Genomic DNA, 57,174 nt, shown 5'->3' on the forward strand with positions numbered 1-57,174 from the left:
AAAGCTGTTCGCCGTCCAGGTCTGGGCGACGCAAGGCGCGCCAAAAACACTCAGACCGATCGCCAACACTATCCCGCGCATGCCACATACCCCCCCATGGCCAACGGGTTCGTGCCCGCCACTGTCCCTTGTATTCCACCCATCTGCCCCTGCGTCGAGGCCCGGCGTGGAAATCGCGCGCCTCAGGCCTCCGCCAACAGGATCTGCTTCCACACCGACGTTTCATCAAACAGCGTGTATTCCCGGCGCAATTGCGGCTCCGCGCCGCCCAACTGCCCGAATTCCGCGTGCGTGCAGCCAAGCACATAGACCATCGCGCCGGTCGGTGCTCCGAACATGCCCCATCCATCATGTTTGCCCCAAAGGCTCCACCGGATCGCTGCACGCGGGGGCATGTTGGCGTCCTCCATGCCGATCTGGTGGTCGATGCTGAACACCGCATTGGGGAAACTCGCCCGCAGCCCCATCCAGAATTTGTCCGCCGCATCGGTGCCATGGGCGGTGACGTGGCCCGGGTATTCAAGGTGGCAAGCCCTATCATAAACCTCTGGAATCGCAGCCATATCCGCACCCATGATCCGCGTCAGCACCTCGGCCAGCCGCCCGCCCCAGGCGTTGTCATTGCCGCGCCCCTTGTACGGGCCTTCCATGTCATTTTCCGGCGTCAGCGGGCGCACGCACGCCCCCGGCCCGCCTTCCCGCGCGATCAGATCGGCGGCGTACGCTTTCGGCTCCCACCCCAATTGCTTCACGATCGCGGTCTGGTCCCGGATCAGCCATTCATCGTCGATCGTGTTAGTCTTCGCATGACAATCGGCCAGGATCCGATACTGCAACCTCGCGCCGCTGGCCGGGCCGTAAACACCATCGCCGCCATGGGTCGCCTGACTGATGATGCGATGCGACGACAACATCCCGTCGTCGGGTGTACCGGACCAAATCACATCCTCGCCCAACAATACCCGATCCGGAAACTCCGCCAGCGTCGCCATGGTCGCGGCAATAACCCCCTGATTGCCAACCACAATCGACGCGGGCGAGCGCACCACGATATCGTCGGAATAATACGCATGCAGGGTCGCAATCCCGCGATCTTCCCAGATTTCCTTGGTGATACCGATGATGTAATCGGGGAAATCGCGGAACTTGGGGTCAAAGCCTTTCATGGGCTGCTATCCTTTGCTGAGGCGGGCCGAGCCGCGCAATATCAGCTCCCCCTGAATTTCGGTCACGGTGCCGGGCGGGCGGCCGTGTTGGATTTCGTCAAGCAATGTCGACACAGTTGCCTCGACCATTCGGTTCACGGGTTGGCGAAGCGTGGTGAGGTCATAGGCCGGCCACGACGCCATCGGCACATCATCATAGCCGATGATGCTGACGTCGCCCGGCACGTCCAATCCCATCTCGAAACGCAACATATCAAGGACGCCAAGCGCCATATGATCGTTGCCGACGAAAATGGCATCCGGCGGTGTGGGATCGAGCATCATTGACCGCGCGGCTTCGGCGGCCCCATCGCGATCAAACCGCGCGTCAAATTCCGCATGCAGACGCTGCCCGGCGGCCTCCAGCGTCGCGACAAATCCATCGCGCCGATCCCGCCCGGTCGACGCCCCAAGCCAGCCCGAAACATGCGCGATCCGCGTGTGTCCCGTGCCAAGCAGATGCGCCGCCACCTTCGCGCCGCCAAGCCGGTTGGCCGAGGTCACGGCGCTCAAACCCGATCCCGCGATCCCGCGGTTGAACAACATCACCGGAATGCCCGCCGCCCGGCAGCGGTCGGTCAACTCACCGCTGAGGTTGATCGACGCCGTGATGATCCCATCGACCTGATAATCCATCAGATCATCAATCACACTCTCCACATCCCCGTCGTTGTTTCCCGCAAGGAAAACAAGGATATGATACCCCTGTGCCTGCAACGCCGCGCTCAGCTTTTCCAACGCATCGGGGTAGAACGGATTGTCGAGATAGGCAACGACAAGGCCAATGATCCGCGACCGCCCCGTGATCAGGGACCGCGCCAAAACGTTGGGCCGATAGCCCAGATCATCCGCCGCCTTGCGCACCCGATCCGCCATCTTTTTTGACACCGACGCGCCCGGCGTGAACACCCGGCTGACCGCCGATTGACTGACACCCGCCCGCTTGGCCACATCGACCGAGGTGATCTTGCGGTCCACCATCAGCCCGCCGTCCAACCGCCATCGACCAGGATCGACGCGCCCGTGACCATCGCGCTGGCATCGCCCGCAAGGAACACGACCGCACCCATCAGGTCTTCGACCTCGGCCACACGGGGCAGCTTGATCTTGCCCTCGATCCACGCACGCTTTTCGGGGTCCGCGAAGGTGGGCGCGGTCAATTCGGTGCGCACGAAGGTCGGGCAGATCGTGTTCACGCGGATATTGCGCGGCCCCCATTCGATGGCCATGCTCTTGGTCATGCCCTCAACCGCGTGTTTCGTCCCGCAATAAACCGCGCGATCCTGCCCGCCGACATGGCCCATCTGGCTTGAGATCTGGATGATCGAGCCGCCGTTCTCCATCCCGCGCGCCGCGTATTGCGCCATGAAATACGCCGCGCGGATGTTGATGTTCGTGACCGCGTCGAAGTCGTCGGGGCGGGTGTCGAGCGCGGGGGAATGCCGCGCAAGGCCCGCCGAATTGCACAGAATATCGAGCGGCCCAATCCCGGCTATCGCTGCCTCCGTCGCCGCAAGATCAGTCACGTCGAGCGTGATGCCATCGGCGCGAAACCCGGCATCGCGCAGCGATTGCGCGGCGGCCTCCACCTGCTCTGCGTTGCGCGCGGCCAGCGTTACATGCGCGCCCACCTCGGCCAGCGCCACGGCGCAGCCCAACCCGATCCCACGCGACCCTCCCGGTACAAAAGCGCGCTTTCCATCCAGCGAGAAGGACGGTGTTCGGGGCAATGTCATGTCAGGATTTCTTTCTGCCAAAGTCGCAAATCATCAATTTTTCCGCCTATTTCTGTGGATAAACCTGTGAGTATCGAAAGTATTCACAATCAATTTACAAGCTCCCGCATCCGCGCCAACACATCCACACCCAACTGATGATAGACATGAAGCAGATCAACAAGAACCCAGTTTTCGGCAATCTTTCCGGCTTCAACACGCCAGAAATCCAGGCTTCGCATCTCCAGCCTCTGTCCCGCGCCGGGGAGTCCAAGCCACGTTCCACCCGTCAGGGTTACATCCATCCCCGGCCAAGCCGTGAACCCGACATAGCCCCCTTCGGCAAACAAATGCCCCTCGTCCATCCGCGCCGAACGGTCCGGCATCCCGCCCAGAAACGGCGCCTGATGGTGCTTGCGAAACCCGTCGATCCCCCGCGCCGTCCCGATGCCCGATGGCCCGTACCAAGACATGTGCTCGTGCCAAAACCGCGCCATGGTCGCGCGCGGCGTGCCGGCAGGGTCATTGCCCAGACCCGCCAGCATGTCATCAACCACGCCCAGCGCCTCCGCCCCATCGCCCGACACCCGCAGACCATCCTGCGTCGCCGGACCCGGCACATGGAATTCGCGCCCCAACGATGGCGATAGCGGCCAGACCCCGGCCTGCATCATCAACTCGGGCAGATCCCACAGCGATTGCATCTCCACCACCGCGCCATGCTCGACGCGAAAGAAATCGTGGAACCGCATCACCGCCATGCGCCGCGTCGGCGGAATGTCGAGAAACGGCACAGCAAACAGGCCGCACCAATATCCACCTTGCCCGACCCAAAGCTGCCCCTGCCCGTCGCGCCCGGAGATCTCGATGGTCACACGGCGCTCCAGATCGGGAAAGGCGCGGCCCAGATCGTCAAGCACCGCGTGATATCCCGCCAGATCCATCGTCTCGAACGGATGCGCCAGATGGATCGGCACATCCCGCCCCGCCAGATCTTCGAAACGCCCATTCCCGCGCGCGCCTCGCAACAACGACTTGGCCTGATCCGCTTCATTCATCTTTGCTTTTCCAAATACCTCGGGGGAGTCCGAAGGACGGGGGCGGCGCCCCCCTGCGGGACGGCGGGAGGGGCGACGTGCGGCCATGGCCGCACAAGCGTCTCCCCCGTCGCTACTCCGCCGCGTCCCGATATGGCGCGCCTTCACCATAGGGCACATTCAGACCCCCATACCGGCGCACCCGCACATTGCATTGCTCGGCATGGCCCACGAACCCCTCCAACATGCACAACCGCGAGCCGTATTCTCCCACAAGCGTCGCCGCCTCGTCGGTCACAACCCTTTGATAGGAGTGGGTTTTGATGAACTTCCCAACCCAAAGACCACCGGTGTACCGGCCCGCCTTCTTCGTCGGCAAGGTATGGTTCGTCCCGATCACCTTGTCGCCATTGGCCACGTTCGTGCGCGGCCCAAGGAACAACGCGCCGTAATTCGTCATGTGCTCCAGAAACCAATCATCGCGATCCGTCATCACCTGAATATGCTCCGACGCGATGTCCTCGGACACCGCCAGCATCTCGTCATAACTGTCACACAGAATGATCTCGCCATACTCCTCCCAAGACACCCGCGCGGTCTCGGCGGTGGGCAAGATACCCAGAATCCGGTCGATCTCCGCCATCGTGTCCTCGGCCAGCTTGCGCGAATTGGTGATCAAAACCGCCGGCGAATTATACCCATGCTCGGCCTGCCCCAACAAATCCGTGGCACACATCTCGCCGTCCACGGTCTCGTCCGCGATCACGCAGGTCTCCGTCGGCCCGGCGAACAAATCGATGCCCACACGCCCGAACAATTGCCGCTTGGCCTCGGCCACAAACGCGTTGCCCGGCCCCACCAACATATCCACCGGCTTGATGCTCTCGGTCCCGATGGCCATGGCGCCCACCGCCTGAACGCCGCCCAACACCAAAATCTCGTCCGCACCGCCCTCATGCATCGCAGCCACAATCGCGGGGTGCGGTTTGCCGTTCACCGGCGGGGCCGACGCCACGATGCGTTTCACACCCGCCACCTTCGCCGTCAACACCGACATATGCGCGCTTGCCACCATCGGGAACTTGCCACCCGGCACGTAGCACCCCACGGAATTGACGGGGATGTTCTTGTGCCCAAGGATCACGCCCGGGATCGTCTCCACCTCGATATCTTTCATCGACGCGCGTTGCGCCTCGGCAAAGTGGCGGATCTGGACCTGCGCAAACCGGATGTCCTCCATCTCACGCGTCGTGACCTGCTGCATGGCCGCTTCGATCTCGGACGGGCTCAGGCGAAAGGCCTCCGGCGCGTAGCCGTCGAACTTTGCGGACAAATCCTTGACCGCCGCATCGCCGCGCGCCTCGATATCGCCGAGAATGCCCTCCACGGTGCCGCGCACCTTCGCGTCATCCTCCGCCCGCTCATCAGCAGGTTTCCCACGCTTCAGATATTCGACCATCTCGACTCTCCCCAAATCTCGGCTGGCGCAAAGATACAGCGGTCCGTGGCGGCTTCAAGAAAAACATGCATACGAATGCAATCTGCGCTCATACCGGGCAAAGGATCACCTGTATCCCACCGAAAATCCGGGCATACTCCGCTCGATCCGTGACCGGCCCGTAGCATATGACCGGCACATTGGGGCGCACATCGCAAATGCCCGTCCCCACGCGCGTCAGGCCCGAGAACACCGACATGAACCGCCCCAGCTCCCGCTCCTGAAAGCGCTCCCAGATCGGCTGGATCAGGGCCGCCCAATCGTTGATATGGCCCCCCTGAAAATCGATCCCGCCGCCATATCGTTCTGCCTTGGCAACTTCCTTGGGATGAGTGCCGCGCAACCGCTCCATCGCGGCTCTGCGCAGGGCGTCAAACTCCGCCATCTGTGCGTCGATCTCGGCCACAACCGTGGGGCGCAGGGGAAACACCAGAATTTCGGTACCTTCCAACGTGTAGGTGCGGGTATCGGCGTACCAATCTTCCGGTCCCGCAATCATGTCGAGCGGCAGTCGCGTCTCCATCACCAAAGCGGAGTGATCCCAACGTGTCGTCGCGCGGATCGTGCAACCATCAAGGACCGTCTTCACCCGGGCGTGGGGATCCTTGCCCCTCTCCTTGACCGACCAAAGGGCGACCAAGTCGTGCGTCAGCTCGTCCAATGACATGATGCGCGCTCCTCAACTGTTCCACTCCACAACACCGAGGGCACACGACGGGGAAGCGTCAAGCAATCGGGCGCGCCAGTTTACCGGATCGCCAAGCCATCAGCGCCGAAGAAATGCCGTTTCTCCCCCGGGAACACCAACCCAACGCCATCCCCCGACCGCAGCGCGCTTTCGCCATCCGTCCGCACGGTCAGCTTCCCCGCCGCCCCGCAATCCACGATCAGGAAGATATCCGCGCCAAGGTATTCCGCCACATCGACCGTTCCGTCCAGCGCCCCCTCCCCCGGCGCGCCCAATCCAATCGCCTCGGGTCGCACGCCCAGATGGGCCGCCCCGCCCGGCGCGCCCTCAAGACGCAGCCCCTCACACGGCAATTCGATCACGTTCATCTTGGGCGAGCCAATGAACTGCGCCACGAACAGGTTGTCGGGATGATCATAGAGCGTTTTGGGCGAGCCCACCTGCTCGATCCGGCCCGCTGACAAGACCACGATCCGGTCAGCCAGTGTCATCGCCTCCACCTGATCGTGGGTCACATAGACCATGGACGCCTGCAATTGCTGGTGCAGCTTGGCGATTTCGTACCGCATCTCGACCCGCAGCGCGGCGTCGAGGTTCGACAATGGCTCATCGAACAAAAACGCCGTCGGGTCGCGCACAATCGACCGACCAATCGCCACACGCTGGCGCTGCCCGCCCGACAAATCCTTGGGCCGCCGCTCCAGATAGTCCTCCAACCGCAGGGCGCGCGCGGCCTCGGCCACCTTTTCGTGCTGCTCGGCCTTCGACGCACCGGCAGTCTTCAGGGAAAAACCCATGTTCTCGGCCACCGACATATGCGGGTAAAGCGCATAGCTCTGGAACACCATCGCCAGCCCACGCTTGCTTGGCGGCTCGGCGGTGGCATCGCGCCCGTCGATCATCACCTGGCCCCGCGAGGTCTCTTCCAGCCCCGCGATCATCCGCAAAAGCGTGGACTTCCCGCAGCCCGACGGCCCCACAAAGATGACGAACTCGCCATCTTCCACGATCAGATCGACGCCCTTGATGACCTGAACATCGCCGTACCATTTCTCGACGGCCCTAAGCTCGATCGCACCCATGATTATGCTCCCTTCACCGAGGGTGAGGCCCAGGCGAGCCAAACCGCTGCCGTCCACGTAAACGTCCCCCCGCCCGCAGGCGTGCCGTCGATCGGCGAAAAATACTCCGCAAATCCGCGCTCCGCGATCAGGCGCGCGGTGTCGCGGCGGATGCGCTCGGCCTGTGTCTCCAGCCCCGCCTCGGCCATGCCCTTGGCCGCCATGTAATTCATGATCGCCCAGACCGGCCCGCGCCAATAGCGCAGATGATCGAACTCCGGGCCCGCCGGATCATAGCTCGGCAGCGCATAGCGGCAGCGGTCCAGCACGGTATCGAGCGTGCCGCGCACTGCCGCATCGCCCACACCCGCCCACCAACACAAGAACCCCGCATTGCTGACCGAGCCCGCGAACTGGCCCGTGCGCAGGTTGCGCCCCTCATAGCTTTGCGTTGCAGGGTTCCACAGGCTCCGCACACCCTCTTCCAGCACGCCGATCCACCCGTCGATCTCCGCACGGTCCGCGCCCAATATGTCGGCCATCCGCGCCAGATCGCGCAGCGACCGCAGGCACGTGAAGGTCATCGTCGGATCGGCCACGCGAAACGGGCTTTCGGCGGCGATTTTCGCGTCGTCCCAATCGCGATCCCGCCCGAATTGCACCAACCAGATATAGCGGTCGTAATCGGCCTGGGTGGGCCGCATCTTGGCATCCACATGGCCCGTATCGCGCCGCGTGTAGGGGGCCACGCCGACCGGGTCGATGCCCGCCATCGCCTCGTCCCAATCGGGCGCGTTGTCCCGGCCCGCTTCCCACGGATGGGTGATGCACACCGCCCCGCTTTCCGCCCGCGCCGCCATCATCCAGCGGTGGAACGCCACAAGCTTGGGGAACAGCGCGGCCAACCTTGCGGCCCCCGCCTCCCTGTCCATCTCGAACACCGTCCACGCCAGCGCCGCCGCAACCGGCGGCTGGCTGATCCCCGACGATGGCAAACCCTGCGCCCCGCGCCCCACGGCGCCTTGCGTGCCCCAGACATCGGGGCCGGGAAAGTACCCGTCATCGACCGCATGGAACAGGATATGGGGCACCATGCCGTTGTCCCACTGCCCGGCAAACAAGGTCTCCAACTCCGCCCAGGCCCGGTCCACATCGAACGTCGCAAATCCAAGCGCTGCAAACGCGCTGTCCCAGTTCCACTGGTACGGATAAAGCCCCGCCGTCGGCACCGTGTACCCGCCCTTGTCGTTCAACCGCAGGATCCGTCGCGCCTCTTCATCCAGCGACCCGGGGTCTATACCATCCATGTCTTTCATCCTTTGACACTGCCCGCCGTCAGGCCCCTGGTCATGAATTTCTCCAACCCCAGGAACAGCACCATCACCGGCACCGTCGCGATCACCGCGCCGGCCATCAAATGCTGTCGCGGCACTTCCGAGGAATTGAGCGAGGCAATCCCCCGCGTCAGGGTAAAGATCTGCGGATCATCCAGCAGCATGAACGCCAGCAGAAACTCGTTCCACGCGATCATGAACACATAAAGGCTCACCGACACCATCGCCGGCAGGCTCAGCGGCAGGGTGATCTTCCAGATCACCTGCAACCGGTTGAGCCCGTCCATAAGCCCCGCCTCTTCGACCTCCGCAGGCAAGCCGCGGAAATATCCCTGCAACATGTAAAGCGCCACGGGGATCGTCGTGACCGGATAGATCATCACGATCCCCACGATGGTGTTGCGCAGGCCGGTTTGCGAGAAAACGATATAGATCGGCAACGCCAGCACGATCATCGGCACCATGTAAATCAGCAGGATCGACCGGCTCAATGACGCCTGCCCCCTGAACCGCAACCGCGCCACCGCATAGGCCCCCGGCACGCTGAACAAAAGCGTCACCAAAACCGTGATCACCGAGATGTAGAAACTCGTCCACATGTACCGCCCGAAATTGAAATCCTGAAACAGCTCGCGGTAGCTGCGGAACAAATCCGACCCCCGGCTCAGGTCGATGGAATAATCCAACGGATTGGCGATCAACGCGCCCTGCGTCTTCATCGACGTCATCACCATGACGTAGAACGGAATGAACACCGCCGCCGTGAAGAAAATGAACCCGAACCCGGTCAAGAACCGGATCACCGCCTCCTCCCATTCATGGCGGGTCATCTCGCCCAAGGGCGCCCCGCGCAGGATCATCGCCATCGACATCCCCAGCGCCCCGCCGAACGCCAGCGCCATCGCCAGATGCGCCCCAAATCCCAGATCCGCCCCGACATGCACCGGCGACAATCCCGTGTAACTCAACCCCAACGCCAACGCCGCGCCGCCCGCCGACAGGATCCAGCCCGAGCGCACAAACAACGCCGCAGCCCCCATGCCCGCCCCCAACACCACACACCCGAACAACCCCGGCCGAAACGCTGCGCCCGTCGAAAAGCTCAACACCACCGCCACCGTGGTCGCCACGACAAAGGCCCACAGCACGCCCAACACCGGGCCGGTCACATATCCCTGCCGGATCATGCCCGCGCCTCCCATGTCTTCCTTGTTTCGAAAATACTCTCGGGGGGCGCGAAAGCGCGCTGGGGGCAGACAGCCCCCAAAAGCATGGGGGGTCCGGGGGGGCATTGCCCCCGCGGTTGGTCGGCGACGCAGTCGACGAAACACCGCTCCGCCCGGGGCTCGTTTGAAACGTCCACTGGACGTTTCATCAACTGCGTTGAACCACTCACAGCCCCTCCTCCTTGCTCATGAACCGAAAGAAGAACCACGAAAACGCCAGCAAACAGCACAGGATCACCACCGCCACCGCCGCGCCTGCGCCGATGTTGCTGACCGCAAAGGCCTGCTCATAGACATTCACCGTCAAGGTCCGCGTGCCCGCATTGCCCCCGGTCAAAAGGAAAATGTCGTCGAACTTGTTGAACGTCCAAATGAACCGCAACAAGAACAGAACCGACAAGATCCCCATCAGCATCGGCAACGACAGATAGCGGAACTTCTGAAACGGCGTCGCCCCGTCCACATCCGCCGCCTCGTACATATCCGTGTCGATGCTCTGCATCCGGGCAAGGATGAACAGGAACGACAACGGGAAATACCGCCAGATCTCGAACACCGTCACCATGATCAACGCATTGGGCCGCACGCCAAAGAAATTCACCGGCGCATCCACCACGCCCATCTGCACCAAAAGCGCGTTGATCGACCCGGACGTGGGGTCGAACAGGATCACCCATGAAAACGCCACCGCGATCACCGGGGCCACATAGGGAAACAGGTACAGCCCCCGCAAGACCCCCTGCCCCCGGAAACTCAGGTTGAGCAAAAGCGCCGCAAAAAGCCCCACCACCAACGCCCCGACGGTGCCCACAACGGTGTAGAACAGCGTCGCCCAGATCACCGACCAGAACTCGCGCGCATCGAAAATGGCGCGGAAATTATCAAGCGTGAATTCACCACTGGTCAGGACATTGACCGCGTCCCCCGTGATCTCCACCGGCGTGTCATCCTCGATGGCATCCTCAAGGCTCGCGTCAAAATCCGCCGGAATCTCAAGCGTCACGCGTTCGCCCCCGCCCAACGCCTCGAACCGACAGCTGAGCGCGGCCCCCTCCATCGCGCAGGCCTCGGGCAATGCACCCAGACTGACCCCCTCGGGCAACACATCGCGCAGCACCACATTGCCGATCGGGTCATCCTGGCTGGGGTTGCGGATGCGGTAGCGGATCAATTGATCCGCCTCGCCGATATTGCGCACATCCTCGCGCACAACCGGGGCGGCGGGCCGCAAATCGGCCAGCCCCACGGGTTTGAAAGAGATCCACACGATCGCCAGAAGCGGCAGCAAAACCACCACCATCACCGCGGTCAGCGTCGGCAACAACAGGCTCCACGCCAGCCGCGCCTCGCGCTTGGCAAGTGGGCCAGTCCCCTTCGGCGGTGTGGCGGTCTCGGTCATGGGGCGCGTGCTCGCGATGGATCAAAAAGGGGGGGCTCGGTGGCCGGTGTCGCGGCCCCCGAACGAGATCACCGGGCGGGGCACAGGCCCCGCCCGAAGCTCAATGGGTTTACTCGATGGCGCCCAGTTCTTCGTTCATCAACGCGACCGTTTCCGCCGCAGGGCGCACGCCATCGACATATTCGCGCACCAGACGGTTGATGACCTGACTGTTGATGATGCGCGAGGCAAGCGCCAGCTGGCCCTCTTCCACGCCCCAACGCTGCGCGACGTCCAGGCCGCCGACGATCTCGTCGATCATGCTCTGCTCATAAAGGTCGCCCAACGGCGCACGGCGATCCACACCCACGTCCAGCGCGGCCCAGGCTTCGACGAACTCCGTCGGGTTGTCCTCGGTCCCGCGACGCACAGGGAACTTGCCCTCCGGCGCGATGGCCAACGTCGAGGTGTAGCCCGCGTTCATCGAATATTCGACAAAGGCCATCGCCGCGTCGGTCTCGGCATCGGCGGTGATCCCGAAATACCGCACATCGCCCCAGGCCGCGCCGTCCGGGTTCGAAGGCCCGGCGAAGTTGGTCACGATGCCCGTCGCCGCCGCCAGATCGCGGGAGGTCGGATCGTCATTGATCGTGGGCGGGGCGCTGTCGCGCAGACCGGCCAATTCATCCAAAATGAACGGCGACCAGATGATCATCGCCGCATTACCCGAGAAATACAGCGTCCGGGACTGATCCCAATACAGCTCGCCCTCGGGGCTGGCCTCAACGATGGCCCGGTAGAATTCCAGAACCTCGACCGTGGCCGCCTCGTCAAAGCCGCTGAACCCGTTCTCATCGACCGGCGACGCGCCATTGGCCAGGAACACATGCTCCAGAACCTGGGACATGAAGTTTTCGTCCACCTTGGTGGGGGCGACGAACGCATACATCTCCGGCGGATTGTGCAGGGCCTCGACCGCGGCCAGCACGTTTGCGTAGCTGTTGGGCGGCTCAATGCCCGCCTCCGCGAACAGATCCGCACGGTACACCAGCATCTGCGTCCAGCCATCGACCGGCACCGCCGCGTAGCCGCCATCCACCGCCGCCATCGTCAGCGGACCTGCCGCAAACGTGTCGCCGCCAAGCGCCTCTACCACATCGGTGGCCGCATCGCTGTCCAGGATACCGGCCTCGAACCATGGCAACGCATATTGCAACGGATGATAGATCACATCCGGCAAATCACCGGCCGCAAACGCCGCCGTTGCGCGCGTGCCCAGATCGCTTTCCGTGACCGGGATCACCTCGACCGCGATACCGGTCTCTTCGGTGAAGGCGGCGGCCATGGTTTCCTGCCGCTCCAGCCGCTCGGGCTGCTCTTCGGTGGTCCAGAACCGGATGTTGTCCTGCGCCGCCGCGACACTGGCCATCGCCAGCCCCGACACCGCCGCCAAAAGCGCGATACGTCCTGTTTTCCTCAACTCAGTCATGACTTTCCTCCCTATGGTTTTCTCAGTCTTTCAATCGCATCCGGCTCTCATTGGCCGGCTCGGGATCTTCGATGATATCCGAACGCCGCGCGATCAGCCGCGCGGGCGCAAGTTCGCGCAGATGCGCCGGATCGGTGCCGCGAATGCGGGCAATCAACAATTTCGCAAGCCTCTGACCCGCCATCCGGTTATCCACCGAAAACGTGGTCAGCGGCGGCGTCGCCTGCGCGGCCTCCGGCAATCCGTCATAGGCGATCACCGCAAGATCATGGCCCACCTGCCGCCCCATCCCCCGCGCCGCGCGGTACAGCCCCAGCGCCGCCAGATCGAGCGCACACACCACCGCCGTCGGTGCCACCCCCGCGGCCAGGATACGCCGCCCCGCCGCCTCACCCGCCGCAATATCCAGAACCCCTTCGGCCATCGTCTGCGGATCCACCGACACACCCGCCTCGGCCATCCCGGCCAGAAACCCGTCGTGGCGCAGATGCGCATAGGTGTAATCGCGCGACCCGTTGATGAACCCGATCCGCCGGTGCCCGAACCCCGCCAGACGCAGCACCGCCTGCCGCATCGCATCCTCGCCCGAAATGTCGAACCATGCGCAATCCGTCGGGTCGCCCGACCGGCCATACAAGATGAACGGCACGCCGCGCGCCTTGCACAAATCCACGCGCGGATCATTCCACATCGCGCGGGGCAGGATGAACCCGTCCGCCTTGCGCTCGTCGATAAGTCGCCCCATCGAGGCGACCTCATCCTCCACACCCGTCGCCGTGGATACCGTCAGGGTCCAGCTCTCTTCCGAGGCCGCGCGGCTGATCCCATCGAGAAAATCGGTCAGGAACGGGCGATGCAGATCCGCATTGCCGGTGTTCAGGATCAGGCCAAGCGACCGGACCCGCCCGGTACGGATCGCCTGCGCCTGCGCCAACGGGCGATACCCCATCCGCTCGGCGGTGCGCGTCACCCGGGTGCGGGTCGCCTCGGCAATGTCGGGATACCCGTTCAGCGCGCGGCTGACCGTCCCTTTCGCCAGCCCAAGCGCATCGGCCAGATCATTGATCGTGACCCGCTGCACCGCCCTGCGTGATGCGTCTTTCGATTGCATCTATTGCCTCCCCGAATCTGAAAGTCGGCTCCGAAACCGGTTTCGGCAAGGCAAAAGCGCATCCAAAACCGGTTTCGAACGCTGCAGCGCAGAAAGGTGATGCCCTCAGTCGAGCGTCTCGCGCAGCCAACCCACGATGTCATCCACCGCCCGATCGGTCAGCGCAGGGCTCAGGATGTCGCCCGCAATCACATGGTGAAACGGGTCGCCGCCTTCGTCCGGAACCGCCACCGGGATCACGGTCGTTTCACCGCCCCAGCGGGCCGCGAACTCCCGCGCGGCGGGGGCTGAAATCACCTGATCCGTATCGGAAAACAGGAACAGCGCCGGGATATCCACGCCGCTGTAATCGCGCGCCCGCGTCTCGCGCAAAAGCGTGCCCATGGATACCGTCGCCACCGTCGGATAGCGCGTCGTCCAATAGGTCGCCTGCCCCGCGTTGATCGGCTCGAAACTGCGCTCTGCCCCGGCAATCCACGGCACCCAGACCCGCGCCCCGAACAGCTCCAGAAGCGGCCCCGCCGGGTTCGCCACCTCAAAATTGGGCGAAATCATCACCACCGCCTCGACCGCTTCCGATGGGGCCTGCTCTGCCAAGATATACGCCGCCAGCGTCGCCCCGGTCGACGTCCCGATAACGATCACCCTGTCGCCGACCTGACGCGCGATCTCAAGGAACATTTCCGCATCCTCGACCCAATCGCCCGCCCGCGCCGCGCCCAGGGCCTCGCCCGTCGACCCGTGCCCGGTCAGCCGCGAAAACACCAGGTTCGCACCGAAGGCCTCGGCCACGCGGTCGGGCACCGGGCGGATCTCTTCGGAACTCGCAGAAAACCCGTGCAGGTAAAGCACCACCGTGTCACTGCGCGCGCCCTCTTCCCCCGCCCAGATGATCCGCGCCTCGGTGCCTTCGGTGATCTCATCGTCGTTTTCGCGCGCCGCAAGATAGCCGACCGCATCATTGATCTGACGCGGCGCCTCGACCCGTTCGATCCCCTCGCCCGGCGCGAAGATCACCACCGCCAGCACAGCGCCAATCACGATCACGATCCGCCCGAGCCATTTGCCGAGGCTACGCATTGATCAAGACCTCATCGACCGCGCGCGTGATCGTGTCGAGGCATTCGGGCGTCGAAAACCGGTGATCGGCATCCTTGACCAGCTCAAGGTGAATGTCGCCGCCCTCGACATGATCCATCAGGCGCAGCGCCACCTCCATCGGCACATCCTGATCCGCCGTGCCCTGCAACATCCGCATCGGCACATCGACATGCAGCGGATCGCGCAGCACGAAGTGATCCCGCCCGTCCTCGATCAGCTTCCGGGTGATCACCATCGCATCGCCATACTCCGACGGCAGGGCAATCTCGCCCTCCTCCATCACAACCTTGCGCTCGGCGGCCGTCCATTGGTCCCAATAGCCGTCCTCGGTGAAATCCGGCGCGGCGGCAATCGTGACGATCCCGGCCAGCCGCTCGGGCATCCGCTGCGCCAGCAACAGCGCCTGCCACCCGCCCATCGACGAGCCTACGACCACGACCTTTTCCTCGGTCAGCGCGCTGATCGCGGCCACGGTATCCTCGTGCCATTCTCCGATGCAGCCCTGGTTGAAGTCGCCCGAGCTTTCGCCATGCCCCGAATAATCGAACCGCAGGAATTCCCGCCCCGAGCGGCGCGCCCACGCCTCCAGATGCACCGCCTTCGTGCCCGTCATGTCCGAGCGCAAACCGCCCAGAAACACCACCGCCGGCATCCGCCCGGAAAACTTGTGATACGCCAACCGCCGCCCCTGCGCGGTGTCGAGGTATTGTATATCGCCCATCTGCCTGTCCCGCCGTTATTTCACTGGCCGTACCGGCCCACATGCGCTGCCTCGCAACCTGCCCCGCGCCGCGCGCCATCGCAACACCATCGCCACGTCATGGGCGGAGCCTCGCGCAATGTCGCGGTGCCTGATGTCTGCACCTGCGCCGCGACAGATTGCAATTGACCCCACCGCACGCCCGGCACACAACGCCCCAATGGCCGACACCCCCCGCCTCCTGATCCCGACCCTCTCCGCGGTGAACTTCATCGTCGGCATGGGCGCATTCCTGACCGTCGGCCTGATTGAACCCATCGCCGATGATTTCGCCGTGACCGACGCGCAATCCGGCGCACTGCTGACCACCTATGCGATCCTCTACGCGGTGCTCTCCCCGCTTCTGGTCTCGCTCACCGGCCGCATCGGACGCCGCCGCGTGCTGGCCGCCGGGCTGGCGATCCTCGGGCTCGCGGCGCTGATTTCGGCCCTCGCCCCGACGCTCCTGACGCTGCATATCTCGCGCGGCCTCGCCGCCATGGGCGCGGGCGTCATCACCCCCGTGACCGCCGCCGTCGCCGCACAGCTCACCGCGCCAGAGCGTCGCGCCCGAACGCTGGCCGCCGTCTTCGCGGGCCTCACCATCGCCCAGGCCATCGGCATCCCCATCGGCGGCTGGGTCGCCTATACCTTCGGCTGGCGCTACGCCTTTGCCATCGTCGCCCTGCTCTCGATCCCGGCGCTGATCGTGCTGTGGCGCATCGTGCCCGCGGGCCTGTCCTTCGCGCCGGTCTCGCTCCGCGACCTCGGCCACACCCTGCGCGATGGCCCGCTGATGGCCGCGGTCCTGTTCACCGCCACCTTCCTGTGCGCGATCTTCGTGCTCTACACCTACTTCGCCCCCCTGCTCGCCGCCGACATGGGCTTCGCGCGCGACGGCATCACTCTGGCGTTCTTCGTCTTCGGCCTCGGCGCCATCGTGGGCAATTACATCGGCGGCTGGATCTCCGACCGGATCGGCGCCTCCCGCACGCTCCTGATCCTCACACTCCTGCAAATCGCCGTCCTGCCGCTCTATTCCTACCTGCCCCTGCCCAATACGATCCTCATGCTCTACACCTTCGTCTGGTCGCTCATCGGCTGGTCCTTCGGGGCCGCGCAACAGGTCCGCCTGGTCGCCCTCGATCCGGCCCGCGCGCCTGTCCTGCTGTCACTCAACGCCGCCTGCATCTACATCGGCGCCGCCGCCGGATCGGCCATCGGCGGCGCGGTGATCGAACGCGCCTCCGTCTCCTCCCTGGGCCTCGCCGCAACCCTCGTCATGCTCGCCGCGCTCGCCCACCTCCTCGCCTCCAACCGCGCCACCTCACGTCGCAAGCGCGCCTGAGGCGCGACACACCGTCTGCGCCCCTGACACGCGCGCGCCCCCTGACGCGCGCCCGCCCCTCTTTGCTTTCCAAATACCTCCCCCCATTGCCCGATAGGTGGCTTCGCCACCGTAAGGGGAGGGTCCGCACTCACCACACGCGCCCCCGTTGACAATTCACACCACCCCCGCCAAAACCGCGCAACCCATACCCGCAACCGGGCGTTTCGTAGGCGCCAAACCGACGAGGAGGCCCCAAATGGCCCAAATCTCCCTCACCTTCCCCGATGGCAACGCGCGCCAATTCGACGCCGGGATCACCCCCGCCGATGTCGCCGCCTCGATCTCCAATTCGCTCGCGAAAAAGGCCATCTCCGCCACCGTCAACGGCGAACACCATGACCTGCAATGGCCCATCGACACCGACGCCTCCATCGCCATCCACACCCTCAAGGATGACGACCAGGCGCTGGAGCTGATCCGCCACGACTGCGCCCACATCATGGCCCGCGCGGTGCAGGAAATCTGGCCCGACGTCAAAGTCACCATCGGCCCCGTGCGCGACCAGGGCTGGTTCTACGATTTCGACCGCGAAGAGCCCTTCACCCCCGAAGACCTCGGCGCGATCGAGGCCAAGATGAAAGAGATCATCAACGCCCGCGATCCCGTGCGCACCGAGGTCTGGGACCGCGACCGCGTCCGCGCGCATTACGAGGCCACCGACGAGCCCTACAAGGTCGAACTCCTCGACCGCATTCCCGGCGATGAACCCATTCGCATGTATTGGCATGGGGATTGGATGGATCTCTGCCGCGGCCCGCATCTGCAACACACCGGCCAGGTGCCCGCCGACGCCTTCAAACTCATGTCCGTCGCCGCCGCCTATTGGCTCGGCGACAACACCCGCCCCATGCTGCAACGCATCTACGGCGTCGCCTTCAAGAACCGCGATGACCTGCGCAAATACCTGAATTTCCTCGAAGAGGCCGAAAAGCGGGACCACCGCCGCCTGGGCCGCGAGATGAACCTCTTCCACATGCAGGAAGAAGCCCCCGGCCAGGTCTTCTGGCACCCCAACGGCTGGACCATCTACACCACGCTGCAAGATTACATGCGCCGCAAGCAGCGCGCCGATGGCTATGTCGAGGTCAACACCCCCCAGGTTGTCGACCGCAAATTGTGGGAGAAATCCGGCCACTGGGACAAATATCAGGAACACATGTTCATCGTCGAAGTCGATGAAGAACACGCGCAGACCAAGGCGATCAACGCGCTCAAGCCGATGAATTGCCCCTGCCACGTCGAGGTGTTCAACCAGGGCCTGAAATCCTACCGAGACCTGCCCTTGCGGATGGCCGAATTCGGCACCTGCGCGCGCTATGAACCCTCCGGCGCGTTGCACGGCATCATGCGCGTGCGCGGCTTCACCCAGGACGACGCGCACATCTTCTGCACCGAGGATCAGATCGAGGCCGAATGCGCCAAGTTCATCACCTTCCTGTCCGGCGTCTACAAGGATCTGGGCTTTGAAAGCTTCGACATCGCCTTCGCCACCCGCCCCGAAAAGCGTGTGGGCACCGACGCGGCGTGGGATCACGTCGAAGGTGCGCTGGAAGCGGCGATCAAATCCGTGGGCAATCCCTACCGGATCGAGGAAGGCGACGGCGCATTCTATGGCCCCAAGCTCGACTTCTACCTGACCGACGCGATTGGCCGGGTCTGGCAATGTGGCACCTTCCAGGTCGACCCGAACCTGCCCGAACGCCTTGGTGCAACCTACATCGCGGCCGACGGGGCCAAGCATCGCCCCTATATGCTGCACCGCGCCTGCCTGGGCAGCTTCGAGCGCTTCATCGGCATCCTGATCGAAAACTCCGAAGGCCGTCTGCCCTTCTGGCTCGCGCCCCGGCAGGTCGTCGTGGCCTCCATCGTGTCCGAGGCCGATGACTTCGTGCACGAGGTCGTCGCCGCCCTCAAGGCCGCCGGTGTCCGGGCCGAGGCCGACATCCGCAACGAGAAGATCAACTTCAAGGTCCGCGAACATTCCGTCGGCAAGGTCCCCGCGATCCTGGCCATCGGCAAGCAGGAGGTCGAAAACCGCACCGTCACCCTGCGCCGTCTGGGCGAAAAGCAAACCTCCGTCCTGCCGCTGGGCGATGTGGTCCAATCGCTGTCCAATGAGGCCATCCCACCCGATCAACAGGCCCGCGCCACGGAATGAACTTCGACGATGCAACCGGCCTGCTGAACGCGGAACGCTATCTCGGCTTCCACGGGTTGCGGGCCGGGCCCGCATACGGGCATGACGACACCGCCCTGAGCATCGAAGTGGACGGGGCCGATGTCTCCGGGCGCGAGGTTGCCGCAGGCACCGGCGACGATGCGATCGACCGTATTCTGGGCCCGGTGCGCGCCATTGAAACCGGCCCCGGCAGCTTGCGCTACACCCTGCGGTTCGACCCGTGCATCGCCTACACCTGGCGGGACGAAAGCTACGTGATCCCCGAACGGGACGAGGATTTCACCCGAAAGCTGCGCCACTACGACCAATCCGCCTTTCTCGATTATGTCACCGCCTCCACCTTCGCCGCCGAGGCTGCGGGCTACCCGTTGGAGCATTTCGCAATTGTCACCCTCGACGCGGTGATCGACGTCATCTGCCGCGACGCGCCGCAGGTCACGGCCCGCATGCTGGACCCCGATGACCCCGGCCCGCTGCCCGGCGGCCCGTCCGCGCCCCCCACCGATCTGCCACGCTAACAGGCTGTTTTGTCCGGATTTTGTGCGTCCATGCGCGCGCCGGCCGGCCCATCTCCGGCAAAAAGACACCGCTAAATTGCCTAAAACCCGTCGGTTTATTGCCGCCGCATATTGGTAAATCCATGCCCGAGGGCCGCGTAAATTGGCACGAGCAGGTAACCAGTATGTATCAACGATTAAACAATGTGGACGCGTTTGGTCCGTTCCAGCATCCGCTTGGAGCGCCGCAAACCAAACCCCGTCAAAGCGCCTCCGCGCGCAAGGCGACGCCCGATCTGCGCGCGATCTGCGCCGACACCCCGGTGCCCACCCCGACCGGCCCCGTGGCCGCGGGCGATCTGCGGGTCGGCGACCATGTCACGGCCTCCGACGGCGCAGCACTGCGCATCACGCGCCTCACGCGCAGCACCTTTTCGCAGAACGATCTGGCCCTGAACCGTGACCTGGCACCGATCCGCATCGAAGGGAATGCCTGCACCGGCCTGACCAATACCACCACGCTTCTGGTCTCACCCGACCTCGCCCTGCACCCCATGCAAGGCAGCGCCGAAACCCTGCCCGCGCGCGCGCTCTACGACGGCTGCATGATCCGCGCCGTCACCCCCGAGAACGGCATCGACTACATCCATATCGCGCTCGATCGCCCCGCCTCACTCGACCTCGACGGGTTGTCCATTCGCCTGGGGGAACCCGCCGGTCAGGCCGCCGCCGGCCAGGCATCTCTCGGCTGGCAGCACACCGAAAAACGCGTCTTCCGCCCGATCCGCTAGCCCGGGCTCAGAAATGCGCGTGCTCTTCATCGGGCCGCCCCGCCGCCAGCGCCAGCACACCCGCGACGCCGCAAAACGCAATCGGGAACATGGTAAAGACACCAAACCCGAACGCATAAAGCATCCCCGCCGCCGACAGCAGCAACAACACCCCGCCCCACAACGCCCGCGATCGCGCCATCGCACCACCCGCAATCGCCAGGATCGGCGACACGAACGCCATCGTGCGATACAGCTCCGGATTGTCCACCTGCGCCGCCAGATCCGGGATCTCCCCGAACCAATCAATGAACACCGTGTAGCCGTAGACGAAAAAGCCCACGATCATCGCGAGGATCCCTCCGATCACACCAAGGACAAGGGCTGCGTTGCGCATCTGGCACTCCATGTTTGCTGAACTCGACATGACATGGGGGCCGCAAAACCGCGCCCCAACCCCCGTTACGGGGAAACCCGGGCGCGCGCTCCCCCTAAACGCCCAGCGCCGCCTGCACGTCCTTGCTCCAGCCCAGATGCAAGACGCCCGCGTCATCCTCGATCACCGGCCGCTTCATCAACGCCGGATACCTGACCAGCAAATCCGCATGCGCCTCCGCCCGCTCGTCCTGCGACAAACCGCGCCACGTCGTGGACCGCGTGTTCACCAACGCCGCCGCGAACGCGTCCAGAAACCGCGCGATCTGCGCCCGCTCCAACGGCTCGGCGCGCACGTCTACAAACACCGCCCCGTTCAGCGCCTTCACCGCCTTGCGACAGGTGTCACAGGCCTTCAATCCGTAAATGCGCAAAATTTCCCCTCCGCATAAATCATAGGCAGACTCATGCCGCGTCGGCGGCAGAATGCCCCAAAACCCTTGTTTTCATCCCGAAACACACCATCCTTTTGTCCGTGAGGGAAGGGGAGCCGCGTCCTTTTGCAAGCGAGCAGGGCGCCGTGACCTGATTGCACCGCACCGCCGCAACACATGTGGGCGGGACTCGAAACTAAGGAAAGACGCGGGAAAATGCCCACCGGCACTGTGAAATGGTTCAACACCACCAAGGGTTTCGGCTTCATCGCACCTGACGACGGCGGCTCGGATGTGTTCGTGCACATCTCGGCCGTGGAACGCGCAGGCATGACCGATCTGCCCGACAACACGAAACTCAGCTACGAACTGCGCGAGGGCCGCGATGGCCGCTCCTCTGCGGTGGAGCTGCAGAAAGTCTGACGCGCACCGACGCGCACGCAAAAGCCGTCCCCGCGCCGCCTTCCCTGGCGCGGGCGACACTCATCTTGCGCGATTAACCGCACCTTTACCCTGACCTGCTATCTCTGAACGGGTCAGCATAGGGAGGTGACGGATCGTGCGGAATGCGCGGGCCTCCTCCCGGCCGGCGCCTCCTCCCCCTTTTGTCGCCTCCCCTGCTTCATCTTTGGAAAAGGAGGCGCCCCGATGTCCGAATTCCTCGACCTTCTCGCGCTCTACTACCTCTGCGATGCCACCGCCCTGATCCGCCCCATGTCCGGCGACGAAGTGCAGGCCTGCATGGGCACATACGACGCTGTCAAAGCCTGGTTCGCTCCCTTCGATCTCGCCGCCCCCGGCACGCTCGAACGCCATGCCCAAATGCTCGACGGCTACCGCGGCTTTCTTGACTGGCAACAGGGCAATTCCGATCTGGTCACACTCATGCGCGACGACGCCATGGCCCGCGCCCGCGGCCTCTCCGGGGCCGTGATCCGCTAAGGCCGCTGTCGCCTTCGTGATCCCCGCGCGCTTGACCTGACCCCGCCCGCTGGCCTCTGCTGAGTGCGAAAGGAGCCGCACAATGGGCGAATTCCTCGCACTCCTGCTGGCCTATTACACCTGCGACGCCGCAGCCCAGAGCCAACAACCCCTCTCCGGCGACCGCCTCGCCTGCGTGGACACCTACGAGGCCGTCAAAGCCTTCTTCATCCCCCTGAACGAGGCCCCCTTCGGCACCCCCGAACACGCCGCCCAACGCGTTGAGGCCTACATCGCCTTCTCCGCATGGGAGGCCGAAAACGCGGACGTGGTGGCGGACCTGCGCGCGGCGGCTGCGGCTGCGGTGGAATGAGGCGCAAGAGCCCCGCCATCGACGGGCCGGGGAGTGTCGATCCAACGGTCGTTTTGCGCGATTTATGTCTGAAACATCCGCACGCCGCACATTCGGTGCGCCTAGCTTAGCCAAATCGACAGGCCGCCGGACGGCCCGTCGATGGCGGGGCGGGCCAGCCCGCTGTTAACCCACTTGGGGCATGAAAAACCCTACACAAAACTTCTGCTCAGAGGCCAAAGCCATTGCCATTACCTGACCCAACCCAATTCGTCGCAAACCTCTGACGCCAACGTGTCAATCCAACCAGTCGCGTCTTCAGCGAGTGCTAGAGCCCAGTTCTCGATTGGGACATCCATTTCGGGCGGGCAATACGTTACACCACGATCAACGACACTTACAGGAACAACGTAGCTTGGCGTGCTCTTGAGTATTGAACCTGATGGCAAACCATCACCAGTCTCGAACGTCCTCTCGGTTATCCGGTAATCGGGCTGTACGTGTATCTGCCCATTAATTCTGCTCACGCAACCGATAACGGTTCTTCTGGCTCCTTCTTTAAAAACTCCTCCAAAGAAGCCGGGCACCAGAACCGATTTTTCTGCTTTGACCTCTTTGATGACCGACTTGAAAGAATGTTCCTCGGCATTTCGAGCATGGAAAAGGTAGTGAGCACTCGGTTGCCCACCGTCCAAAACCCCGTCCCGAATTTTCTGCTCAATTCCACCGAGGCCGCTTAATCTACACAGTTTGCCAAGCAGCTTTTGCGTTTGACACCAAACAGAGATGAAGTTTTCCTAAATCAGACAGGCCTCCGCTGGATCCTCGCAACATTCCAACTCGTCAATATACCTCCGGGCACGTCGCAGCTTGCCCTCAAACTTGTGAAAATCATCAGCACCAACGGTCATAATCTACTCGCCAATCGTTCATATTTTTCTACACCTCCGAACTGCGAGAACCCCTTAAAAACCCCTTTCCCCAACAAAACCAACCCCTTAATCCCCGGTTGCAACCTTGCAACCTCACCCGAACACCGCCTCGAACTCCCGCCATTCACCCGCACTCATCCCCGAGCTCTCCTGCGTGACGGTCTCACCGGCCAACCGCCGCCGCACGACCTCGACCCCCTTGCCGCTCAACTGGACCCCGCCCATCCGGTAGTCCTCGAACGCGCCGTATGCCGCGGGCACCCAATCCTTGACCATCTCGGCAATCGCATCCGCATAGACCCGGATTTCATACTGCGCATGGGCGTCCGCGCGCAGCCGCAGGAAGTGGAACAGGTTGTGCAGATCGACCTTCCAATACCATTGCGTGTAGATATTCGCCGGAAGGTTCATCCGCGCCAATTCCCGCGCCAGCCCCTTCTGCCCCTCCTGCGACAGCATTTCCTCGTAATGATCATAGGCCCGCCCCGCGTCCTCCTTGAGAACCCGCAACACCCGTTCGGCCTCTTCGCCCTCCAACGTCTCCCCGCGCCCCTGATTGTTCACCACCGATTGCGCCGCAAGCTGCTCCGGCTCGGGGATATAAAACTCCCGGTCCAGGATCGAATACCGCGCCGAATATTCATTCACATTCGCCGTCCGGTGCCGGATCCATTGCCGCGCCACGAACACCGGCAATTTCACATGCAGCTTGATTTCGCACATCTCGAACGGCGTCGAATGCCAGTGCCGCATCAGGTAGCGGATCAAACCGCTGTCATCGCGCGCCTTCTTCGTCCCCGCCCCGTAAGACACCCGCGCCGCCTGCACGATCGCCGCATCGTCGCCCATGTAATCCACGACCCGCACGAACCCGTGGTCGAGCACCGGCTTGGCCTCATAAAGGTGCTTCTCCATCCCCGGCGCCACGGCGCGCAGCGTGGGTTGCGGATTGGAGCGGGCAGACTGGATATCCTCCAGTTGTTCGGGCGTCAGCGGCATGGCATGTCCTCAGGGAATCGGTGGATCGGCGTGAGGCTATATCTTGCCCTACGCCGCCCAAAGACCGCAAGAAGTTGAGGCAACATGGCAGGTTTGAGCGTGGCCAATCTGGAACGTCGACTGGCACGTCGGCCCTCTGCGCTGGGACTTTCGGCGCTGATCCTGGCCAAATTGTTCCAGGCGGCGCTGTTCGGCATCCTGATCCTGTCCGCGATCATCTTCACCCGCCTGATCTGGCAGGACGACTGGGCGCTCGCCCGATACGATGCCCTTGTCCTCTTCGCGTTAACCACACAAATCGTCTTCCTCTGGCGCGGGTTCGAGACCTGGGAAGAGGCGAAGGTGATCGTGATCTTCCACGTCACCGGCACGCTGATGGAGATCTTCAAACTCGCCCAGGGCTCGTGGGATTACCCCGACCAGGGCATTCTCGAAATCGGCGGCGTGCCGCTCTTTTCGGGCTTCATGTACGCCTCCGTAGGCTCCTTCATCGCGCGCTCGATCCGCATCTTCCACATCCAGTTTGCCCCCTACCCGGCGTTCTGGATGACCTATCTCCTCGCCCTGGCAATCTACGTGAATTTCTACACGCACCATTACACTTACGACATCCGCTGGATCCTTTTCGCGGCCACGCTGATCCTGTTCTGGCGCACGCGGATCTGGTTTTATCCGGCACGAACGCCCCTCGCGATCCGCCTGCCGATGGGCGCCGTCCTCTCGGCCTTTTTCCTGTGGATCGCCGAGAACATCGGCACCTTCACCCGCACCTGGACCTACGAGACGCAGGGCGACACCGGCTTCGTCGATTTCTCGAAATTCGGCTCCTGGTATCTGTTGCTCTTCGTGGCCTTCGTGACCGTCACACTGGTGGTGCGCGACACCATGCACCCCCGACCGATACAGCCGCGCGCACGCGAATTTTAACCATGTCGGGCTGTTCATCGGCCAATCCCGCGTTAAGCTGCGGGGAACAGCAAACCGGGGAGATTGCGCCAAATGGGCATCCATTATCTGCACACGATGGTTCGGGTGAAGGACCTTGACGCCTCCATCGCCTTCTACAAGCTTCTGGGCCTCGAAGAGACACGCCGCCACGACAGCGAGGGCGGCCGCTTCACGCTGGTGTTCATGACGCCACCGGGTCAGGCGGACGCCCATGTGGAGCTCACCTACAATTGGGATGGCGACGACGGCCTGCCGTCGGACAGCCGCCATTTCGGCCACCTCGCCTACCGCGTCGATAATATCCACGAGATGTGCCAGCACCTGATGGACAACGGCGTGACGATCAACCGCCCGCCCCGGGACGGCCACATGGCTTTTGTCCGCTCTCCCGACAACATCTCGATCGAGCTTCTGCAGGCGGGCGATGCCCTGTCCCCGGCGGAACCCTGGGCCTCGATGGAGAACACGGGGCATTGGTAAGCCAATGCGCCCGCCTCAGGCACGCGGCCTGCGCCGCGGCCTTGCTCGCAGCAACCCCGGCCTTCGCGCAGGGGCAATGCAGGCTTGCGTTACAGCTTGGCATGGACGTGTCGGCCTCGGTTGATCAGGCCGAATACCGCTTGCAAGTCGAAGGCCTCGCCTCGGCGCTGCTCGATCCGACCGTGACCGAAGCCTTCCTCAACGGCCCCGGCCCCGTGGCCCTGTCGATCTTCGAATGGTCCGGACGGTTCCAGCAGGACATCATCGTCGACTGGATCATGGTCGAGAGCGAGGCCGACCTGCTGGCCATCGCCGAACGGGTGAACCAGGCGATCCGCGGCAATCAGGATTTTCCAACAGCCTTGGGCTATGCGCTCGGGTTTGCCTCCACCCGCTTCCGCGAGGCCCCGGCCTGCTTGTTCCAGACCCTCGACATTTCCGGCGACGGGCAGAACAACGACGGCTTCCCGCCCGCCGCCGCCTTTGAGCATTTCGATTTCGACGGGGTCACGGTCAACGGTCTCGCCATCGGCGGCGCCTCGCGCGAGATCGAGGAATATTTCCTTGAACACGTGATCCACGGCCCCGGCGCCTTCGTGGAATATGCGATGAACCACGACGATTTCGCCGAAACCATGCGCCGCAAACTGGAGCGGGAATTACGCGCGATGATCCTGGGCGAGATCATGCCCGAGGGACGCGCCTTGCCGCCCGCTTCGGTTTTTTGAGTATTTTTGAAACAAGGAAGACAGGGCGCCGCGCCTGAAGACCCCGCGCAGCGCAATGTGGCGGATGTCATCCAGCGCCCGGCCGGACACGGGGGGGCGCCCCCGCCTCTTCCTTGTTTCAAAAATACTCAAAAACGCGACGCTTCCCAAAGGTGCGCCACCCGCATGACGCGTTACACCGGCAACAGCGCCGCCCCGACACGCCGCCCCTCGGCCAGCAGCACGTTGTAGGTCCGGCACGCCGCGGGCGAGGCCATGACCTCCAACCCGATCCCCGCCGCCTCCACCGCCTGGCGGAACGCGGGCGGCGCATGGGCGATCTCGGCACCCGTCCCGATCAGCAGGAAATCAACCTCCGATGCCTTGCCCACCACCGCCGCCGCATCCTCGAACCCGCCCCAGGCCCTCACACCGCCCGGGCTCAGCAGCACCGCACCTTGCACGACCTCGCCGCCGACCCGGAAAAAGCCCGGCCCGTAGCCATCGACCGGGCGGCTGTCATCGAAACTCACCTCATTCATGCGCATCGCATTACCCTTCCCAGATCGGCAGGCCCATCACACCCGCCACGCCAATCAGCATATAGGCCGCCGTCTTATAGAGGCCCGCCGCCTGCGGCCGAAACAAGCGCGCCCCGCCCCAGGTGCCCATCGCATACGGCATCAGCAAGATCAGCCCAAGCCAGATCGCGGGCCCATCGATCAGGCCCTGCAGCCACATCATCGGCATCATCAGAAGCGAATTGAATGTCAGGAAACAAGCCAGGTTGCCACGCGTGACCGCAACCGGTTGATCGCTGCCGAGGTTGAACAGGATCACCGGCGGCCCGTTCAGCCCCGTCGATCCCCCCGTGATCCCGCTCAGCGCGCCGACGCCCGCCCGCAACGCAGCCCCCCCACGCAGCGGCACCTTCCACCCGGCCAAAAGCGCGGCCAGCGTCAGAAGGGTCAGGATGCAGACCGTCGTGCGGATCGTGACCTCCGGGGCAAGGCGCAACAGCGCGATCCCCAGCGGCATGGTCAGAACCGACATCCCCACCATCATCAAGGTCTGCGACCGGTTCGCCACCGCCCAGGCCTTCGGGATCACCGTCGCAAGCGACGCCAGAGCCGACAGCGAAAACGCCGCAATCGCCAGCGCGGGCGGAAGGAAGATCACCGCCAATGGCATGAAGATCAACGCCGATCCGAAGCCTGCAAAGCCGTAGACCAGCCCCGACAGAAACGACGCGAGGCACACCCAGATGAGGCCCGGCATCGCCAGGGCCTCGATCAGCGCCTCAGGCATCCACGTTGGCGAATTGTGTACCACCTGGCCCGCCCGACCCATCGGTGGGCTTCGACCAATCGCGCTTCACGCCGAGCATCAGGACCACGTTCTTAGCCACGTAGATCGACGAATACGTCCCCACGATCACGCCCCACAGGATTGCGAACACGAACCCGCGGATCACGTCGCCGCCCAGAACCAGCAACGCAATCAAAGCCAGCGCCGTGGTGCCCGAGGTCATCAACGTCCGGCTCAGCGTCTCGTTCGCTGACAGGTTCATCACATCACGCAACGCGCGCTGCTTGTACTTGATCAGGTTCTCGCGCAGGCGGTCGAAGATCACCACCGTGTCGTTGATCGAGTAACCGACGATGGTCAGAAGCGCGGCAATCGTGGCCAGGTCAAAGCGGATCTGGAACAGGCTGAAGATGCCGATGGTCAGGATCACATCGTGGATCAGGGCCGCAACCGCGCCCACCGAAAACTGCCACTCAAACCTAAGCCAGATGTAGATCAGGATCGCGCCAAGCGACGCCAGAACCGCGATGATCGCCGTCTGGATCAACTCGCCCGACACTTTCGGGCCGACGGATTCCACCGACGGGAACGTCATCTCCGGATCGACGTTTTCCAACAGCGCGCCCTCGATGGCGGCGATGGTCTCGGGTGTGACGGATTCAACGCCCTCCTGCGCCTGAATGCGCACCGTGACCACATATTGATCGGCGTCGAAATTCGGGTCGAACACCCGCGAAATCACCACATCGCCCAGGTCCAGATCCTCCAACGCCGCGCGGTAATCGGCCACGTCGACCTCGACCGTCGCATCCGTGCGGATCGTTGTACCGCCCAGAAAATCGATGCCGAAATTCAGGCCCACCGACAGCCAGATCGCGATGGATGCGATCATCGCCACAACCGACACGCCGAAGGTGGCCTTCGCGTATTTGAAGAAATCGAAGTTGGTTTCCTGCGGAACAAGTCTCAGGCGCATGGGATCAGACCTCGATTGTCTTGGGACGGCGGCGTTCGAACCAGAAGATGATCAAAAGCCGCGTGACATAAATCGCCGTAAAGACCGAGGTGACAATCCCGATCCCCAGCGTCACCGAAAACCCGCGCACCGGGCCGGAGCCCAGGACAAACAGGATCGTGGCGATGATAAACGTTGTGATATTGGCGTCGATGATGGCCGAAAGCGCGCGCTCATAGCCCAATTCGATGGCCCGCGCCGGGCCGCGCGCAGTCTTCAATTCCTCGCGGATCCGCTCGAACACCAGCACATTGGCATCCACCGCCATCCCGATGGTCAAAACGATCCCCGCGATCCCCGGAAGGGTCAGCGTCGCGCCAATGAGCGATAGCACCCCGAAAATCATCCCCACGTTCAGGATCAGAGCGATGGAGGCGAAGATACCGAACGTCCCGTAGCTCAGGATCATGAAAAGAAGCACCGCCGCAAACGCCACAAGCGCCGCCGTCTGCCCCGCCTCGATGCTGTCCGCGCCCAGTTCCGGGCCGATGGTGCGCTCTTCGAGGAACGTCATCTCCGCCGGAAGCGCGCCCGCGCGCAGCAGGATCGCCAGTTCGGTGGAGGACTCCACCGTGAAATTACCGCTGATCTGGCCCGCGCCGCCCGTGATCGCCTGCCGGATCACCGGCGCGCTGATCACCTCTTCGTCGAGCACGATGGCAAAGGGCGCCCCCACATTCGCGGCCGTGTATTCGCCGAAATCCCGCGCGCCCGAGGGGTTGAACCGGAACGTCACCACGGGAAGGCCGCTTTGTTGCTCGAACGAGGGCTGGCTGTCGACCAGATCATCGCCCGTCACAACCGGCGTTTCCTCCAGAATGTAGAACGTGCCGGTGTCCTGCGGATCAATCGACGGCAGCACGATCTGGCGGCTTTCGACATCCTCATCGGCGCTGCCCGCGCGCCCCACAACCGGATGGAACGTCAGCCGCGCCGTCGTCCCGATCAGGTCTTTCAACTCCTGCGCCGATCCGATCCCCGGCACCTGGATCAGGATGCGATCCTGCCCCTGCCGCTGGATCGTCGGCTCCCGCGTGCCCGCCTCATCGACGCGGCGGCGCACGATCTCAATGCTCTGCTGCATCGTCCGGTCGTTGGTGGCCTGCTGCTCCGCGTCGCTCAGCCGCACGGTCAGAACATCCCCCGACCCGCTCACATCCAGCGTCGTGTCGCCAATCGCACCCGTCAGGCTGACGACCGGCTGGCCCAGTTCGCGCACCGCCGCAACCGCCGCACTCATGCCGTCCGCATTTTCCACACGCACCTGCAACAGACCCGGGTCCGCGTCGATCCGCCGGATCCCGCCGACCTCGTTGCGCAAGTCCCGCAGCGTGTCACGCACTTCCGGCCACAGCGCGTCCATCCGCGCCACATACACATCCTCGACCCGCACCTCGGCCAGCAAATGCGCCCCGCCCCGCAGATCAAGGCCCAGGTTCACCAATGTCGAGGGCAGGAAACCGGGCCAAAGCGCCTCTTCGGCCAGCAATGCCTCGGTCTCGATACTGTCGCGCTCCATCTCGGCCACGGCATCATTGTGCCGCTCGACCCTCTCGTAGAAGAAATTCGGAAAGGCAAAGCTCAACCCCGCCAGCAGTACGAGCAGGATGAACAGCCGGTTCCAGAGCGGGATCTGAAGCATGGATTTTCCTCAAGACGCGGGGCGCAAAACCCCGCTCAATCATCTCGCCTGCGGCACGCCGAACCCGGCCCGCCAAACGGCGCGCATCAATCGTTGGCGGGCTCGGTCTTGGAACGCACCTGCGCGATCGTCGGGCGCAACACGCGAATGCGCACATCCTTGGCCACCTCGACCTCGACCTCCGTGTCGTCCTTGACCTTGGTGATCTTGCCGATCAATCCGCCCTGGGTGACAACCTCGTCGCCGCGCCGCAACGCCTCAACCATCGCCTGATGCTCCTTCACCTTCTTTTGCTGAGGGCGGATCAGGAAGAAATACATGATCACGAGGATCAGGATCAGCGGGATCACCTGGCCGAAGGCTTCCATGGGCGGGGTCCTTTGTGTGTGGCGCTTACGTGGCTCTGTGTGGCTCTGGCAGGGCCATCGCGACCCCGGTTCAAAATTTGCGGCACCCTAGTGGCGCGACCTCCGGAGTGCAACGGGGGCTGCGGTGCAAATGGGCACACCGACCCGACCCCGCAAGCCCCCGGACACGGGGCCCGGCACAATGCCCCTTGGCGCGACCACCCCAAAGGGGGCAAGGTGGCCCCATGACACCCCTTGCTCGCATCCTGCTGTGCCTCGCCCTCGCCCTGCCCGCCGCCGCACCCGCCCCGACCCGGGCCGACGTCACCGGCGCACCCGACCTCATCGACACCGACCGCGCCGCCGAGCTGACCGCCATCGCCCGCCTGCGCCGCGCCGAGGCCACGACCGGCGGCTGCACCGCTGTGCTGGTGGCGCCCTCCGCCGCGCTGACCGCCGCCCATTGCCTCGCACGTCCCCGCGACCGCGTGCTGATCCTCGACCCCACCGGCCCCAACCGCATGGTCACGGCCATCACCGACAGCGAGCTACACCCCACCTACGACCCCGCCCTGCAGAACCGGGTGGAGGGCTATGTCAACGACCTCGCGCTGCTGCACCTCGCCACCCCCGTCCCGCCCGAGGTCGCCCGCCCGATGCCCCTCGCCGCCCCCGCCGCGCTCGACGAAACCATCGCCCATGCCACCTTCGGCTACGTCAATCGCCGCGCCATCGGTCTCGGCTCCACCGACGCCCTGCGCGGCCATACCCCCTGCCCCGCCGTGAGCCTCGAAGAAGGCCCTATCGCCAGCCCCTGCGCCGTGGCGGGCGGCCAATCCGGCGGCGCCTTCGTGCACATGACCGACACCGGCCCCGTGCTCGTCGGCCTGCTGGTCTCCAACTTCGGCCGTGACGGCCTCAACAGCCTGATCTCGCCCGTCACCCCCGCCGACTGGCCCGCATTGGCCGAGGCTCTGGCGGAGTAACCCCGACGCCGCCGCGCGCGGAGTCATCGCCCCCGCACAACCCCTTGCGACAAAACCAAATCCCGCCGACAGTGCCGGGGATGACCGACTGGCTTAACCAAACCTTCATCCTCGCCGAGGCGCTCCCCATCGTACTGATGCTCGCGCTTCTGGCGCTTGCGATCAGTCGCGCCTTCAACCAAGCCCGCGCAGTGCGATCCGATACGAAGTCGACGGGGCAAAGCTTCGTGAACCGCTGGTTCAAGACGATGGACCTTGCTCCGCTCGAACAGATCATCATCGGCGCGGTGCTGCTGACCTTCGCGGTCTTGTTCTTCCTCGCCCTCGCCGCCGCCTTCCGCATCATTTCCGAGACCGTGCTGACCGGGCTGCCCGACGACGCAAACATCGCCCGTGCCCTTGGCCTCGGCACTCTTCTCGTCGCCCTTCTCGGCGCGCCGTTCCTCATCTGGCGCTCGATGGTCGCCCAAAGCAATCTGGATGAAACCCGCCGCCAAACAGCGATCCGTGAAGACGCTCTCTTCAACGACAAGATCAACGCCGCCGCCCAGGACCTCGCCGCACGACGCACGGTCACACGCCCATCTGCCGACAAAGACGGCAATGAATCCATCCTGACCGAATGGGAAGACGACCTCGTCACCCGCGCCGCCGCCATCGACCGGCTCGAAGGCCTCGCCATCGAGGCCATGGCGCGCGACGACTATCCCCCAGCCCAGCGCATCGCCCGCATGCTCTCGATCTACGTTCAGGAACTCAGTCGCGCTTACCCGCCGCAAGACCCTCCGAAAGAAGCCGAACCCGAAGCCCTCCGCGAATGGGCCAACAAACTCGAACCCATCCGCCCCGACATGCACCGCGCTGCCCAAAGCCTGGGTCGCATCAATCCTCACGAAGAGGCCAAGCGCAAAGACTTCAACCCCACCAACATCGACCTCCGCCGCTGCAACCTGCAAGGCTTCGACCTCCACCTACTCACGTTTTGTGGTACGAATTGTAGTGGTTCGAAACTGCAGGGGGCAAAGCTGTTCCTGACGCAATTTGAGGGGGCGAACCTCGCCAACGCTGCGCTGCAAGGGACGGATCTAAGCATGGCGCAGTTGCAAGGGGCAAACCTCAGTTATTCACAGTTGACGGCAGCGAAGCTCATTGATGTGTCGATCAAAGGAGCGAACCTATACCATTCGGAGCTACAACAAGCGAACCTAGAAGGGGTAAAAGCACAAGGCGCGAATTTTAATGGGACGCAATTGCAAGGCGCGTACCTTGAAGCAGCGGATCTTCGCGGTGCGAGTTTCTTTGCGGCAGACTTGCAAGGAGCCTACTTGTCATTTGCGGATTTGGAGGGCTCTGATCTCAACGGTACAAGATGGAATGGAAGCACAAATTTGAAGGAAGCAAATCTGCGCGGCGCTGCAATTAGATTTGTTAAAGGTACCTCACTCGAAATATTTCGTCCCAATTGGGACGATATCATCGTCTTCTCCTTTATGCTCCCTGACAGAGTGCCCATCCATTGGGTCCAGACCGGCAATTTCACCGGCCAAGACTTCGTCACCCAATGGCGCGCCTGGGCCGCCTCTCTCAACCCGCCCGTCACCATCGCCCCCGATTACCGCCCCTAGGCCCCTCCGCACAGAAGCCCCGCCATGGCCGCAGTTCTGTGCGCAGATCGGATATATACCAAAGCTATACGTGATCTATACCAAGTCTATACGTCCGATCCGGGGCTCCGCCCGTTCGCGGCTTGAAACGTCCACTGGACGTTCCATCGGCTTACAGCCGAACCGCCACTCACCCCCTTTCCCCGCCTTTCCCCCTCTGGCATACCCCGCCCCAGCAACCACATCCGGAGGGCCAGACCCATGCATGACATCCGCATGATCCGCGACAATCCAGCCGCCTTCGACGCGGCCCTCTCGCGCCGGGATCTCGCGCCGATGTCCGCCGACATTCTGGCCCTTGACGAAGCCCGCCGCGCCGCCATAACCGCCGCTGAAACGGCTCTGGCCGACCGCAATGCCGCCTCGAAAAACGTAGGCAAAGCAAAGGCTTCCGGTGATGAGGCCGAGTTCGAACGTCTCCGCGCGCTGGTGGCCGACAAGAAGGCCGAGATTGCCCGTCTCGAAGACGAGGCCCGCGCCCGCGACGCCGAATTGACCGCCATTCTGGAGGCCATCCCGAACCTGCCCGCCGCCGATATTCCCGACGGCGACAGTGAAGACGACAACGTCGAGTTACACCGCCGCGGCACGCCGCGCGAATTTGCCTTCAAGCCCTTGGAACATTTCGATATTCCCGCTGTCAAACCGTCGATGGATTTCGAAACCGCCGCCAAACTATCCGGCGCCCGCTTCGTCCTTCTGAGCGGCGCCATCGCCCGTTTGCACCGCGCGCTTGCGCAGTTCATGCTCGACGTCCACACCACCGAAAACGGCCTCACCGAAGTCAATGCCCCCGTCCTCGTCCGCAACGAGACCATGTACGGCACCGGCCAGCTTCCGAAGTTCGGCGAAGACAGCTATCAAACCACCAACGGCTGGTGGCTCATCCCCACCTCCGAGGTCAGCCTGACGAACATCGTCGCGGGCGAAACCGTCGAGGAAAGCTATCTCCCGCGCCGCTACACCGCGCACTCCCTCTGCTTCCGCTCCGAGGCCGGCTCCGCGGGCCGTGACACCGCCGGAATGCTGCGCCAGCATCAGTTCGAGAAGGTCGAGATGGTCTCCGTCACCCATCCCGATAAAAGCGATGAAGAACAACGCCGTATGTTGGATTGCGCCGAGGGCATCCTCGACCGTCTCGGCATCCCCTACCGCACCATTGTGCTGTGCACCGGCGACATGGGCTTCGGCGCGACGCGGACCTTCGATATCGAAGCCTGGCTACCCGGTCAGAACACCTATCGCGAGATCAGCTCCGTCTCCACTTGCGGCGCGTTCCAGGCCCGCCGCATGAACGCCCGCTTCAAGCCCGAGGGCGGCGGCAAGCCAGAATTCGTCCACACCCTCAACGGCTCCGGCCTCGCCGTCGGCCGCTGCCTGATCGCGGTGCTCGAGAACGGCCAACAGGAAGACGGCTCCGTCACCCTCCCCGAGGCGCTGCACCCCTATCTGGGCGGCAAAACCCGGATCGAAGCGGACGGCACGCTCGCCTGACGCAGCGGCGGAACCATTCAGCGTTCCGCGCGTTTGCGAGACATGACCTATATGCATGTGCCCGCCCAGACCGATCGCGCCCGCCTTTGGGCCATCCTGTGCCTGACCGCCGCGATCGCCTTCGCAATCGTGCCGGTTTTCGCCAATCCCTTCGGTGGGTTCGACGCCGACCGCTTCCCCGTTCCCGTCGACACCCTGCCGATCCAGCCCGCCGGATGGGCCTTTTCGATCTGGGGACCAATCTACCTTTGGCTCATCGCTTCGACGGGATACGGCCTGCTCAAACGTGACGACGATGCCCGATGGACGGACCACCGCCCATGGTTATTCGCCTCGCTGGCCATCGGCGCTGCGTGGATCCCTGTCGCCAACGCCTCGCCGATCTGGGCCAGCGTTCTGATCGTCATCATGCTTCTGACCGCGCTCGTCGCCCTGCAAAAGGCGCCCCTGATCGAACGCGTATGGGCGCGTTGGCCCATCGGGCTCTACGCGGGCTGGCTCACGGCAGCCAGCTTCGTGTCCCTCGCCACCCTCGCCGCCGGATACGGGATCACGTCGCCGCAACTGGCCAGCTGGATCGCCCTTCCCTTGGCGATCGTGATGGCAGCGCTCATCAACTGGCGTGTGTGGACCTGGACCTACCCCATCGCGGTTGTCTGGGCTGCGGTCGGGATCGCTGTTGCGAACTGGCCTTCCGGCTTCGCATGGGGCGCGGCGACGGGTGCTTGCCTGATGGTGGCCTTTGCAAGCGCAGCAGTCGCGCGCCGGATGTGAGGGCAAGGCTGGCCCGCGCGGCCACGCTGCAGTAAGGGGGCGCACATGCACCGCCTTCTCGCTCTCCTCACCCTCGTCGCAGCCTTCACCTTCGCGCTGGTGCCGGTCTTCACCGAACCCTTCACCGGGTTCGATCCCGCTCATCTGCCGAACCCGGTCGGACGCCTGCCGATCCAACCCTCTGGTTACGCCTTCGCGATTTGGGGCGTGATCTATCTCTGGCTCATTGCAAGCGCGGGCTACGGGCTCGTCAAACACGGCAATGACCCCGACTGGGCCCCGCACCGCCCCTGGCTCATCGCATCCATGGCGCTCGGTGCCGCATGGATCCCCGTGGCGCTCGCCGCCCCGGTGCCCGCCACCGTGATGATCTTCGCCATGTGGGCCACGGCGCTCATCGCCCTGTTGAAAGCACCGCAAACCGACCCGGGCTTCGCCATCGCCCCCATCGGCCTCTATACCGGCTGGCTCACCGCCGCATCCTTTGTCGCGGCGGCCACCGTCGCGGCAGGGTACGACATCGGATCGCGGATCTCGGCAAGCTGGGTCGCTCTCGCCATCGCCCTCATCGCCGCCGTGGTCATCACCCGCAAGACGCCCACCCTCGCCTATCCCGGCGCCGTCATCTGGGCGCTCACCGGCACCATGATCGCGAACTGGAACATCTTTCCCGCCTTCGCCACATCTGCCGCACTCGGAGCGCTCCTGCTGATCGCCATCGGCCTCGGCCGCCGGATCGATGCCGCCCGGGCCTGACGCCGCGCGGAAGGTCCCTCCATTTGCCAGGCAAACCTCTCACATCGTGCCGCACGGGCGTGTGTGCGGCGGACGGAGGCGGGCGGGTGGGCCCTTCGCCGCACACAAGCCGACACCTTCGCCCACACCACCGCTGGACGCCCCCGACGCCACCCGATACACCGCGCCCATGCGTATTCTCATCACAAACGACGACGGCATCAACGCCCCCGGCCTCAAGGTCCTGCACGCCATCGCAGCCGAGCTTGCGGGCGAAGATAATGTCTGGACCGTCGCGCCCGCGTTCGAGCAATCGGGCGTCGGCCATTGCATCTCCTATGTTCATCCCACGCTGATCTCCGAATTCGGACCGCAGCGCTTCGCCGCCGAAGGCTCGCCTGCCGATTGCGTCATCGCAGCTCTGCACGAGGTGATGAAGGAGGCGCCGCCCGACCTGATCCTGTCGGGGGTGAACAAGGGCAACAATTCCGCCGAAAACACGCTTTATTCCGGCACCATCGGCGCTGCGATCGAGGCCGCGATCCAGGGCGTGCCCGCCATCGCCCTGTCGCAATACTACGGCCCCGCAAACCTGACCCTGGACAATTCGTTCGAGGCCGCCGCCACCCACGGCGCCGATGTGATCCGCAAGATCCTCGCCGCGCCCGGTGCCTTCGACAGCAGCCCTTACAAGCTGTTTTACAACGTCAATTTCCCGCCCTGCCCGGCGGCGGACGTCAAAGGCACCCGCGTTGTCGCGCAAGGCTTCCGTGAGGGGCAGCGCGGCATGGGCATGAAGGCCGATATCGCGCCGAACGGGCGCAAGTTCCTCTGGATCACCGGCAATCCGCAGAACGTCTCTTCCGGGCCCGACACCGACGCGACGGTCAATATCGACGGCTACATTTCGGTCACGCCGATGCAGGCCGACCTGACCGCGCGAGACCGCCTCGCCGACCTGAAGGCCGCCGTGGAATGACGGATGGCCGGGGCTATGACGCGGAACGCAAGATGCAGTTCCTGTTTCAGCTCCGCCAGAAGGGGATCACCGATGCCCGCGTTCTGACCGCGATGGAAAAGATCGACCGCGGCGATTACGTGCGCGGTCACTTCGCCGACCGCGCCTACGAGGACATGCCGCTGCCCATCGCGTCCGGCCAGACCATCAGCCAGCCCTCCGTGGTGGGCCTGATGACCCAGGCGCTCGACGTGCAGCCGCGCGATACCGTGCTCGAAGTCGGCACCGGCTCGGGCTATCAGGCCGCGATCCTGTCGCAGCTGGCCCGCCGGGTCTATACCGTGGACCGGCACCGCAACCTCACCCGCGAGGCCGAGCTGGCCTTCACCCGCGAAGGCCTCGCCAACATCACCGTCATCACCGGCGACGGCTCCTATGGCCTGCCCGAACAGGGCCCGTTCGACCGGATCCTCGTGACGGCCGCCGCCGAAGATCCGCCCGGGCCGCTCATGGGGCAACTCAAACCCGGCGGTGTCATGGTGGTGCCCGTGGGCCAATCCGACACCGTGCAAAGCCTGATCAAGGTGACCCGTACCGAAACCGGCTTCGACTATGACGAGATCATGCCGGTCCGCTTCGTCCCCTTGATGGAAGGCGTTGCGCGCGACTGATCGCGGCCCGGCAGCCGGGCCGCCTAACCCGCCGCCCGCGCCCCGGCCAGCGCGGCCGCCACCGCCTGCGCCAGTTCCGTCGGTGCCGTGGGCTTTTGCAACAGCGGCGCCTGCACCTCGCCCATCTCCTGCAACGTGAACCCGGTGTAGCCCGACATGTAGATCACCGGCATCTGCGCAAAGCGTTCGCGCACCCGGCGCGCCAGCTCAAAGCCCCCGAACGCGCCCGGCATGACCACATCCGTCATCAACAGATCGAACCGCTCTCCGCCCTCCGCGATCGCCAGCGCCTCCTGCCCCGATGTGGCCCCGATCACCCCATAACCCAGGCCTTCCAGCACATCCGTCATCGTCGACAGCAACATGTACTCATCCTCCACCAGAAGGATCAGCTCCCCGGTCCCGGCCGGTATATCCTCCGGCGGCACCGCCGCCTCCCGCGCGCCCTGCGAGGTGCCGCGCGGCAGGGTCATCTGCACCGTGGTGCCGACGCCTTCCTCGGAATAGATGCGCAGATCGCCGTCGGCCTGCCGGATGAACCCATACACAATCGCCAGGCCCAACCCGGTGCCGGAATTGCTCTGCTTGGTGGTGAAAAACGGATCGGTGCTGCGCGCCAACGTCTCCTCATCCATGCCCGGCCCGTTGTCCGCGACACTGATCTCCACGTAGCGAAAGCGCGCGCCGCTCTCGGCGCTGGTCTGATCCTGTCGGTCTTCGAGATCCTGATCGGTGGAGCGCACCGCGCGGGCGCGAATGCGGATCCGGTTGCCTTTGCCCGAGCGCAGCATCGCGTCGCGCGCGTTCAGCACCAGGTTCATCAACGCCGTTTCAAGCTGCGCCTGGTCGCACAGATGCCGAAGATCTGGGTCCGACACCGCCAGATCAATCTCGAAATGCGCCTCCAGCATCGGGCGGACCAACCGCGCGAATGCGTCGAACACCTCCTGCGTGGACTTCACACTGGCCCGCCCCGGCTGCCGCCGCGCAAAGGCCAGAAGCCGCGCCGTCAGCGCTGCGCCATTCTGGATCGATTGCTGCGCGGTCTCGAGATACGTCGCCCGCTCCTGCGGGTCATCCGAACGCGCCGCCAATTCGACGGAATACAGCAATGCCGCCAGCAAGTTATTGAAATCATGCGCGATACCACCGGTCAGCTGCCCCAGCGCATCCAACCGCCCCTTGCGCTCGATCACCTGCCGATTGCGCTCCTCGTTGGAGACATCGTCCAGCACAAGAACCGTGTGAATGCCTGGTAAATCGTGCTTGGGCCGCGCGTTCGACACCCGCACGTAACGCGCCTCCTCCGTCTCCGACAGCGCCCGCATCAGATGCGTTTCCCCGCGCAGATCATGGCCCAACAAAGCCCGTTTCAAAGGGTCCGCGCTGGCCAGGAGCGGCTGCATCGTTTCGTAATCGATGAACCGCGCGCCTTCGGGCCAGACCATCGGGACCGGTCGTGTGACCCCGCCAAGCAACGCCCGCGCGCGCTCATTGATGCGCACGATCTGCCCCTCCGCGTTCAAGGCTATGATCCCGCTGGAGGCGGCGTTGAAAATCGTCTCCAATTCGTCGCGTGCTGCCGCAATCGCCGCCTCGGAGCGCTTTTGCGCCGAGATATCGGTCGCCACGCCAATATGGCGCCACACCTCGCCATCCGTGTCGCGGTCAAAAACGGTGTCGTTGGACAAAAGCCAGACCCAATGCCCCGCCTTGTGGCGCATCCGGTATTCGATGGAGACCACGTCTCCGTCGTCCAACTCCTGGATCGCGGCGAAGTATTTCGCAATCTCGGGCAGGTCATCGGGATGGCAGACGCGCGGGAAAAATGCCTGACCCATCGCGCCGAGTTCCGCGCCGGAATACCCCAGGACCTCACCGAGCACGGCGTTGGAATACTCGTTCGATTGGGTCTTTTGATTGAACACATAGATGATGCCGGGCACCACATCGGTGATCTTCGAGAGGACTTCTTCAGCCTCTCCTTTGCTTATCGACATGATGTCCCCGCGTCCGCTGGCACCGCCGCCTTACCACAGTCTTTCGCATTCCCTCAGCCTTTTGCGCCCCTGCCCAAGGGGCAATCCGCCGCGCATCCGGCTTTTGAGCGCCGCCCCCCTTCCGATTTCGCCGGTTTCGGTGTAATCTCCGCCTTAAAACTAAGTGCAAAGGCCCGTCACGAGGCCGACATCTGAGGAAGGTCCGAGCGCCATGCGCCAGCCGTTTGTTCAATTCGCCCGCCGCAGCCTGTTTCTGCTGGCGCCCCTGGCCCTTGCGGCCTGTGTCGGGGCACCGCCGGATTGGGATTTCGATTTCCGTCCCAACGCCCCGCGCGGCGCGGCCGTCACCGCCGAACGGCCCGCCCCCGACAGCCGGGGCCTGATCTCCTACGACAGCTACCAGGTCGCCGTGGCCCGCCGCGGTGATACCGTCTCCGATGTCGCCACACGCATCGGTCTGGGGGCCGAGGAACTGGCCGCCTTCAATGGCCGCTCCGCCGCCGACACCCTGCGCGATGGCGAAGTCCTTGCCCTGCCCCGCCGCATCGACGGCGGCACGCGGCCCGGCGCTGGCAACAGTGACATCGCCAATATTGCGCGCGGCGCGATTGATGCCGCCGACGCCTCCCGTCCCGCTGCGTCCGGCCCGCAAATCCCCACCGGTCAGGAACCCGTGCGCCACCGCATCGCGCGCGGCGAGACCGCGTATTCCGTGGCACGCCTTTACGGCGTGTCGGTGCGCAGCCTGGCCGAATGGAACGGCCTTGGCCCCGATCTCGCGGTCCGCGAGGGGCAATTCCTGCTGATCCCAATCGTGGTTGAAACCGCCGCCGCGACGGACGGTACCGCGCCGGGCACCTCGGTGGCACCGCTGCCGCCCTCGGCGTCTTCGCCGCTGCCCGATGGCATCGAAACCGCGACCCTGCCCGATCTCGAAGGCACCGGCACCGGCACAACCGCCGCAGCGCCCGCCGCCGAGGCAGCGCCTGCTCCGGCCGCGCCGGCACAATCCAACGCGCGCCTGATCCGCCCGGTCGACGGCTCGATCCTGCGCGGCTATGGCTCGGGCAACGAAGGCATCGACATCGCGGCCAGCGCCGGCACCCCGGTGCGCGCCGCCGCCGATGGCACCGTCGCCGCGATCACCCAGGACACCGATCAGGTGCCGATCCTCGTGGTGCGCCATGCCGACGGATTGCTGACGGTCTACGCCAATATCCAGAACATCCGCGTCAGCCGCGGCGACAGCGTGAGTCGCGGCGCCACCGTGGCCGAGGTTGGCCCGGGCGATCCGTCATTCCTGCATTTCGAGGTCCGGCGCGGGTTCGAGGCCGTCGATCCGGGCGATTTCCTGCCCTGACGCCGTCCGCTTACGCCGCCGCCAGCCCCAGACCGCAGAACGACGGCTCCAACCGGTCCACGTTGTGCGTGACCTCCACCGGGAACGACCGCCCCCGGGCCGCGTCGCCGGGGAACGCAACCGTTGCGATCCCCGCCGCAATCGGGGCGGCGGCACTTTCCGGCGTGTCCTCGATGGCGATGGCCTGCGCCGCCGAAAGGCCGAAGTGGCTGAGCGCAAGGCGGTAAATCTCCGGCGACGGCTTGCCTTTGGTGACCAGATCCGCGTCGCCTACAAAATCGAACACATCGCGCGGCAAGGCATCGCCCAACCCGTCAAACAGAAGATCGACCGTATCCGACCCGGTGGTCGTCGCGAACCCCAGCCGCACCCCGAGGCTGCGCGCGCTTTCGACCACCTCACGAACCCCGGCCCGCGGCTCCAACCCTTCCCGCGCGAATTCGCGGAAATAGGCCACCTTGGCGCGGTGTACTTCGTCGGCGTCCACCTCTTCGCCCCGCGCGTCCGCGTAATGCGCGACCCGCGCCGCGCCACCGGGGGTACGCAGCATCTCGCGATACGCCTCGCGCCCCCATGTCCAATCCAGCCCAAGCTGTGCAAAGGCCGCGTTGAACGCCCGACGCTGCATGTCCGAGGTTTCGACAAGTGTGCCAATGGCACCGAAAAGGAGGGCTTTGGGTTGCGTCATGGGGGCCTCGCGCAGTTGGGGGTGGGTAGATAACGCAACAACCTAGGACGCTCGGCAAAAGTTCCCGCATTTGATCGAAAAATGTCATCGCGGCCCCGCGCATTTGACGTCCGTCAACGTGCCCGCGCGTGACGTGTGCTTCAATAGCGACATCCACCCACATCACGGAGGAGCGTCATGAAATTCCTTGTCGCCTATGCCAGCACCCACGGACAGGTGCGCAAGATCGCGCGTCACACCATGGATTACCTGGTCGAGCACGGCCATTCCATCGAACTCGTGCCCCTGATCGAGGCCGAAGGTCTCGACCCCAGCCGCTTCGATGGCGTGATCCTTGCCGCATCGCTGCACGCGGGCCACTACCAGCGCCCCCTGACCGAATTCGCCGAGGCCCATGCCGATCACCTCAACCTCATGCCCACCCTGTTTCTGGCCGTGTCGCTGGCCGCCGCTGGCCATGACGCGGACGATTGGCGCGGGCTCGACACAGCGCTCAAGGACCTGAGCGATGCCACCAACTGGCACCCGGGCCGCGTCACCCATGTGGCCGGTGCCTACAAACCGTCGCATTACGATATCGTCACCCGGCTGATCATGCGCCGGATCATCGCCAAGCAGGACAAGGGCACCGACCTTGCCACCGATCGCGAATACACCGATTGGCCCGCGCTCGATGCTGCATTGGACGGCTGGCTGCCCTAGGCCAACCGTCGCCCCATTTGCGCGATCCGCCCCTTGCACCCACCAACCGCCCGACTATAACCCCGACAGTTTGCGCGCAGGTCGCCCCCCACAAGGGCGGCCAAAGCTGGTCGGGGGACACCATGCCGAAAAGAACCGATATCAACTCCATCATGATCATCGGCGCGGGCCCCATCGTCATCGGGCAGGCCTGCGAATTCGACTATTCCGGCGCGCAGGCGTGCAAGGCGCTGCGCGAAGAGGGCTACCGCGTCATCCTCGTCAACTCCAATCCCGCGACGATCATGACCGACCCCGAACTGGCCGACGCCACCTACATCGAACCGATCACCCCCGATGTCGTCGCCCGCATCATCGAAAAGGAACGCCCCGACGCGCTCCTGCCGACGATGGGCGGGCAGACCGGCCTCAACACCTCCCTCGCGCTTGAGGAAATGGGCGTGCTCGACACGTTCGGCGTCGAGATGATCGGCGCCAAGCGTCCCGCCATCGAGATGGCCGAAGACCGCAAGCTCTTCCGCGAGGCGATGGACCGGCTCGGCATCGAAAACCCCAAGGCCGAAATCATCACCGCCCCCATCGACGCCGCGGGCAAGAAAGACCTCGACGCAGGCGTCGCAATCGCGCTGAAAACGCTCGAACATGTGGGCCTGCCCGCGATCATCCGCCCGGCCTATACGCTCGGCGGCACCGGCGGCGGCGTGGCCTACAACCGCGACGATTACGTCGCCATCTGCCGCTCCGGCATGGACGCCTCGCCCGTGGGTCAGATCCTCGTGGACGAGTCGCTTCTGGGCTGGAAAGAGTTTGAGATGGAGGTCGTCCGCGACCGCGCCGACAACGCGATCATCGTCTGCTCCATCGAAAACGTCGATCCCATGGGCGTGCATACGGGCGACAGTATCACCGTCGCGCCAGCGCTGACGCTCACCGACAAAGAATACCAGATCATGCGCACGCATTCGATCAACGTGCTGCGCGAAATCGGGGTGGAGACGGGCGGCTCCAACGTGCAATGGGCCGTGAACCCCGCCGATGGCCGCATGGTTGTGATCGAAATGAACCCGCGCGTGTCGCGCTCCTCCGCGCTCGCCTCCAAGGCCACCGGCTTTCCCATCGCCAAGATCGCGGCCAAACTCGCCGTGGGCTACACACTCGATGAACTCGACAACGACATCACAAAAGTGACACCTGCCTCCTTCGAACCCACCATAGATTACGTGGTGACGAAAATCCCAAGGTTCGCTTTTGAAAAGTTTCCCGGCTCCGAGCCGAACCTGACGACCGCGATGAAATCCGTGGGCGAGGCCATGGCCATCGGGCGCTCGTTCCACGAGTCGATGCAAAAGGCGCTGGCGTCGATGGAGACCGGACTCACCGGTTTTGACGAGATCGAGATCCCCGGCATGGGCACCGACCCCGCCGCCATCACCAAGGCCCTTTCCCAGCAAACCCCCGACCGCCTCCGCGTGATCGCGCAGGCCATGCGTGAGGGCCTCGGCGACGACGACATCCAAGCCGTCACCAGCTTCGATCCGTGGTTCCTCGCCCGCATCCGCGAGATCATCGACGCGGAAACCCGCATCCGCGAACAGGGCATGCTCGCCACGCCCGAAGACTTCCGCCGCGTGAAGATGATGGGCTTCACCGACGCCCGCCTCGCCACGCTGACCGGCATCGCCGAGGCCGAAATCCGCACCGCCCGGCACGGCGCGGGAGTCATCGCGCAGTTCAAACGCATCGACACCTGCGCCGCCGAATTCGAGGCGCAAACCCCCTACATGTATTCCACCTACGAGGCCCCCGTGATGGGCGACGCAGAATGCGAAGCCCGCCCCTCCGATCGCAAGAAGGTCGTCATTCTCGGCGGTGGCCCGAACCGGATCGGGCAAGGGATCGAGTTCGATTATTGCTGCTGCCACGCCTGCTTCGCACTCAGCGACGCGGGCTACGAGACCATCATGGTCAACTGCAATCCCGAGACGGTCTCCACCGATTACGACACCTCCGACCGGCTCTATTTCGAACCGCTTACCCTTGAACACGTCCTCGAAATCCTGCGCGTCGAACAGGACAAGGGCACGCTGCACGGCGTGATCGTGCAATTCGGCGGCCAGACGCCCCTGAAACTTGCCAACGCGCTGGAAGAGGCCGGTATCCCGATCCTCGGCACCACGCCCGACGCCATCGACCTGGCCGAAGATCGCGAGCGGTTCCAGGGCCTCGTCCAGCAGCTGCAACTGAAGCAACCCGAAAACGCCATCGCGTTCACCGATGAACAGGCCAAATCCGCCGCCGAGGCGCTCGGCTACCCGCTGGTGATCCGCCCCTCCTACGTGCTTGGCGGCCGCGCCATGGAAATCGTCCGCGATACGGGCCAGCTCGATCGCTACATCCGCGACGCCGTCGTCGTCTCCGGCGACAGCCCCGTCCTGCTCGACAGCTACCTCGACGGCGCCACCGAGGTCGACGTCGACGCCCTTTGTGACGGCACCGACGTTCACGTCGCGGGCATCATGCAGCACATCGAAGAGGCCGGCGTGCATTCCGGCGACAGCGCCTGTTCCCTGCCGCCCCACACCCTCTCGACCGCCGTGCAGGACGAGATCATCCGACAGACCGAGGCACTCGCCCGCGCGCTCAACGTCGTGGGCCTGATGAACATCCAGTTCGCCGTGAAAACCGATCCGGCCACCGGCACAGACGAGATCTACCTCATCGAGGTCAATCCCCGCGCCTCGCGCACCGTGCCCTTCGTCGCCAAGGCCACCGACAGCGCCATCGCCTCCATCGCCGCGCGCCTCATGGCGGGCGAAAAGCTCTCCGACTTCCCCACCGCCAAACCCCATGTGCCGGTCGACGAAGACACGCCGATCATCCCCGGCGATCCGATGTCGCTCGCCGATTTCCGCACGCCGTGGTATTCGGTCAAGGAAGCCGTCCTGCCCTTCGCGCGCTTCCCCGGTGTCGATACGCTGCTGGGGCCGGAAATGCGCTCCACCGGCGAAGTCATGGGCTGGGACCGCACCTTCCCGCGCGCGTTTCTCAAGGCGCAACTGGGCGCGGGCGTCGAGCTGCCCACCACCGGCACCGCCTTTCTGTCGATCAAGGAGGCCGACAAAGGCCCCCTGCTTCTGGAAACCGCCGAAATGCTCCGCACCCTCGGCTTGTCCATCCTCGCCACCCGGGGCACCGCCGCCTACCTCGCCGAGGCGGGCATCCCGTCCGACACCGTCAACAAACACTATGAGGGCGGCCGGACCATCGTGGACATCATGAAAGACGGCGGCGTGCAGCTGGTCATGAACACCACCGAAGGCGCGCAGGCCGTCGAAGACAGCCGCTCCATGCGCTCCGTCACCCTGATGGACAAGATCCCCTACTACACAACGCTCGCCGGCAGTCACGCGGCGGCGCAGGCGATGGTGTCAGCGAAAGAGGGCGAGACGGTGGTCCGCGCGTTGCAGGGGTGATCTAGCGACCCCGCGCCTGCACGCCCCTCCCCCTTTTTCCGCCTCACTCACAAATCCGCCCTCACACAACCGCGCCCCGTGGCACCGCCCGCGCCACCCCCTTCCTTGTTTCAAAAATACTCAAAAAAATCCCACCACCGCAGCCATACCCTGCCGGCCCGTCCAATCCCCCGAACCACCCCCCGTTCCCAACTCCGGGAATTTCCCCGCGGCCAAAATCCTTGCTCCAACCCCCGCGAATTGCCACCTTGGGGTGCAAATGCCCCAACCAAAGGCTCTGCCCATGCGCCCGCTTCTCGCCGTGACGACCCTCGCCCTTGCCGCAACGCCCGGCCTCGCCGACGGACACAAACCCGGCGACGACGACACCGGGTTCGGCGCGCCGACCTATGGCGAGGTCTCGTTGGTCACCAACTTCCAACCCGACCCCCACACCGTCCGGGTCGAGGCCGGCGGCGCGAACCTGGCCACCTACACCGATCAACTGACCGGCAATCGCTGCGCCGGATATTTCGCCGATGCGCCCGATTTCCGGCTCAACTTCACCGATGGCGATCTCGGCTACCCGCTCAGCTTCTACGTCGAATCCGGCGCCGATACCGTCCTTCTGGTGGCCACGCCCGACGGCCAGTTCCACTGCAACGACGACTACACCGCGCTCAACCCCGCGCTGCGCTTCGACACGCCCCGGGGCGGCGCCTACAACATCTGGGTCGGCACCTATTCCGCCCCGAACGGCACCTTCCCCGCCGCCGACCTCAGCATCACCGAATACGAGGACATCGCCCCGAATTTCGACCGCGCCTTCTTCGGCAATGACGACCGCGTGGTGATCGACGCGGCCACCGCGCCGTGGAACATGATCGGCTTTCTCGACCTGTCCGAGGCGTCCTGCACCGCCACCCTCATCGGCCCCGCGACCGTGCTGACCTCGGCCCATTGCATCGCGGAAAACGGGCAAATCGTGACCCCGCCCGTCGAATTCCTTGCCGGATTCCAGAACGGAAACCACGTCGCGCGCTCCGGGGTCGCGGGCTATCACGTCGCGCAGGGCTACCTCGACGGCGAACAGGAAGGCACCGATTACGCCTTCGTCTACCTCACCGAACCGCTTGGCGAGCGCTTGGGCTGGATGGATGTGGGCCTGCTGACGCCCGCCGAAATCTCGGCCCTGCAATCGGGCACCGGCCCCGACATCCTACAGGCGGGATATTCGTATGATCAGCAGGGCACACTGACCGGCAACCTCTCCTGCCCCTTCCTCGGCCTCGCGCCGGAAAACGTCCTCGTCCACCAATGCGACACACTGCAAGGCGACAGCGGCTCCCCGCTTTTCATCCAGGACGGCAACCGCTTCCGCATCATCGGCGTGGAAAGCCGCACCGACCCGCAACCCGAACAGGACTACGACCGCAACGTCGCGATGTATGTCGATTATGTCCTGCGCGATCTGAACGCGCTCGACCAGGGCGGCGCATCGCAGCCGAACAAGTAATCGGTAAATTCTATTGCGGAATGAACTGGCAGTTACGCCGATCTGGCGTCCTGGAGTGGGCTGAAAAGGCCGCTCCATCACGCTTACAGCGACGCGCTTGGATCAACCGCGCCACCGCACTATCAAGCCTCGGCCTGTCTGACGCTACTCAAGTACAGTTCCCATAACGGCGTCCGTAAATATCCACGTAGTAACCACAATTTTCGTCCGGGCGAGTAATCACGCCGTACACGTTGTCTTCATTTAATATGCCGCGGGTTGTTTCGTCTACTTCTGCTACGAAAATCACAACCCCTTCCTGACCACCCACGTAGGCGCTCTCAGGAACGAAATCAAACCGCCTGAACCCTTCGGCCAGCCGTGGATCGTTTTCCGAAACCGCGGTGCCGATCCCGGTTCCTCCAGTGCTGCCCCCGGTGGCGAACGGCCCCGGCCCCACCGCCTCACGCGGCGCCGTGCCGGACACGGTGCCAAACGGTCCACCTTCGCCCACGGGCAATGGGTCAACACAGCCGGTAAGACCCAAAAGGCCCGCGACCAAAATGAACTTGTTCATCAAGATATCTCCCTATTCGTGTGGCGCTCTGACCATCGTACGCCAAGGGTCATCTGCGCTCTGATCCGTGGCTGCGTCCCGCCGTCAGGCGCAGATCCGGCTCACGATTTGCCCGGTGCGCGAATCCACTTCTTCCGTGCAGAACGGGTCACTCGGCGATGTGCGAAAGAACGTGCCTGTGCCCGCATCATCGCAAGCCGCGAAATTGCCGTTCTGATCAACGCAGGCGCCGGTATCCTGCAAAGCCGGATCGCCGCCGCCGGTATTGCCCGCCGCCGGCCCGGTCGACGTCGGCTCAAACACGCACGCCGAAACAGCCAGCACGCTGGCCATAAGTAGCAGATATTTCATGAAAAGCTCCCAAGTTGTCGAAATGACCCTACGGAAGGTCCGGCAAGGGGTCCAGCGTTATTCTGTGCGGTTTTCGGGGGCCGGTGACGCCCCGCTGCGCCTCAACCCGAACAATCATCGCCAGCGCTGGCGTCCCGGGCGGCGGCGTCCCCAGCGATTTCGTCCTCAAGTCCCGACATGCGTTTCGCCGCTTCGCCCCATTTCGGCTTCGGCATATCCGCATGCATCGGGTCCCGGAACATGTCCAGCGTCTCGTCGCCCTGCAACAGGCCGAACAGCTTGGCATGCATGAACGCGCGCAACACGGCGTTGATCCGTGGCTGGTAGTTCGGGCCCATCGACTTGAACCATTTCAGCACGTCCTCATCGAGCGCGAGGCAAATCTTCTTCTTCGGGCTTTGGCGCTGTGTCGCTAGATTGTGCCATGCGTTGGGAACACGTCCGTTCATCGCAATCGCATTGTGCATATCGTATTCGAACCGACGCATCGCATCGACCATGTAGTAATGATGGTATCGCTCGGTCTTGTTCGGTGACTTGTCGATGAATTTCGTGTGCATCCCGCTGGCCCCTCGGTTTGATCGAGCGGCCAACTTCGCGCAAATTTCTTAAAATTTTGTGGATGTCGCGCGTATATACCGGGTCTATACCGCGTCTATACCAACCCTATACGCCCGCATTCACCGGTTTGTGGGCCGCGTAAATCTCGGCCACACGGGCCACGGCGGCCTCGGGAGACAGCTCCTCGCTCTCGCCCGTTTTGCGGCTGGTCAGCTCCACAACACCGTTTTTCAGGCCCCGCGGACCCACCGTGATCCGCCACGGCAAACCGATCAGGTCCATGGTCGCGAACTTGCCGCCCGCACGTTCGTTGCGATCATCGTAAAGCGGCTCAAGTCCGTGCGATTCCAATGCCTTATACAATGCCTCACAGGCCGCATCGGCCTCATCGTCGCCCTGTTTGAGGTTCACGATCCCGCAATGGAACGGCGTCACGCCCTCGGGCCAGATGATGCCGTTGTCGTCGTGGCTGGCCTCGATGATCGCGCCCAAAAGGCGGCTCACCCCGATCCCGTGCGAGCCCATATGAAGCGGCACCCGGCCGCCATCTTCGGTCTGAACCATGGCGCCCAGGCTCTCGGAGTACCTGGTCCCGAAATAGAAGATCTGCCCCACCTCAATCCCCCGCGCAACCCTTTGACGTTCTTGGGGAATTTCGTCGAACATCGCGGCGTCATGGGTCTCGTCCGTGCGTGCATAACGGCTGGTGAATTCCTCCAGAACCGCCTGACACGCGCCCTTGTCATCATAATCGATCTCGCGGTCCCCGAACTTCAGATCGGTGATCTCACTGTCGTAGAAAACCTCGCTCTCGCCCGTATCGGCCAGCACCAGAAACTCATGCGTATCATCGCCGCCGATCGGCCCGGAATCCGCGCGCATCGGGATCGCCTGAAGGCCCATCCGCTCATAGGTCCGCAGGTAGCTCACGAGGTGACGATTATACGCGTGCAGCGCATCTTCTTTCGTCAAATCAAAGTTGTAGCCGTCCTTCATGTAAAACTCGCGCCCTCGCATGACGCCGAACCGCGGCCGCATCTCGTCGCGGAATTTCCACTGGATATGATACAGCGTCAGCGGCAGCGCCTTGTAGGACGTCACGTAATTGGCGACGATATCGGTGATCATCTCCTCATTCGTGGGACCATAAAGCATCTCGCGCTCGTGGCGGTCCGTCATGCGCAGCATCTCGGGGCCGTAGGCATCGTAACGCCCTGATTTCTTCCACAAATCCGCGCTCTGCAGGGTCGGCATCAACATCGGGATATGACCGGCGCGGATTTGCTCCTCGTGCACGATCCGCTCGATGTTGCGCAAAACCTTGTAGCCAAGCGGCAGCCACGAGTAGATCCCCGCGCTTTGCTGCTTGATCATGCCCGCACGCAGCATCAACCGGTGGCTGACAATCTGCGCCTCGGCGGGCGTTTCCTTGAGGACGGGCAGGAAGTAGCGGCTCAGGCGCATCGGTTGAAACCCTTGGAAAACTGGTTCCGACACGTCTAAGGGAAAGAAAAAAGCCTCACAACATCAGATATGCCACCCCCCCCCCCCGCCGCGGGCAGAGATACGTCCGCGCGTGGAGTTTCAATCGACCACACCTCAAAAGGGCGTGTCGTCCAACAGATGATGGGTCGGATGGAGGTGATCGTTTGAAGGGCTGAGGAAAATCGGGGCCGGCGCGTCGTCGGCTTGGGCCGCCCGCACGCCGAAGAACAAGGCGATACCGGCCGCAAGGATGAGAATGATCAGGGTGGCGGTCAGGATATTCATCGTGGACATGGGGGCAGCTCCTTCTCTCCTGGACCCACCCTAGGCTGCGTGCATCGCTGTCGATATGGGGGCATTCCCTACTCTGCACGACGCAGGTCTCAGCGGGCCGCAGAAAAGCGAGCGGCCCCAGAACATGGGGCCGCTCGGTACGCAGACAACTCGTTACGAAACTGGGGACGAGGGGCGTGCAGCGGGCCAAGGGACAGAAGCCCGCCGCACGTTGAGGGACATATCGCGTCAGAATGCTCCGGCCGAGACAGGGGCAGACACCATGACCATGAACATCACCGCGATCAGCAGAACCGCTGAATATGTGATGGCATTTAAGGCAGTCATGATCGAAGTCTCCGTCGGGGTAACCTAGGCGATGACCGATATGTACGGCATCGGTGCGGAGCATTGTATTGCGGGAATCCTTACCACCCGGCTAATACTGTCCTTTTACAATGGGTTCGGCCTCAATCGCGTGTGCCAGCGCCTTGAAGCGCGCCTCCGCAACCTCGCCAAACAGGTTCCGTCCCTCGTCCGATGTCAGCGTCAGGATCAACTCCCGCCGCTTCGGGCGCAGTTTCAACCGGCCATGATCGACCGGGTTCTCAAGCGCAAACATCGCGCCAAACCGCATCGCCCGGCCCAGAATTTCGGCCTCTCGGACCTTCTTTTCCGGCAGCAGGTCCAAAAGGTCCGCATTGAACCCCGTGCCCGCCCGGTTCGACTTGTACCGATGCAGCAACGCCAGCCCCAGATACACCCGCTCCGCATGGGTCAATCCGCCCAGATTGGCGCGCGTGGCGTTGTCGAAACACACCTCCGCCCGATAATCGGGATGCGCGCGCCAGCTCACATCATGCAGCAGACACGCCGCCCGGATCAGGCGTTTTTGATCCGGGCGCGCGGCGGAAAAGAGCGGCTCCACAAAACGATAAAGCGCGCGGCCAAACCCGGGCTGCCGCGCCGAAGAGGCCTCCGCATGGCGCGCAGCCTCGATCAACGGGTCGCGACGGCGCAATTGCGCGGACATCTGATCGTACAAAAGCCCCTCGCGGATCCCGTAGCTTGAGATCGCAACCTCCTTGGGCTTCAACTGCCGCACCAATTCCTTCAGCACCAACGCCGCCAACGGCACCAACCGCATCCGTTCCGCCGAATTACCGGTCTCCGCCCGCAACGCATCCACATCCGTGGCCCCGATATGCTTGATCGTCGACATGATCGCTTTGGGCGTCATGCGGTATTCGTGCAGCACCTTCAGCGGATAATCCCGCCGGATCATGTCGACCCGCGCAATCGCGCGCCACGACCCGCCCACCAGAAACAGGCGCTTGGGCCGTTCCGGGAAATTCGCGACCAGCTCCGCAATGCGCTCGCGGATATGGGCGCGGATCGCCTTCTTGCCGCCCTTGATCCCCATCAGCTTCAGCGGCCCGAGGGCGGAGGTCTTGCGCGCGCCAACCATGCCGCCGCCCTCCAGCACGGCCAATTCCATCGACGACCCGCCGATATCGCAGATCAGACCCTGCGCGCCGGGCCAGCCCAAAAGCACCCCCTGTGCCGACAGCCGCGCCTCTTCTTCGCCATCCAGGATCTGAATGCTCAGCCCCGTTTCGCGCAGAACAGCGGCCTGAAAACTGGGCCCGTCCTCGGCGTCGCGTACCGCCGCGGTCGCCACCGTTAGCATCGGATGCACCTTCATCGACCGCGCCAGTGCCGCAAAGCGCTTGAGTGCCACCAACGCCCGCACGCGGCCTTCCGCGTTGAGCCGCCCGGTCTCTGCAAAGCCCGCGCCCAGACCGCACAGGATCTTTTCATTGAAGTAATACGCAGGAGAGCGCGCGGCACCGTCGAAAACCACGAACCGGACCGAGTTCGAGCCGATGTCGATCACCCCGACCCGGGCCAGCGACCGCGCCTCGGGGCCATCGAAAAGCGGCACTCCGAAGGGCCCCCAATCGGGGTGGCTGTCCTCCATGATCGTGCTCCCCTCAGGCCCGGATGCACAAAGGTTGTGACACGCGGCCCCGGCCCCGGTCAATCATGGCCGTGGGTCAACTCCGGCACGTCTTTCGCCCCCGCCGAGCCGCGACCCGACAGCGACGGATTCTCCATGAAGAAGCGGTGACACGAAAACGGATTGCTGATGGCGGACAGGTCCGGGCGGTCGAACGTGCCGTCCCCGCGCAGCACCCAGCTTTGCGCCACATCGGCAAGGTTCGCGGCCATGATCTGCCCCACGATCTGCGCCTTCACGGTGGCGTTGGTGCATTCCACCAGGGTCTCGACCCGGCGGTTGAGATTGCGCCCCATCCAATCGGCCGAACTGATGTAAACCCGCGCCTTCTTGGCTGGCAGCCCGTGGCCGTTTCCGAAGCACACGATGCGCGAATGTTCAAGAAACCGGCCCACAATGGACTTCACCCGGATATTCTCCGACAGCCCCTTAACCCCGGGCCGTAACCCGCAGATGCCCCGGATCACCAGGTTGATGTGCACCCCGGCCTGGCTCGCCTCGTAAAGCGCGTCGATGACATCGGGCTCGATCAACGAATTCATCTTCGCCCAGATCATCGCGGGCTTGCCATCACCGGCATGTTTCGCCTCAGCCCGGATCCCGTCGATCAGCGTGGATTTCATGCTCAGCGGCGAGATCGAGAGGTTTTCCAGATCCTCCGGCTCCGCATAGCCGCCGATGTAATTGAACACCTTCGTCGCATCCCGCCCAAGCGCTGCATCGCAGGTGAACAGGCTCAGATCCGTGTAAATCCGCGCCGTGATCGGGTGGTAGTTCCCGGTACCGTAGTGGGTGTAGGTGACCAGCCGCTCGCCTTCACGCCGCACAACGGTGCTGATCTTGGCGTGGGTCTTGTAGTTGATGAACCCATAGACGACATGCGCGCCCGACCGCTCCAGCTTGCGCGATTGCCGGATATTCGCGGCTTCGTCGAACCGCGCCTTCAACTCCACCAACGCGGTGACGGATTTGCCGTTTTCCGCCGCCTCACACAATGCCTCGACAATCGGCGACTCGTTGGAGGTCCGGTAAAGCGTCTGCTTGATCGCCACGACATTGGGATCCCGCGCGGCCTGCGCCAGAAAGCGGATCACCATGTCGAACGTCTCATAGGGATGGTGGAGCAGCATATCCTTTTGCTGGATCGCGGCGAACATGTCGCCTTCATGATCCTGCACCCGCTCCGGCACCCGCGGCGTGAAGGACCGCCACAGAAGGTCGGGGTGATTGTCGGTCACCAGCTCCTTCAACGAGACAAGGCCAATCATCCCGCTGACCTCGACCACCTCATCGCCGCTGACATGCAGCTCTCTGAGGATCTCGGTCGCAAGCTTCTCGGGCGCGCCTTCGCTGATCTGTAGGCGCACAACCTCCCCCCGGCGGCGACGCTTGAGGGCGGTCTCAAATTCCCGAACCAGATCTTCGGCCTCTTCCTCGACCTCCAGATCGCTGTCCCGGAGCACCCGGAACAGGCACGTGCCCGACACCTTATAGCCCGGAAAGAGCGCGCTGATGTTGAGCAAAAGCAGTTCTTCCAACGGCAGATATCGCGCCTTGCCGTCCTCGGCGTCCAGCGGCAGGAAGCGGTCGATCTGACCCGGGATCGGCAACAGCGCCTGCAATTGCCGTCCATCCCTGTCGCGTTTCATCTGCAGGGCCAACGCGATGCCTTCGTTGGAAATGAACGGAAACGGATGCGCCGGGTCGATGGCCAGCGGCGACAGCACCGGGAACACCTGTTCCAGAAAGATATCGGCCAAATGCGCCTTGTCCGCATCGGTCAGCGCGTCGCGCCCCACAACCGTGATGCCTTCGGCCTCAAGCTCGGCGCGCAGACCGATCCAGACCTCCTGCTGCCGGATCATCAGCGCCCGCGCATCCGCGTTGATCAGCTTGAGCTGCTCGGCCGGCGTGCGCCCATCGGCGGCGGGCGTGAGATTTCCCTCTTGCGCCAACTCGCGCAGGCCGGCGACGCGCACGGTATAAAACTCATCGAGATTTCCCGCACTGATCGACACGAACCGCACCCGCTCCAACAGCGGCACGCGGGGGTTTGCGGCCTCTTCCAACACACGCCAATTGAACGCCAGCCACGACAATTCGCGGTTGAAGAACCGCTTGGGGCCTTCCAACTCCGCCTCCGGCAACTCCAGCGGCGTGCAGATCGGGGCGTTGAGGAAATCGGCAAAACTCATGGGGGCAACCTACGTCCGTGTCTGGCCTCAGGATGACGGATCACCGGGCAGGTCCGCAAGGGCGGCGCGCAAATGCGTGCTGTTGACCGGTTTCTTTTCGCTCAACGCAAGCGCATCGGCATGGGCGATGAGCGTGGTGATGGCGGCAAAATCGCGCGGCATGCGGGCGGTGACATGGCTTAGCATCGTGGGCGTCAGCGATATGGAGCGATCCGTGGCTTGCTTGACCAGCACCATCATCAGCAATTGATCATCGGGCGGGTCGATATGGGCCAGCCCGGCCTGCGCCATACGACTGGCCAGATCGGGCAGGCTGAGGCCCCAGCGGCTTGGCGCGGAACGGGCCGTAAAAAGCAGCGGGACGTCCTTGCCAAGCGCCGCATTGTGCAGGTGGAACAAGCGCTCCTCGGCCACGGGATCCCCCGCCACCGCCTCGCAATCTTCCACCACAAGCGCAGGCGGCAGGTCGGTGAGGTCCACCGCGTCCGTGGCCACCACGATCCGCGCTCCGCTCTGCCCCGCCCAGACATGGGCCAGGTGCGTCTTGCCCGCCCCGCGCGCACCGGTCAGCACCAGCTTGCCATGGGGCCAATCGCGCCAGCCATCGACCAGCGCGACGGCGCTCGCATTGGCCGTGCTGACGAAAAAGTCATCACGCCCCATCGCCGGACGCGGGGGCAGATCGAAGGTCAGTTGCCGGGCCATTAGCTGGGGTCGATGTCTGATGGCGGGATCTTGCCCTGCGCCTCCGCCGCATCGGCCTCCGCCCGGATGGCCCCGACCCCGCGATAGAGCAGGCCATCTTGATACCGCTCAATAAAATAGCGCACCAGCACCCCGATCGCCGCCGCCACCGGAACGCCGACAAGCAGACCCACAAAGCCGAAAAGCGCCCCGAAGGCCGACAGCGAGAACAACAACCAAACCGGGTGCAGGCCAACGGATGACCCCACCAGTTTCGGTGTCAGGATATTGCCCTCAATCATCTGGCCCGCCTGAAAGATGCCCGCCACGACAAGGATCATCCACCAATTCTCCGCGCCCCAGAACTGGAACAGCGCAAGACCCACGGCCAAGAGCCCGCCAACCAACGCGCCGACATAGGGAATGAACGTCAAAAGCCCCGCAACTAGACCGACCACAAGCCCGAACTGCAGCCCCACCACCATCAGCGCAATCGCATAAAACGTGCCCAGGATCAGGCACACGGTGCCCTGCCCCCGGATGAAGCTGGCCAGGGTGCGGTCGATGCGCGATGCCAGCTCGCGGATCACCGGCGCATGGTCTCGGGGCAAAAGGTCATCGACCCGGGCGATCATCCGGTCCCAGTCCAGCAGCATGTAGAACGCCACGACCGGCACAACGATCAAGAACACCAGAACATTGATCACGCTGGCCGCCGAACTCAGCGCGGTCTGCAGCAATTCACCGCCGCGCGACTGGATCGCATTGCCGATGTTGCCGAGCGCTTCCATCGCCGGGGAGCCCTCCGCGATCAGGCCAGGGAAACGCGCCTCAAGGAAGCCTTGGAAATTGGCCAGGATACTAGGTGCTGCTTCGATAAGGCCGCGCGTCTGGTCTTCGATGATCGACACGCCGATGACGATGGCCGGGACGATTGTTACCAGAATAATTAGAAAGATCAGAGCGGTAGAAAGCGTACGCGACAGGCCCCATCGCTCCATCCGGTCCGCCACGGGATCAAGGAAATACGCAATCGCGCCGCCCACAAGAAACGGCATGATCACATCGCCAAGCACGTACAACACGGCCAGAAAGACAAGGGTGGCAAGACCCCAGTAGATCAATTGTTGCCGAACGGGCAGAGCCATCAATCGCGCCTTTCTGTTCCGCA

General features: G+C 63.9%; 55 protein-coding genes (1 of these 55 only partly in view). 21 read left to right on the forward strand and 34 right to left on the reverse strand.

Features of this window, described 5'->3' with window-relative positions:
* From V8J83_RS17950 to V8J83_RS18020, 15 genes are all read right to left on the reverse strand, one after another.
* Positions 1–81, reverse strand: partial view of a hypothetical protein gene (locus V8J83_RS17950; RefSeq protein WP_339987866.1) — the start only. Its footprint begins 963 nt before the window's first position; 81 of the gene's 1,044 nt are visible here — the first part of the coding sequence; its start codon is at positions 79–81; the stop codon falls past the left edge of the window.
* Positions 82–182: 101 nt separating this feature from the next.
* Positions 183–1,166, reverse strand: a complete 984-nt coding sequence (locus V8J83_RS17955) for a nuclear transport factor 2 family protein (protein ID WP_339987867.1) — start codon at positions 1,164–1,166, stop codon at positions 183–185.
* Positions 1,167–1,172: 6 nt separating this feature from the next.
* On the reverse strand, positions 1,173–2,186 hold the full coding sequence (locus V8J83_RS17960; protein ID WP_339987868.1) for a LacI family DNA-binding transcriptional regulator: 1,014 nt from the start codon (positions 2,184–2,186) through the stop codon (positions 1,173–1,175).
* Positions 2,186–2,941 carry an SDR family NAD(P)-dependent oxidoreductase gene (locus tag V8J83_RS17965; RefSeq protein WP_339987869.1) on the reverse strand — a complete coding sequence of 252 codons (756 nt, stop codon included), beginning with the start codon at positions 2,939–2,941 and terminating at the stop codon, positions 2,186–2,188. The genes V8J83_RS17960 and V8J83_RS17965 overlap by 1 nt, the downstream gene beginning before the upstream one ends.
* An 89-nt stretch (positions 2,942–3,030) precedes the next feature.
* On the reverse strand, positions 3,031–3,978 hold the full coding sequence (locus V8J83_RS17970; RefSeq protein ID WP_339987870.1) for an ester cyclase: 948 nt from the start codon (positions 3,976–3,978) through the stop codon (positions 3,031–3,033).
* Positions 3,979–4,090: 112 nt separating this feature from the next.
* Complete coding sequence (gene hisD, locus V8J83_RS17975; protein WP_339987871.1) at positions 4,091–5,416, reverse strand: histidinol dehydrogenase; 1,326 nt, start codon at positions 5,414–5,416, stop codon at positions 4,091–4,093.
* An 88-nt stretch (positions 5,417–5,504) separates the two neighbouring features.
* The gene (locus tag V8J83_RS17980) at positions 5,505–6,122 is read right to left on the reverse strand and encodes a hypothetical protein (RefSeq protein WP_339987872.1); all 618 of its coding nucleotides are present in this window, start codon (positions 6,120–6,122) and stop codon (positions 5,505–5,507) included.
* 80 nt (positions 6,123–6,202) lie between these two features.
* Positions 6,203–7,225 (reverse strand): ABC transporter ATP-binding protein, encoded by a 1,023-nt coding sequence (locus V8J83_RS17985; RefSeq protein WP_339987873.1) that lies wholly within the window; start codon positions 7,223–7,225, stop codon positions 6,203–6,205.
* 2 nt (positions 7,226–7,227) lie between these two features.
* Positions 7,228–8,511 carry an MGH1-like glycoside hydrolase domain-containing protein gene (locus V8J83_RS17990; protein ID WP_339987874.1) on the reverse strand — a complete coding sequence of 428 codons (1,284 nt, stop codon included), beginning with the start codon at positions 8,509–8,511 and terminating at the stop codon, positions 7,228–7,230.
* A 5-nt stretch (positions 8,512–8,516) separates the two neighbouring features.
* Positions 8,517–9,725 carry a carbohydrate ABC transporter permease gene (locus V8J83_RS17995; RefSeq protein ID WP_339987875.1) on the reverse strand — a complete coding sequence of 403 codons (1,209 nt, stop codon included), beginning with the start codon at positions 9,723–9,725 and terminating at the stop codon, positions 8,517–8,519.
* Between the two features lie 205 nt (positions 9,726–9,930).
* The gene (locus V8J83_RS18000; protein ID WP_339987876.1) at positions 9,931–11,163 is read right to left on the reverse strand and encodes a carbohydrate ABC transporter permease; all 1,233 of its coding nucleotides are present in this window, start codon (positions 11,161–11,163) and stop codon (positions 9,931–9,933) included.
* A gap of 109 nt (positions 11,164–11,272) precedes the next feature.
* A complete protein-coding gene (locus V8J83_RS18005) occupies positions 11,273–12,631 on the reverse strand; it encodes an ABC transporter substrate-binding protein (protein ID WP_339987877.1) in 1,359 nt (452 codons plus the stop codon).
* A 22-nt stretch (positions 12,632–12,653) separates the two neighbouring features.
* On the reverse strand, positions 12,654–13,742 hold the full coding sequence (locus tag V8J83_RS18010; RefSeq protein ID WP_339987878.1) for a substrate-binding domain-containing protein: 1,089 nt from the start codon (positions 13,740–13,742) through the stop codon (positions 12,654–12,656).
* A gap of 105 nt (positions 13,743–13,847) precedes the next feature.
* On the reverse strand, positions 13,848–14,822 hold the full coding sequence (locus V8J83_RS18015) for an alpha/beta hydrolase (protein ID WP_339987879.1): 975 nt from the start codon (positions 14,820–14,822) through the stop codon (positions 13,848–13,850).
* On the reverse strand, positions 14,815–15,564 hold the full coding sequence (locus tag V8J83_RS18020) for an alpha/beta hydrolase (RefSeq protein ID WP_339987880.1): 750 nt from the start codon (positions 15,562–15,564) through the stop codon (positions 14,815–14,817). The genes V8J83_RS18015 and V8J83_RS18020 overlap by 8 nt, the downstream gene beginning before the upstream one ends.
* A gap of 199 nt (positions 15,565–15,763) precedes the next feature.
* On the opposite strand from V8J83_RS18020, the gene V8J83_RS18025 reads away from it, so the two are divergent.
* From V8J83_RS18025 to V8J83_RS18040, 4 genes are all read left to right on the forward strand, one after another.
* Entirely contained in the window at positions 15,764–16,930 is a 1,167-nt protein-coding gene (locus V8J83_RS18025; RefSeq protein WP_339987881.1) for an MFS transporter, read from the forward strand.
* Between the two features lie 238 nt (positions 16,931–17,168).
* On the forward strand, positions 17,169–19,130 hold the full coding sequence (thrS, locus tag V8J83_RS18030; RefSeq protein ID WP_339987882.1) for a threonine--tRNA ligase: 1,962 nt from the start codon (positions 17,169–17,171) through the stop codon (positions 19,128–19,130).
* The gene (locus tag V8J83_RS18035) at positions 19,127–19,669 is read left to right on the forward strand and encodes a hypothetical protein (protein ID WP_339987883.1); all 543 of its coding nucleotides are present in this window, start codon (positions 19,127–19,129) and stop codon (positions 19,667–19,669) included. The genes thrS and V8J83_RS18035 overlap by 4 nt, the downstream gene beginning before the upstream one ends.
* A 164-nt stretch (positions 19,670–19,833) precedes the next feature.
* Positions 19,834–20,439, forward strand: a complete 606-nt coding sequence (locus tag V8J83_RS18040) for a Hint domain-containing protein (protein ID WP_339987885.1) — start codon at positions 19,834–19,836, stop codon at positions 20,437–20,439.
* Between the two features lie 7 nt (positions 20,440–20,446).
* On the opposite strand, the gene V8J83_RS18045 is transcribed toward V8J83_RS18040, so the two are convergent.
* Both V8J83_RS18045 and V8J83_RS18050 read right to left on the reverse strand, forming a co-directional pair.
* The gene (locus V8J83_RS18045; protein ID WP_339987886.1) at positions 20,447–20,815 is read right to left on the reverse strand and encodes a hypothetical protein; all 369 of its coding nucleotides are present in this window, start codon (positions 20,813–20,815) and stop codon (positions 20,447–20,449) included.
* Positions 20,816–20,909: 94 nt separating this feature from the next.
* Positions 20,910–21,227: an arsenate reductase family protein gene (locus tag V8J83_RS18050; RefSeq protein WP_339987887.1), complete on the reverse strand. Its 318-nt coding sequence runs from the start codon at positions 21,225–21,227 to the stop codon at positions 20,910–20,912.
* 216 nt (positions 21,228–21,443) lie between these two features.
* Between V8J83_RS18050 and V8J83_RS18055 the strand changes: the two genes are divergently transcribed.
* The 3 genes from V8J83_RS18055 to V8J83_RS18065 all read left to right on the forward strand — a co-directional run bounded on the left by V8J83_RS18055 (position 21,444) and on the right by V8J83_RS18065 (position 22,521).
* Positions 21,444–21,650, forward strand: coding sequence for a cold-shock protein (locus V8J83_RS18055; protein WP_339987888.1), 207 nt, complete (start codon positions 21,444–21,446; stop codon positions 21,648–21,650).
* Positions 21,651–21,875: 225 nt separating this feature from the next.
* On the forward strand, positions 21,876–22,169 hold the full coding sequence (locus tag V8J83_RS18060; protein WP_339987889.1) for a hypothetical protein: 294 nt from the start codon (positions 21,876–21,878) through the stop codon (positions 22,167–22,169).
* 82 nt (positions 22,170–22,251) lie between these two features.
* Complete coding sequence (locus V8J83_RS18065; protein ID WP_339987890.1) at positions 22,252–22,521, forward strand: hypothetical protein; 270 nt, start codon at positions 22,252–22,254, stop codon at positions 22,519–22,521.
* A gap of 1,004 nt (positions 22,522–23,525) precedes the next feature.
* Here the strand turns inward: V8J83_RS18065 and thyX are convergent.
* Entirely contained in the window at positions 23,526–24,431 is a 906-nt protein-coding gene (gene thyX, locus V8J83_RS18070; RefSeq protein WP_339987891.1) for an FAD-dependent thymidylate synthase, read from the reverse strand.
* An 84-nt stretch (positions 24,432–24,515) separates the two neighbouring features.
* Between thyX and V8J83_RS18075 the strand changes: the two genes are divergently transcribed.
* From V8J83_RS18075 to V8J83_RS18085, 3 genes are all read left to right on the forward strand, one after another.
* Entirely contained in the window at positions 24,516–25,358 is an 843-nt protein-coding gene (locus V8J83_RS18075; RefSeq protein ID WP_339987892.1) for a DUF817 domain-containing protein, read from the forward strand.
* 72 nt (positions 25,359–25,430) lie between these two features.
* A complete protein-coding gene (locus V8J83_RS18080; protein ID WP_339987893.1) occupies positions 25,431–25,859 on the forward strand; it encodes a VOC family protein in 429 nt (142 codons plus the stop codon).
* 41 nt (positions 25,860–25,900) lie between these two features.
* Positions 25,901–26,587: a DUF1194 domain-containing protein gene (locus V8J83_RS18085; RefSeq protein ID WP_339987894.1), complete on the forward strand. Its 687-nt coding sequence runs from the start codon at positions 25,901–25,903 to the stop codon at positions 26,585–26,587.
* A gap of 173 nt (positions 26,588–26,760) precedes the next feature.
* On the opposite strand, the gene V8J83_RS18090 is transcribed toward V8J83_RS18085, so the two are convergent.
* The 5 genes from V8J83_RS18090 to yajC all read right to left on the reverse strand — a co-directional run bounded on the left by V8J83_RS18090 (position 26,761) and on the right by yajC (position 30,899).
* Positions 26,761–27,114, reverse strand: a complete 354-nt coding sequence (locus V8J83_RS18090; RefSeq protein WP_339987895.1) for an Mth938-like domain-containing protein — start codon at positions 27,112–27,114, stop codon at positions 26,761–26,763.
* A gap of 4 nt (positions 27,115–27,118) precedes the next feature.
* A complete protein-coding gene (locus V8J83_RS18095) occupies positions 27,119–27,874 on the reverse strand; it encodes a sulfite exporter TauE/SafE family protein (protein ID WP_339987896.1) in 756 nt (251 codons plus the stop codon).
* Positions 27,867–28,850: a protein translocase subunit SecF gene (gene secF, locus V8J83_RS18100; RefSeq protein WP_339987897.1), complete on the reverse strand. Its 984-nt coding sequence runs from the start codon at positions 28,848–28,850 to the stop codon at positions 27,867–27,869. The genes V8J83_RS18095 and secF overlap by 8 nt, the downstream gene beginning before the upstream one ends.
* 4 nt (positions 28,851–28,854) lie before the next feature.
* Entirely contained in the window at positions 28,855–30,531 is a 1,677-nt protein-coding gene (secD, locus tag V8J83_RS18105) for a protein translocase subunit SecD (protein WP_339987898.1), read from the reverse strand.
* A gap of 86 nt (positions 30,532–30,617) precedes the next feature.
* Entirely contained in the window at positions 30,618–30,899 is a 282-nt protein-coding gene (yajC, locus tag V8J83_RS18110) for a preprotein translocase subunit YajC (protein WP_339987899.1), read from the reverse strand.
* Positions 30,900–31,123: 224 nt separating this feature from the next.
* Here yajC and V8J83_RS18115 point away from each other — a divergent pair, with 224 nt between their 5' ends.
* The 7 genes from V8J83_RS18115 to V8J83_RS18145 all read left to right on the forward strand — a co-directional run bounded on the left by V8J83_RS18115 (position 31,124) and on the right by V8J83_RS18145 (position 38,160).
* Positions 31,124–31,864, forward strand: a complete 741-nt coding sequence (locus V8J83_RS18115) for a trypsin-like serine peptidase (protein WP_339987900.1) — start codon at positions 31,124–31,126, stop codon at positions 31,862–31,864.
* Between the two features lie 80 nt (positions 31,865–31,944).
* Entirely contained in the window at positions 31,945–33,489 is a 1,545-nt protein-coding gene (locus V8J83_RS18120; protein WP_339987901.1) for a pentapeptide repeat-containing protein, read from the forward strand.
* A gap of 240 nt (positions 33,490–33,729) precedes the next feature.
* Complete coding sequence (gene serS / locus V8J83_RS18125; RefSeq protein WP_339987902.1) at positions 33,730–35,022, forward strand: serine--tRNA ligase; 1,293 nt, start codon at positions 33,730–33,732, stop codon at positions 35,020–35,022.
* A 42-nt stretch (positions 35,023–35,064) separates the two neighbouring features.
* On the forward strand, positions 35,065–35,796 hold the full coding sequence (locus tag V8J83_RS18130; protein WP_339987903.1) for a TspO-related membrane protein: 732 nt from the start codon (positions 35,065–35,067) through the stop codon (positions 35,794–35,796).
* 45 nt (positions 35,797–35,841) lie between these two features.
* Positions 35,842–36,552 carry a TspO-related membrane protein gene (locus V8J83_RS18135; RefSeq protein WP_339987904.1) on the forward strand — a complete coding sequence of 237 codons (711 nt, stop codon included), beginning with the start codon at positions 35,842–35,844 and terminating at the stop codon, positions 36,550–36,552.
* A gap of 169 nt (positions 36,553–36,721) precedes the next feature.
* Positions 36,722–37,510, forward strand: a complete 789-nt coding sequence (gene surE / locus V8J83_RS18140; RefSeq protein WP_339987906.1) for a 5'/3'-nucleotidase SurE — start codon at positions 36,722–36,724, stop codon at positions 37,508–37,510.
* The gene (locus V8J83_RS18145; RefSeq protein ID WP_339987907.1) at positions 37,507–38,160 is read left to right on the forward strand and encodes a protein-L-isoaspartate(D-aspartate) O-methyltransferase; all 654 of its coding nucleotides are present in this window, start codon (positions 37,507–37,509) and stop codon (positions 38,158–38,160) included. Before surE ends, V8J83_RS18145 begins: the two co-directional genes overlap by 4 nt.
* 23 nt (positions 38,161–38,183) lie before the next feature.
* Here the strand turns inward: V8J83_RS18145 and V8J83_RS18150 are convergent, their stop codons facing one another.
* Complete coding sequence (locus V8J83_RS18150) at positions 38,184–40,160, reverse strand: hybrid sensor histidine kinase/response regulator (RefSeq protein WP_339987908.1); 1,977 nt, start codon at positions 40,158–40,160, stop codon at positions 38,184–38,186.
* Positions 40,161–40,371: 211 nt separating this feature from the next.
* Here V8J83_RS18150 and V8J83_RS18155 point away from each other — a divergent pair, with 211 nt between their 5' ends.
* Entirely contained in the window at positions 40,372–41,520 is a 1,149-nt protein-coding gene (locus V8J83_RS18155) for a peptidoglycan DD-metalloendopeptidase family protein (protein WP_339987909.1), read from the forward strand.
* Between the two features lie 10 nt (positions 41,521–41,530).
* On the opposite strand, the gene V8J83_RS18160 is transcribed toward V8J83_RS18155, so the two are convergent.
* Positions 41,531–42,208, reverse strand: coding sequence for an HAD family hydrolase (locus V8J83_RS18160; protein WP_339987910.1), 678 nt, complete (start codon positions 42,206–42,208; stop codon positions 41,531–41,533).
* Between the two features lie 177 nt (positions 42,209–42,385).
* On the opposite strand from V8J83_RS18160, the gene V8J83_RS18165 reads away from it, so the two are divergent.
* The 3 genes from V8J83_RS18165 (at position 42,386) to V8J83_RS18175 (ending at position 47,878) form a co-directional block, all read left to right on the forward strand.
* Positions 42,386–42,910 carry a flavodoxin domain-containing protein gene (locus V8J83_RS18165; RefSeq protein WP_339987911.1) on the forward strand — a complete coding sequence of 175 codons (525 nt, stop codon included), beginning with the start codon at positions 42,386–42,388 and terminating at the stop codon, positions 42,908–42,910.
* 122 nt (positions 42,911–43,032) lie between these two features.
* Positions 43,033–46,383: a carbamoyl-phosphate synthase large subunit gene (gene carB / locus V8J83_RS18170; protein ID WP_339987912.1), complete on the forward strand. Its 3,351-nt coding sequence runs from the start codon at positions 43,033–43,035 to the stop codon at positions 46,381–46,383.
* Positions 46,384–46,666: 283 nt separating this feature from the next.
* Positions 46,667–47,878 carry a trypsin-like serine peptidase gene (locus tag V8J83_RS18175; RefSeq protein WP_339987913.1) on the forward strand — a complete coding sequence of 404 codons (1,212 nt, stop codon included), beginning with the start codon at positions 46,667–46,669 and terminating at the stop codon, positions 47,876–47,878.
* Between the two features lie 148 nt (positions 47,879–48,026).
* On the opposite strand, the gene V8J83_RS18180 is transcribed toward V8J83_RS18175, so the two are convergent.
* The 9 genes from V8J83_RS18180 to V8J83_RS18220 all read right to left on the reverse strand — a co-directional run bounded on the left by V8J83_RS18180 (position 48,027) and on the right by V8J83_RS18220 (position 57,151).
* On the reverse strand, positions 48,027–48,434 hold the full coding sequence (locus V8J83_RS18180; RefSeq protein WP_339987914.1) for a hypothetical protein: 408 nt from the start codon (positions 48,432–48,434) through the stop codon (positions 48,027–48,029).
* An 84-nt stretch (positions 48,435–48,518) separates the two neighbouring features.
* Entirely contained in the window at positions 48,519–48,785 is a 267-nt protein-coding gene (locus V8J83_RS18185) for a hypothetical protein (protein WP_339987915.1), read from the reverse strand.
* A 101-nt stretch (positions 48,786–48,886) separates the two neighbouring features.
* Complete coding sequence (locus tag V8J83_RS18190) at positions 48,887–49,345, reverse strand: BrnA antitoxin family protein (RefSeq protein ID WP_339987916.1); 459 nt, start codon at positions 49,343–49,345, stop codon at positions 48,887–48,889.
* Positions 49,346–49,451: 106 nt separating this feature from the next.
* On the reverse strand, positions 49,452–50,810 hold the full coding sequence (gene proS, locus V8J83_RS18195) for a proline--tRNA ligase (protein WP_339987917.1): 1,359 nt from the start codon (positions 50,808–50,810) through the stop codon (positions 49,452–49,454).
* A 135-nt stretch (positions 50,811–50,945) separates the two neighbouring features.
* The gene (locus V8J83_RS18200; RefSeq protein ID WP_339987919.1) at positions 50,946–51,125 is read right to left on the reverse strand and encodes a hypothetical protein; all 180 of its coding nucleotides are present in this window, start codon (positions 51,123–51,125) and stop codon (positions 50,946–50,948) included.
* A gap of 418 nt (positions 51,126–51,543) precedes the next feature.
* Entirely contained in the window at positions 51,544–53,085 is a 1,542-nt protein-coding gene (locus tag V8J83_RS18205; RefSeq protein ID WP_339987920.1) for a Ppx/GppA family phosphatase, read from the reverse strand.
* 59 nt (positions 53,086–53,144) lie between these two features.
* On the reverse strand, positions 53,145–55,319 hold the full coding sequence (locus V8J83_RS18210; protein ID WP_339987921.1) for an RNA degradosome polyphosphate kinase: 2,175 nt from the start codon (positions 55,317–55,319) through the stop codon (positions 53,145–53,147).
* A 27-nt stretch (positions 55,320–55,346) separates the two neighbouring features.
* Positions 55,347–56,024, reverse strand: a complete 678-nt coding sequence (locus tag V8J83_RS18215; RefSeq protein WP_339987922.1) for a P-loop NTPase family protein — start codon at positions 56,022–56,024, stop codon at positions 55,347–55,349.
* The gene (locus tag V8J83_RS18220) at positions 56,024–57,151 is read right to left on the reverse strand and encodes an AI-2E family transporter (RefSeq protein WP_339987923.1); all 1,128 of its coding nucleotides are present in this window, start codon (positions 57,149–57,151) and stop codon (positions 56,024–56,026) included. Before V8J83_RS18220 ends, V8J83_RS18215 begins: the two co-directional genes overlap by 1 nt.
* Positions 57,152–57,174 lie beyond the last annotated feature (23 nt).

The sequence above is a fragment of the Gymnodinialimonas ulvae genome (assembly GCF_037543845.1).
Lineage (GTDB): Bacteria > Pseudomonadota > Alphaproteobacteria > Rhodobacterales > Rhodobacteraceae > Gymnodinialimonas > Gymnodinialimonas ulvae.

Excerpts from the sequence above, each read along its gene's own strand:
- V8J83_RS17980 (WP_339987872.1), bottom strand. The coding sequence starts at position 6,122 with ATGTCATTGGACGAGCTGACGCACGACTTGGTCGCCCTTTGGTCGGTC.
- V8J83_RS17960 (WP_339987868.1), bottom strand. The coding sequence starts at position 2,186 with ATGGTGGACCGCAAGATCACCTCGGTCGATGTGGCCAAGCGGGCGGGT.
- V8J83_RS18080 (WP_339987893.1), top strand. The coding sequence starts at position 25,431 with ATGGGCATCCATTATCTGCACACGATGGTTCGGGTGAAGGACCTTGAC.
- V8J83_RS18020 (WP_339987880.1), bottom strand. The coding sequence starts at position 15,564 with ATGGGCGATATACAATACCTCGACACCGCGCAGGGGCGGCGGTTGGCG.
- V8J83_RS18095 (WP_339987896.1), bottom strand. The coding sequence starts at position 27,874 with ATGCCTGAGGCGCTGATCGAGGCCCTGGCGATGCCGGGCCTCATCTGG.
- V8J83_RS18180 (WP_339987914.1), bottom strand. The coding sequence starts at position 48,434 with ATGAACAAGTTCATTTTGGTCGCGGGCCTTTTGGGTCTTACCGGCTGT.
- V8J83_RS17990 (WP_339987874.1), bottom strand. The coding sequence starts at position 8,511 with ATGGATGGTATAGACCCCGGGTCGCTGGATGAAGAGGCGCGACGGATC.
- hisD (WP_339987871.1), bottom strand. The coding sequence starts at position 5,416 with ATGGTCGAATATCTGAAGCGTGGGAAACCTGCTGATGAGCGGGCGGAG.
- V8J83_RS17955 (WP_339987867.1), bottom strand. The coding sequence starts at position 1,166 with ATGAAAGGCTTTGACCCCAAGTTCCGCGATTTCCCCGATTACATCATC.
- V8J83_RS18200 (WP_339987919.1), bottom strand. The coding sequence starts at position 51,125 with ATGTCCACGATGAATATCCTGACCGCCACCCTGATCATTCTCATCCTT.
- V8J83_RS18010 (WP_339987878.1), bottom strand. The coding sequence starts at position 13,742 with ATGCAATCGAAAGACGCATCACGCAGGGCGGTGCAGCGGGTCACGATC.
- surE (WP_339987906.1), top strand. The coding sequence starts at position 36,722 with ATGCGTATTCTCATCACAAACGACGACGGCATCAACGCCCCCGGCCTC.
- V8J83_RS18190 (WP_339987916.1), bottom strand. The coding sequence starts at position 49,345 with ATGCACACGAAATTCATCGACAAGTCACCGAACAAGACCGAGCGATAC.
- V8J83_RS18000 (WP_339987876.1), bottom strand. The coding sequence starts at position 11,163 with ATGACCGAGACCGCCACACCGCCGAAGGGGACTGGCCCACTTGCCAAG.
- yajC (WP_339987899.1), bottom strand. The coding sequence starts at position 30,899 with ATGGAAGCCTTCGGCCAGGTGATCCCGCTGATCCTGATCCTCGTGATC.
- V8J83_RS17965 (WP_339987869.1), bottom strand. The coding sequence starts at position 2,941 with ATGACATTGCCCCGAACACCGTCCTTCTCGCTGGATGGAAAGCGCGCT.
- V8J83_RS17985 (WP_339987873.1), bottom strand. The coding sequence starts at position 7,225 with ATGGGTGCGATCGAGCTTAGGGCCGTCGAGAAATGGTACGGCGATGTT.
- carB (WP_339987912.1), top strand. The coding sequence starts at position 43,033 with ATGCCGAAAAGAACCGATATCAACTCCATCATGATCATCGGCGCGGGC.
- V8J83_RS18035 (WP_339987883.1), top strand. The coding sequence starts at position 19,127 with ATGAACTTCGACGATGCAACCGGCCTGCTGAACGCGGAACGCTATCTC.
- V8J83_RS18005 (WP_339987877.1), bottom strand. The coding sequence starts at position 12,631 with ATGACTGAGTTGAGGAAAACAGGACGTATCGCGCTTTTGGCGGCGGTG.
- proS (WP_339987917.1), bottom strand. The coding sequence starts at position 50,810 with ATGCGCCTGAGCCGCTACTTCCTGCCCGTCCTCAAGGAAACGCCCGCC.
- secF (WP_339987897.1), bottom strand. The coding sequence starts at position 28,850 with ATGCGCCTGAGACTTGTTCCGCAGGAAACCAACTTCGATTTCTTCAAA.
- V8J83_RS18215 (WP_339987922.1), bottom strand. The coding sequence starts at position 56,024 with ATGGCCCGGCAACTGACCTTCGATCTGCCCCCGCGTCCGGCGATGGGG.
- V8J83_RS18025 (WP_339987881.1), top strand. The coding sequence starts at position 15,764 with ATGGCCGACACCCCCCGCCTCCTGATCCCGACCCTCTCCGCGGTGAAC.
- V8J83_RS17995 (WP_339987875.1), bottom strand. The coding sequence starts at position 9,725 with ATGATCCGGCAGGGATATGTGACCGGCCCGGTGTTGGGCGTGCTGTGG.
- V8J83_RS18210 (WP_339987921.1), bottom strand. The coding sequence starts at position 55,319 with ATGAGTTTTGCCGATTTCCTCAACGCCCCGATCTGCACGCCGCTGGAG.
- V8J83_RS18185 (WP_339987915.1), bottom strand. The coding sequence starts at position 48,785 with ATGAAATATCTGCTACTTATGGCCAGCGTGCTGGCTGTTTCGGCGTGC.
- V8J83_RS18205 (WP_339987920.1), bottom strand. The coding sequence starts at position 53,085 with ATGGAGGACAGCCACCCCGATTGGGGGCCCTTCGGAGTGCCGCTTTTC.
- V8J83_RS18075 (WP_339987892.1), top strand. The coding sequence starts at position 24,516 with ATGGCAGGTTTGAGCGTGGCCAATCTGGAACGTCGACTGGCACGTCGG.
- V8J83_RS17970 (WP_339987870.1), bottom strand. The coding sequence starts at position 3,978 with ATGAATGAAGCGGATCAGGCCAAGTCGTTGTTGCGAGGCGCGCGCGGG.
- thrS (WP_339987882.1), top strand. The coding sequence starts at position 17,169 with ATGGCCCAAATCTCCCTCACCTTCCCCGATGGCAACGCGCGCCAATTC.
- V8J83_RS18150 (WP_339987908.1), bottom strand. The coding sequence starts at position 40,160 with ATGTCGATAAGCAAAGGAGAGGCTGAAGAAGTCCTCTCGAAGATCACC.
- V8J83_RS18055 (WP_339987888.1), top strand. The coding sequence starts at position 21,444 with ATGCCCACCGGCACTGTGAAATGGTTCAACACCACCAAGGGTTTCGGC.
- V8J83_RS18090 (WP_339987895.1), bottom strand. The coding sequence starts at position 27,114 with ATGCGCATGAATGAGGTGAGTTTCGATGACAGCCGCCCGGTCGATGGC.
- thyX (WP_339987891.1), bottom strand. The coding sequence starts at position 24,431 with ATGCCGCTGACGCCCGAACAACTGGAGGATATCCAGTCTGCCCGCTCC.
- V8J83_RS18145 (WP_339987907.1), top strand. The coding sequence starts at position 37,507 with ATGACGGATGGCCGGGGCTATGACGCGGAACGCAAGATGCAGTTCCTG.
- V8J83_RS18165 (WP_339987911.1), top strand. The coding sequence starts at position 42,386 with ATGAAATTCCTTGTCGCCTATGCCAGCACCCACGGACAGGTGCGCAAG.
- V8J83_RS18220 (WP_339987923.1), bottom strand. The coding sequence starts at position 57,151 with ATGGCTCTGCCCGTTCGGCAACAATTGATCTACTGGGGTCTTGCCACC.
- V8J83_RS18160 (WP_339987910.1), bottom strand. The coding sequence starts at position 42,208 with ATGACGCAACCCAAAGCCCTCCTTTTCGGTGCCATTGGCACACTTGTC.
- serS (WP_339987902.1), top strand. The coding sequence starts at position 33,730 with ATGCATGACATCCGCATGATCCGCGACAATCCAGCCGCCTTCGACGCG.
- V8J83_RS18135 (WP_339987904.1), top strand. The coding sequence starts at position 35,842 with ATGCACCGCCTTCTCGCTCTCCTCACCCTCGTCGCAGCCTTCACCTTC.
- V8J83_RS18115 (WP_339987900.1), top strand. The coding sequence starts at position 31,124 with ATGACACCCCTTGCTCGCATCCTGCTGTGCCTCGCCCTCGCCCTGCCC.
- V8J83_RS18130 (WP_339987903.1), top strand. The coding sequence starts at position 35,065 with ATGACCTATATGCATGTGCCCGCCCAGACCGATCGCGCCCGCCTTTGG.
- V8J83_RS18065 (WP_339987890.1), top strand. The coding sequence starts at position 22,252 with ATGGGCGAATTCCTCGCACTCCTGCTGGCCTATTACACCTGCGACGCC.
- V8J83_RS18045 (WP_339987886.1), bottom strand. The coding sequence starts at position 20,815 with ATGCGCAACGCAGCCCTTGTCCTTGGTGTGATCGGAGGGATCCTCGCG.
- V8J83_RS18120 (WP_339987901.1), top strand. The coding sequence starts at position 31,945 with ATGACCGACTGGCTTAACCAAACCTTCATCCTCGCCGAGGCGCTCCCC.
- V8J83_RS18015 (WP_339987879.1), bottom strand. The coding sequence starts at position 14,822 with ATGCGTAGCCTCGGCAAATGGCTCGGGCGGATCGTGATCGTGATTGGC.
- secD (WP_339987898.1), bottom strand. The coding sequence starts at position 30,531 with ATGCTTCAGATCCCGCTCTGGAACCGGCTGTTCATCCTGCTCGTACTG.
- V8J83_RS18155 (WP_339987909.1), top strand. The coding sequence starts at position 40,372 with ATGCGCCAGCCGTTTGTTCAATTCGCCCGCCGCAGCCTGTTTCTGCTG.
- V8J83_RS18060 (WP_339987889.1), top strand. The coding sequence starts at position 21,876 with ATGTCCGAATTCCTCGACCTTCTCGCGCTCTACTACCTCTGCGATGCC.
- V8J83_RS18040 (WP_339987885.1), top strand. The coding sequence starts at position 19,834 with ATGTATCAACGATTAAACAATGTGGACGCGTTTGGTCCGTTCCAGCAT.
- V8J83_RS18175 (WP_339987913.1), top strand. The coding sequence starts at position 46,667 with ATGCGCCCGCTTCTCGCCGTGACGACCCTCGCCCTTGCCGCAACGCCC.